Source organism: Thalassobacillus devorans, from assembly GCF_900176565.1.
Taxonomy (GTDB): domain Bacteria; phylum Bacillota; class Bacilli; order Bacillales; family Halobacillaceae; genus Thalassobacillus; species Thalassobacillus devorans_A.
The window spans coordinates 576112-632974 of sequence record NZ_FXEH01000006.1 but is presented as its reverse complement, the minus strand read 5'-3'; the positions used below and the strand labels follow the sequence as shown (position 1 = coordinate 632974).

Below are 56863 nucleotides of genomic sequence, written 5' to 3'. Positions count from 1 at the left end.
CAGGGAACCAATCGTATTCGAACGATCGTCCGGCAAAAAATCCAGTTCCCGCTCGCTCAGTCCTTTGATTTCTTCCAGGGTCACGGCCCGCGTATGCTCCAGCATCGAGACCAATTCCCCTATCTTTTCTGCATATCCTGCTCTGCTCGTAATCCGGTAATCAATCATTCCCCAGCCTCCCCTGAACGTCTACCATTCAGGTTACCAGTATGTTGAAAAAAAGCTAGACTGATATTACAGAAAAAAGACTGGTATAATGAAGAGGTACCTGCCATACAGCTTCCTAACCCTTCTTCCCACTCCAATTTTCTGCAAAGCCATAGGCTGCGGTCCCGGCCAGCATACTCATCACCAACGGCACAAACGTCTGACGGCCATAATCTGTCTCACTCCCTGTCCCATTATTCACGGAAAAATCGGGGGTGTAAGCAGCGGTCATTACCCAACCGGTCAGAAATGCAAATAAACTGTACAATAGAAAAAAACTGATGATAAACAGCCCATACTTTCTCACTATTAATACTCCCTTTCTTCAAAAAACTCCTTGGCTTCTTTCTGCCTCCTGCTAGTTTTCTACGAATCACTCGCAGAAAAGTTACAGTTTACTAGTAATTTCCTTTCAGAAAAGTATTTTACCCTGTTTAAATTGATGAAATTAGGTTATACATTATTAGGATAATACTCGTCGATAACAGAGGTGTTAGCTATGAGCAAATCAACAAAAATATTAGGACTAATTACTGCACCGGGTTATACAGAAGAACTAGTAGATATATTAGAGAGTTCATTGCCCGATTTGCTCAGTTATTATGTCAATGAGGAAGATCACTGGGAAGTGGATTGTGTCACAGACTCCCTGACCGGAGTTACAGAAGATTCCCGGGAAGTCCTGGGCGCAGCACTTGAACGAAAGTCGGATGAAGGCTGGGACTTTGCGGTTGCCCTCACCGACCTGCCGTTTTTCAAAAATAAACGGCCGATTGTCGCAGAAGCATATGAACAGGAAAATGTCGCCATGATCAGTATTCCCGGACTCGGTTCGACACCGATGTTCAAGCGGATACGCGAATCTGTTTTACAGCTGGTCAACGAAATGTATTACGGAAGTTCTGAAAAAGACCGTGAACAGGCAGAACAACGACTCGAATCTAAAAATGGAAAACAGCATAAAGAGTTAAAAAATAGGAGCTCAACCCGATTAGTAGGAAAGCGTCCGTTCGAATGGGTGTCCCCGCTTCAACGGGAGACCCCGGACGATGACGAATCCAACATCGATGTCCGGTTTACGGTAAAGTCACGTGTCAGCGGAGCTTTACGGGTGCTGACCGGAATGGTCCGGGCCAACCGCCCATGGGCGATGTTCCCGGCATTCTTGAAACTGATTATGATTGCATTTGCGACCGGATCTTACGCTATCGTTTTTCCGACATTATGGATGCTCAGCAGCGACTATGGAATTTGGCGGATGTTCCTGCTGACATTTGTCTCGATTGGTGCCATGACTGTATGGATTATTCTTGTCCACAGCTTATGGGAGAAGAAAAATGCCGGATACAAAGACTATATACGGAAATTATATAATGCAGCGACCGTTCTGACACTCTTTGTGTCCGTCTGCATGTATTACGTCATTTTATTCTTATTGTTTTCGCTTGCCGTCCTGCTCATCATTCCAATGGGAATGCTGGAGTCGCAAGTTACCGGATCTGTCAGTTATATCAACTACTTCTACATCGCCTGGACCGCGACCAGTATCGCTACCATCATCGGTGCGCTTGGCTCGGCACTTGAAAATGAAGACGTCGTCCTGTCTTCCACCTATGGTTACCGCCAGCGCCAGCGTTATAAGCAGGTGAAAGAAGCGGAAGAGGAGAAAAAGGAAGCAGAGGAAGAAAAAAAAGAAGCGGCCGAAGAAAAGAAAGAAGCCGCCGAGGAAAAACAGGAAGCAGAAGAAGACAACTGAATTGGTAATAAGAGATAACGCTCCAATTAGGAGCGTTATTTTTTCATCTATATTCTAGAGGAAAATCAGAGTCGGCAATCAACTGGTTCGCCGGCTTCTTCAACAGTTCCTGCATGTTGTCTTCTCCATGGTTATGCTGATAGGAATCTATAATTTCATATCCGATCTGGTAGCCGATCCATTCGGGCAAGCGTCCACGGCGCTCTCCATAAAGATACGGCTGATGGTTTTCTTGTCCTGACAGCTCCAGAGCCGGAACAAACTCTCTTTTCCAAACCTGACGTACATCCTCACCCCTGTGATGCTTCACCCATTGTGACATCTGCTCTTCCCCATACAGCGATTTCACTGCGTATTCCGCCAGCCCTTCCATCACAAGTACTTCCTTTAAAGGCAATTCATCTGTTTTGAATCCCATCCGCGCCAGCCGGCAGATATGATTATATTCATGAGCCAGTAAAGCCTTGATTCCTATATCCGGGACATCTGCTGTCAAAAATAAAAACAGACACCGCTGAAAACTTAACCCACTTTTCACAATCACACGCCGGCGGGCAGGAAGGTGGCACTGGGCAACAGGGAAGATGTAAATGGTTGTCTTTGGTCCCTGCCATTTTCTTCTCAGACGCTGGTATTCACCCCTGACGAGATCCCATATCCCCTTCCTCTCCATTTGTTGTGATGCCTTTTCGACATGCCGCCACTCCCGCGGTTCAAACAACCCGTGTTTCAGTAAAATAGATTGCAACTCTCTCGCAGATAACCCTGCCTCTGTGACAGGTCTGCATACATGCTCCTGCTGCTTTTGAAACGGCTGTTGCAAGCGTAATGTTTCCTTTTTACAGGCTTCCACAAAATCATCCAGCCAGGGTCGAGTATTTTTGACCGCCACTTCTCCTCCCCCTTCCCGATTCTTTAGAATAAGTAAAAAATAAACACAACCTAGTATACGTTCGGTTGTGTTTTTCAGTGAAACTCTGTTATCTTTTTTTATTATTCAGCATCTTTTCAATAGTGGACATATCTTTCGGAACATTTCCACTGAGAATCGCTTTTACAATCTTGTCTTCTGTACTACGTGACACCGGTTTATTCGCAAGTCGTGATACTTTTTTGATAACCTGACGGACGGTCCTTTCATCAGAAAGATCCGCTCCCCGCAGGGATTGCACGAGCCGCATCACATCATCCATCTTTACCCCGGTCTTTTTCTCAAAATTATCCAACACACCTTCTGCCTCCTTACTTAAACTGTCTTCATTCCTATCGTATGGACAGGAGGCAGGTCGGTAACGGCAGGTAGCCTATAGGAAGAAAAGAAAAAGCGATCAGACAGCCTTTCCACTAAACAGTTCCCACTCTTATTCAATTAATCTCAACTTTTTACATATGCTATAAGAACCATTCTTTTTACCACATTTAAACATTTTCAGGAGGAAAACAAATGACCAGACCGTTACGGTTTCAAAATACCACCAGAAGCCAGATGGACTTCGATGAGGTATTTGATTATATATACCGCTTTATGAAAAAGCAGCCGATGGGCAACTACAAGCTGATGCTCGGCACAGACTCCCAGGTACATCCGCATGCGACCGTCTTCATTACCGGCATCGTCATTCAGCGCCTCGGGGCCGGTGTATGGGCCTGTTTCAGAAAAGAAATCGTACCAAGGCAAATGCACGTCCTTGGCGAACGGATTTCCTATGAAACCTCACTGACCGAGGAAATTGCCAACCTGTTTACCGAAGAAAAAAAGACCCAATTGATTGATGTTGTGCTTCCCCACATTTATAAAGGAGCCAGCTTTACGATCGAAGGCCACATCGATATCGGTGCCGGAGAACGGAACCGCACGCGAATCTATGTAGAGGAAATGATGGCACGGATCGAATCCCTCGGCATGGAAGCAAAAATAAAACCCGATGCCATTGTGGCAAGCGGGTATGCGAACAAATATACGAAGTGAAGTCGAAGCACGACCTACTTTATCGCCAGCTTCGCTTTCCGTTTCTCTTTTCTTTCTCTCGTTACAGGTGATCTCCGTCTGTCCAATTCATTCAAAAGCCTGTCCAGGCTTTGGGACAGCTCCAGGACTTCTTTTCCGTGGGGATTGTCCTGATAGGCACGGTACATTTCCAATCTCACCTGCTCAATGTGCTCTTCTAGGAGGTTGAATCGTTTCATCCGTTTCTTCCTCTCCACGTGTAATTCTGACCTGAGTGTGGAGAAGCATCTCCTTCTACACTTGCAGATCTCCCATCTTTTTCCATCCTGCTGCAGGATGAAACCTTCTCTTTCTGGTTCTCTTACATAAAACACTCCATTATCCTCTAATAACCGAATTCCCACAGACTTAAACCGCTTTCATAAAACTTTTTTTAAAAAAACGTTTTTCATTACCAGCAGATTAAACAGCCAGAAATCTTTAGTGACTTTCACCATTGTAACACAAAACGTTTCAATTATAAGACCAACTTAATTGGTCAGAGAAGAATTATCGGCCCCGATTACTTCGGAGTAATCAGGGCCAATAGTTTACCCTTTTCCCTCTACACGCGAAGCGGTTTCTTTGTTTTTACCAAACGGATAAAAACTCAATTTTCCAAGCAGCAAAATGATCGCCGGTGTCAGAATCGTCCGTACTAGAAACGTATCGATCAACACACCGACAGCAACGACAAAACCAAACATAAACAATTCCATAATCGGCTGGGTCGTCAAAACCGCAAAGGTTGCGGCAAGAATGAGACCAGCGGAAGATATGACGCCGCCTGTGCGGGAAATTCCCTGCTGGACAGCGTCCTTAAGCGAAAGCTTCCGGTATGCTTCCTGGATTCGGGACACAAGCATAATATTATAATCCACCCCTAGGGCAACGAGGAAGACAAACGCGTACAGTGGAATCCGGTAACTCATCTGCTCATATCCGAATATATTTTTAAAGATATAATCGGAAATACCCAGAGCAGCACTGAACGACAATAGAATTGTTGCCATCATGTAAATAGGTGCAATAATGGAGCGTGACTGGAACCCGAGCATGATCGTAATCAGTACCGTGACCAGTGTCATCACCAGAATCGTATCGCGGTTGTTCCGTTCCCGGATATCGAGATTGGTCGCTGTTTCTCCGGAAAAGTAAATTTCGTGTTCCCCTGAGTCCAATCCACTAGCGTCCAGTAGGTTCGCTTTGTTTTCCCGCAGTTTTTCCATCGCATCGAATGCTTCATGCTGATAAGGATTTCCTGTAAAAACAAGACTCAGCTTGGCAGCAGTTTCGTCGTCTGACAGAAAATCACGAGCGTTTACGGTCACTTCCTCTACGTGCTCCTGCTTCTCCAGCTGCTGTGCCAAAGATTCAACCGTTTCCTGATCCAGTGCTGATTCAGCAGTAACCAGTACGGTCGTCGGCGCCACTTCGCCCGGGTTATATTTTTCCTCGATTAAGTCAAATCCTTCCCGGGAGGTCATATCCTTCGGGAACGACTGCAGCAGGTTATAGGAATAGTTGACCTGAAACGCATTTACTGAAAACAGCCCGAGCAGTACAAGCACCGCTACCCCACTGACGAGAGGCTTTTTCGTCACCGCATGGCTGATTTTGCCCCACACCTTGTTCGTTTTGGCGACATTTTCCGTACCTGTACGGGGAATCGACGGCCAGAACGCCCTTCTCCCGAAGAATGTGAACAATGCAGGGACAAGTGTCAGTCCGGCCAGCAGAATAATGGCCATCGCGACGGAAAATACGGGTGCAAAGTTGCGGTACGGTTCATAAATAGCCACGATGAGCGTGATGACGGCAACAAGCACGGTTGCCCCGCTGAAGAAAATCGGCTCTCCGACACGACTCATCGCCAGCTGCATCGCTTCATATTTACTTTCCACCCGCTGAAGCTCCTCCCGAAATCTCGAAAAAACAAACAGCGAGTAATCGGTGATAGCGGCAAACAACAATATCATCATAATCGATAATGCCTGTGTCTCTACCGTAAACCAGCCGTTCGTACCGCCGATTCCGATTGCACGGTTGACGACTTCATAGACGATTGCTGCGGCAATCAGCGGAATCAAAGCGAGGAGCGGGGATCGGTAAATCACAATCAGTAAAACAAGAATAAGGGCGACTGTCGCGAACAACAGCACCATATCCCCGCTTGAGAACAATTCCAATGCATCGGAAGAAATCCCCGCCGGTCCTGTAATGGAGACCTCGATTCCTTCACCCAGGGCACCTTGAATCGTCTCTTCCATTGCCACTACGGATTCGTTGACTTCTTCCATCTCCAAACCTTTTTTCAGCTCAGCCGGCACGACCAGCGTAGTTTCATCTTCGGATAAGAACGACTGCTGTGCCTGGGGAGGCAGCTGCTCCAATAGCAGCACTTCTTTAATGGCTTCCCTCTGTTCAGACGGAAGATCTTCGATCGCCTTCAGCCCATCTGCCACTTCGGTTATCCCTTGTTCCCCCAGCCCCTCTGGATCATGGAAGACGAGGATAGCAGGCAGACTGTCATTATCTTCAAAATGCGCTTTTATTTTTTCATCAGCCACTACAGACGGGGCATCATCCGGCAGTCCTTCCCCTGCCGTGTTGACGGCCGAATCCCTTGCACCAGGTGCCAGAAAACTCAACCCCAGCATGACAACGAGCCATACCGATAAACTGATGATCATTCCTTTTTTACTACTGGTATAACGAAATAACTTACTCATGATGATACCCCACCTGTCTCCACATCCGTCGACGCGATAAAAAATGTCGAAATCAAAAACAGCACAAAGCTGATGATCAGAACCGAACCACCGCCGATATATAAACCGAGCGAAACGGCTTTCGGCATGCTGAGCAGGTTAAGAAAATGCACCCACATTCCTGTTGTCAGTCCAGTCGCCCCGATAATGCCAGTCCATACCTGCGCGGTGGCAAGCTTTTCGGATGTTATCGTAAATAGTTTATAATAAACACCCCAGGCAAATAAGGACAGCCATCCCACCACAAGAATATGTGCATGAATCGGCCTGAGCGCGTAAGACCCCGCGCCTGCCATGTGCGCGCCGATGAGCGCACCGAGCAAAGCGAAAACAGCAGACACCCTTATTAATAATCTACTATATGCTTCCATTGTTTTTCCTCCTTTAACATCACTTCCATCATTAAAGATAAAGGAGAAAAGTGAACAGAAGGTTAACAGATTGATTATTTTTTCGGCAAAACAACGAAGAAGCTGGTTCCAGCATCTTGTTCGCTCTCGACCGTAATGGTCCCACCATGCATATCGATCACTTGATTGACAATCGACAGGCCAAGTCCTGTTCCCTCCGTCGTTCTTGCTTCATCAGCCCGGTAAAACCGCTCAAAAATAAGCTCCTGTTCTTCCGGCGTCATGCCAATTCCCGAGTCGCGAAACTCAATTGCCACTTCGGCCGCTTTGTTTTGGAGCGAAATTTCAATTGAACCGTCGGGTCGGTTATATTTGATGGCGTTGGTCAGGAGGTTTTCCCAGACCGCATAGAGCATCGCCTCATCCCCCAAAAGGACCGCTTCCTCCAAATCATACGTCACAAACAGGTCTTTCTCCTCAAACAGCCAGCGATATTTGTGAATCGTTTCCTTCAATTGCGCGGTCACATCTACTGCTTCTTTTTTCTCCAGCTTTCCTTTTTGATCAAGGGAAGTTAAAACGAGCAGCTGTTTCGAGAGCATCGACATCCGTTCCGTTTCATCCTTGATGACGTTGATGTAGTCCTGCTTTTCCTCGTTCGTCAACGTATCGTTTTCCAACAGGCGGGCATAGCCCTGGATATTCAACAGCGGGGACTGAATATCATGAGAGACATTCGATATGAACGATTTCCGCATAGCATCGAGCTCGCCGAGCCTTCTGGTCATGTGATTGAACCGGTCCGCCAAATGCCCGATTTCGTCGGTACGCTGGATATCAAGCTGAACATCAAAATTTTCATCGACAACTTTATGGGTAGCATTCGAAAGCTTTCGAATCGGATTAACAAGCATTCGGGCGGCAATCAGGACAGCGACAATCGTTAGTACCAGCATAATCACGACAATCCAGCCAAGCAGAATATGAACCTCGCTGAACAACAGCTCAATATCGGGACGCATAAACAGCGCATACCTCTCTCCGTTATAATCGAATGAAGTCCCGACCGTGTTTCTTAATTCATCGGCAAAAAATCCCGACACGAACGTTTCCCGGGGGAAGTTTTTCATGCCGTGATAATCTCCCCCGGCCAGCACCTGTTCGACGATGGTTCCTGGCAGCTCTTTGTCCCGAAATTCTCCCCCGTAAAACTTATCCTCCCCGGATGAATCGACGAGATAGAGCTGGTAGCCGGCCGACCCCATTTGCTCCAGATAACTGTCAAGGTCGTCCTGATTTTCTGCAAAGCTTGCTATACCGGTGATAATCTCCATATTCTTCTCATCATTCTCCGGCTTCACTTTTTGATGATAATAGGAATTCGAAAATAAAAATCCAATAATCGTGCTGCCTGTGATGATCAAAAGCGTCACGATCAGAAACCTGGAATAGAGCGTCTTCATGACCCCTCAACCTCTAACCGGTAGCCGACCCCGCGCACCGTACGAATCGTAATTTCCTCCGTCAATTTGGCGAGCCGCTCCCGGATTCTTTTGATATGGACGTTGACGGTCCGTTCATCCCCTTCAAAATCAATCCCCCAAATCTGCTCGATCAGAAAATCCCGCGTCATCACCTGGTTTGGCCGGGAAGCAAGCAGTGACAGGAGCTCGAATTCTTTTCGCGGCATCAGAATCGTCCGGGTCCCAGACTGGACTTCATAATTTTTACGATTAATTGTGAGTCCGGCGATTTTTATCACTGTATCTGCCGGTTTATCATAGCGCCGCAGCACCGCCTGAACCCGGAACAGCAGTTCCTTCGGATGGAAAGGCTTCACGACATAATCATCCGACCCGGAGCGAAATCCTTTCTCCTTATCCTCGATTTCCCCTTTCGCCGTTAAAAGGATCACCGGGATCTCAAAATCCGACTTCACAATTTCCGTCAATGTATAGCCATCCATGTGCGGCATCATGACATCCACCACCGCCAGGTCAATCGCCTGAGATTCCAGAATTTCCAGCGCCTTGTTTCCATTCGCCGCCTTCCAGACATGGTAGCCGGCATCCTTCAGCTGGATGTCCACGAGATTCAATATCGCCTGATCATCATCCACCACCACAATCGATGTCATTTACGTTCACCCTTTCCCTACTATTATAAGAGACTTTCCTTCCGACCTATCATGATAAATTTCAAAAATGAACAGAAGGTGAACAACCAGAGTCATAAACAATAGACAAAGAAGCAGGCCTAAACCTGCTTCTGACTATCAAGGTTTTACTATTTTTTTATAAAAAATAATCCCGTGCGTCGTTTCTTCTGCTGGAATAAATCCGATTCGTTCATAAAAAGCCTGCACTTCCTTCGGCTCCTCACACCAAAGGTACTCGGCATTACCATGATAAAGAATCCGGTTCGCCTTATGCAGTAACGTCGTAGCAACCCGAAGGGCCTGATCCGGATCATCGAACGCCATGCCCCGGAGGCGAATCTGTTTCGGAGAGGACACAGCGTCCGTCGCTTCCATATAAAAAGAGGAAATTCCGGTCAGCTCCCTGTTTTCAAACGCTCCTAAATGAAAGGTGAATTCCTCGTCATCCCCTGGATACTGTGGCGCATCAGCAGCCAGCTCGGGACGCTTGCTCCGCAATTCATATGTATCTTTCACTGGTATTTCTCTGACATTAATCAATTCATCACACTCCTCGCGATCGTTAGGTAAGAAGACTCTTTCGTTAGGGCAGAAGTTTATCGAGACAGGGCGGAACATGTTTGAGATAGGACAGAACATACCCTCGTTAAGTCAGAATCCTGCCATGTTAAGGAAGAAGATCTCCCGATAACCTATTTTATTGTTCTTTCCAGAGTTTCATCGGATCTTCCTGTCCCTCTTCCAACGGCACGTGCTTCATCACAAGCGAGCGCTCTTCTTTCTGTTTTTGCAAATCGTCATACACTTGCTTCGACTTACCTAACCCCGCTTCTACCGCCTTATCCACGGACGCAGCATAATAAACATCTTCGATACCTGCAAAATACATCGCGGTCAAGCACATCGGGCACGGCTCGCCACTGGCATACATCGTAAATCCAGACAGATCATGCGTCTTCAGTTCTTCCTGCGCCCGGCGGATGGCAAGCAGCTCCGCATGCCCACTGACATCATAAGCTTGATGCAGTTCATTAACCCCTTCAGCTACAACTTGATTATTTTTAACCAGTACCGCGCCAAAAGGCTGACCGCCTTCGCGTACGTTGTTTACAGCTAAGTCAACTGCTCGCTTCATAAACTGATCCATAAAGATTCTCCCTCCTATAATAATGGTTATAAAACTGCTTTGGTCTTCTTGTCGTGGTTCACCTTCTAAGCGGACAGCTTATTGCTTTTACTTCCCGATCCTGTCCGCTTCCCCATGCTTTGAGGACAACTTTTTCGTCTTTTCGCCTGATTCTGTCCGCTTCCCCACGCTTTGCGGACAACTTTTTCGTCTTTTCGTCCGATCCTGTCCTGTTCCCCATGCTTTGCGGACAACTTTTTCGTCTTTTCGTCCGATCCTGTCCTGTTCACCACACTTTGCGGACAGATTTCTGCTTGTCGTCCTCGATCCTGTCCGCTAACCATCAAATAACTCACCGCCGGCCATCGGCATAGGTCATGACAAAATGCAGGACTGCGACCTGGTCGGTCGGATTGATGTAGGCGTGCTCCCTGTCGCCTTTGAACTTGATCGAGTCATACTCATACAAGTGGTAGACCTCATCGTCGACTTTCACCTGCACTTCCCCTTCCATCACGGTCACATACTCAACCACGCCTGGCTGGTGGGCACCGGGGGCGTACGTCTCATTCCCTTTCAAAAAGGCGCGGTGAATTTCCATCGAGCCATAGCCCGATGTATCAAACATTGGCTCGAGCCGGATGGCTTCGTCGTCACTGAGAACCCGATTCCCTTCATGGTTCGGGGATATTTTCACTTCCTGCTGTTCATTCAAAAGCATCGAGATCGGAATCCTTAAGCCATTCGCTATCTTCCAAATCACAGCAAGCGACGGGTTAGCCTCGCCTCGCTCGATGTTCCCTAGCGTCAGCGCACTAACCCCCGTCTGTTCACTAAGCTGCTGAAGGCTGATTCCTTTTTCTTTTCGGATGTTTCTTAGGGTGGAACCTACTTGCTTCGCTAACTTTTCCACTTCTTTCTGGTACTCGTCCACTGGATTTCTCCTTCCTGAATTTCCTAGGCAGGCACTAGGAATATATGTATAATATAGTTTATAGGATAAATAGTATACTTTACAAATTGAAAAAGCGGGGATGATATGAAAGAAATTCTTATTGGGATTTTGGCGTCTGTTTTCTTTGCGGTGACCTTCATCTTGAACCGCTCCATGGAGTTGTCGGGCGGCAGCTGGTTATGGAGTTCATCGCTGCGTTTTCTTTTTATGGTACCGTTTTTAATTCTTATTGTACTCGTTAGGAAGAATGGCCGGCAAGTGATTGCCGAATTAAGACGTAATCCTTTTCCTTGGATCACTTGGAGTTTTGTCGGATTTGTTTTATTTTATGCTCCGCTAACCTACGCGGCAGCCTACGGGCCCGGCTGGCTTGTCGCCGGTACCTGGCAAATGACGATTGTTGCCGGAGCGCTGCTTGGCCCGCTTTTTCACAAAACAGTCGAGACCGCCGAAGGACCAGTCAAAGTACGGAACAAGCTGGAAGTGAGGGCCCTGACGTTTTCCCTGTTGATTCTTTTTGGAGTGGCATTAATCCAGGTGCAAAAAGCAGGCGAGCTGACGATTTATGAAATGCTGATCGGCGTGCTGCCGGTCGTGGTCGCAGCGTTTGCGTACCCGCTCGGAAACCGGAAAATGATGGAGGTGTGCGGCGGAAGGCTCGATACCTTTCAACGGGTGCTCGGCATGACCCTCGCAAGCCTTCCGTTCTGGCTGCTCATCGCGGCTGCCGGTTGGGTCACTGCTGGCGCCCCGTCCAATGACCAGCTGCTGCAGACGTTCATTGTCGCGATCAGCTCCGGTGTTATCGCAACGACATTATTTTTCATTGCAACGGACCGGGCGAGAAAAAATCAAGGAAAGCTTGCTGCCGTCGAAGCGACCCAGTCCACACAGGTATTATTTGTTCTGCTCGGAGAAGCCTGGCTGCTGTCAGCCCCGCTCCCTAGTGGCATCGCCCTGGCGGGACTTTTCATCATCATCACTGGCATGGCGCTGCACAGTTATTTTACAAAAAAGATCTCTGCTTCCCCGAACAAGGAAGCAAAAAAGGAATCATTCGGTGCTTGAAAAGGAGGTTGCTGTGAATGAACAAACAGGCATTTACACTGGCATTTATTACGGTACTGATCTGGGGTTCGACATTTGCCGCGATCCGCGCGAGCCTCCACGGCGGCTATACCGCGGGACACCTGGTGCTGTTCCGTTACCTGATCGCATCCGCCCTGTTCGCGATTTACGCCCTGTGGCCAGGCGTGAAGTTTAAGCTGCCGGTTAAAAAAGATGTTCTCCCGCTTTTGGCCCTTGGATTTGTCGGCATAAGTATCTATCACACCGGTGTTACATTTGGTGAAATCACCGTCTCGTCCGGAACCGCCGGCATGCTGATCGGAGCCGCGCCAATTTTCACAGCGATCATTGCCGTCATCGCGTTAAAAGAAAAGCTCGGCACCTTCGGCTGGATCGGCCTCGGCATCGGATTTGTCGGCATCCTGCTAATCACGGTCGGCTCTTCCGGATCGAGCTTCACCCTGTCTTCTGGGGCAATGCTATTAGTAATGGCGACGATCGCAACGTCCATTTTTTTCGTTTTCCAAAAACCGTTCTTCCGCCGCTACAAACCGATTGAGCTGACCGCTTACGTCACCTGGTCCGGTACCATTCCCTTTTTCATCTTCAGTCCTGGTCTGTTTGATACTGTCCAGCAGGCAAGCATGGAAGCGAACCTCGCTGCCATTTATGTCGGTATTTTCCCGGCGGGCGTCGCATACGTCACCTGGTCGACCGCCCTGTCGCTCGGCAATGCCAGCTCGGTGACAAGCATGATGTATCTCGAGCCCGCGGTCGCTGTCTTTTTCGGATGGGTCTGGCTGAATGAACTTCCATCTGTGTTGTCGCTGATCGGTGGTGCCGTCGCCTTGTTAGGGGTAATCACCATCAATGTGCTCGGCAGAAGACATTTAATGAAAAAATACCGCACGCCCGCTTACAACAGGAATACTTCTTGACCTAAAACATGCCTGCTTTCCTTTTGGGAGCAGGCACTTTTTTAATAGAGGGTTATTCTTACTTAACGCTGATATATACTTACTTAACTCAGGTAGATACCTCCCTAACGCAGTAACATACTGCCCAAACTGGCACCTATACCTCCTTAACTCGATAACATACCGCCCTAAGCACAATCACGCTACAATAAAAAAGAGCCTGGATGTTCAGGCTCTGATTAAATCTGTTTAATTACCTTGGCCGGATTGCCGCCGACCACCACATTAGCGGGAACATCTTTTGTCACCACGGCACCAGAAGCGATCACGGCATTGTCCCCGACCGTTACCCCCGGATTAATGATCGCGCTGCCGCCAATCCAGACATTGTCTCCAAACGTAATCGGCTTCGCATATTCTTTCCCGGAATTACGCTCCGTCGCATCGAGCGGATGAGTAGCTGTATAGATCTGAACGCCCGGCGCCAGCATACAATTATCGCCGAACCGCACTTCACAAACATCAAGAATCGTACAGTCAAAATTAGCAAAAAAATTATCACCAACATGGGTGTTATAGCCGTAATCAAACCGAATCGTCGGTTCCATAAACGCATTCTCCCCGGAAGAACCAAGCAAATCCTTCAACATCTTCGCCCGTTTTTCCCCTTCCGTTTCCAAGGTTTGATTGTATAATCTCACCTTGCGCCTTGCTTCTTCACGATCTTTTGCCAGTACCGGGTCAGCAGGATCATACATTTCTCCCGCCAGCATCTTCTCTTTTTCTGTTCTCATTGCTGCATCTTCCTTGATAAAAATTTTTGAAAAAAGGTAACAATCGAATCCTCCCAACTACTCATCCAACACCGGATAAACGACCGTCCCGTCCGCTTCTATCACGGGCACCGCACCCCATTTTCCCAGCTCATGACCAACAAGCTCCGGGCGCCCTTTCGAACCATTAATGATATGATAAACCCCCCAGCCATTCGCCTGCAGCCAGTTGCTGATCAGCAGACGATGGCATCGCGCCGGGTGTCGCTCCGAGCACATGTAAACCACGTTGGCATCTTTTGCCTCGGCCTTAAGTGCTTCGAGGCCCTTTTGAAAGTCCTCCGTCAATGTATAATCAGCATAATTATGGAACGAGCGGTTGTCCCAGCCCGCATTCAGATTCTCGCCAATTTCCCCGGATCTGCTCCTTCTGCCGCCGAGAAGCGGAAAATGCCGATAGTTTATCCCAGCTTTCTCAAGCCAGTTCTTCAACTTTTCCTCATTGAACTGAGGATACTTTCGACTGGCCGGGAATGCCCGGATATCAGCTACGAATTCGATATCAGCAACACCAAGCATGTCCAGGAATTGCTCTTCGTCATGGTCGGAATGTCCAATGGTGTATATCTTCATAACCAATCCCCCAATTAAAATAACTATGTAACAACTATACCCATTCCCTTTCCCTTTAAAAATTCCCATTATCTGGAGGACCTGGGGTGCTTTAGCTGGCTTTATGAACGTCCCACCTGGCCATCCTCCTTCTTGCGGTCTTTAAACCACTTATTAGGACTGTCTATTCCAGTTTCATCGATTCTTATGTACCTTATCCGCCCTCTAAAGACCGTCCCGGCTATTTTCAGTGGCGCTTAAGGTCATTATAAAGGTATCCCCGTAGTGAAAATAAGATAAAAACCAGTCCCAAGATAAATAGCCATCCAACTAATATATTATCAAAAAGTCCTGGCATCGCTGGCTCCGAAGGAAAAGAACCGGAACCACTCAATTTTACAGGGACACTTTCACCGGCATATAAGAAAGCGGCTATAAATCGTTCCATTGTAAATAATGTAGCACTGACGGATATTAAACCTATTCCTGCAAACAAACTAACTCTATCCATGATTTCACCCCTTCCAGCTTTTAACTAACCTAACTCGTGAACACTTCATGAAGTAAATCTATTACCTACTAAAACCTCACAAGCCCATAACGTGACCTCAATCAAAAGCGCAAGCAAGACCATCAATGCCAATACAGGCAAGAAGAAGTGATGGAATTCATGTAGTAGATTTCCATCATAGCTGTTTTTACGCATCGCCATTGTAAAAGCAAAAAACATCCCAAATGTGAAATTACGTGACCACTGACTGATATGGTAGGTAAAGATCCCTTCTTTCCAGCCTTTTTGCTGGATTCGTTTGATGGCACGTAAAACTTCCACACCCTCCACCAAGCAAAAGACGATCAGTACCACTAACCAATAATAATAAAGCAATAAACCATCCAGCAAATTCGTTGTAATCATAGCAAGGCCTGTAATCGAAAGGCCACCATGAATGATACAGTTCGTATTCGTCCAGTCTTCAATGAGCGACCAATCTGTTGACAAATAGCGCTTCAAAATTAACATAAGTCCGTTGGCATAAAAAAAGACACCCAGCCCAAACGCAGATAAACTTACCAAATCAGGCAGGCCAGGAAACATTTTTTCCCATAAAACGACGAGTGATTGTGCTGCCACAGCAGACAACAGGACGACACCATGAGTCGCATGGAATGTTGGCCGCTGCCACAATCGCTTGAAATTCTTCATGCTTACATAAATAAAAAACACCCACAAGCATGAGTTGATCACGGCCACGCCCACCGCCAATGAATGAAGCAATGGCGTATAGTTTTCCAGCACAATTCCCAATACCGAAAAACCGGCAATCCAGGAACCTATCACAAAAGAATTCACCGGATTATTTAAAAAAGGAGTAAGAAAGTCTTTTTGAAAAAACTGCTGAACTAATTTGGAGTAGATAACGATAGCCAGGAACAAAAAAGTTAAAGCGAACCATCGTTCTGCTGATTGGCTCAAAAAATGACTCATGACCCCATGTAAAAAAATACCCAAAGCCATAACGATGGCCCCGGAGGCTGGATTAATTATTTTTTTCTCAGTTACATCCATGTATGTTCGCCTCCCCTCCTGCGCGACTAACCTTTTTATTGTACGATTTTTTTATCACTATTTAAAGAGACCATTAAAAACAGGTGCCTGAGCTCCGCTATACTAAAGGGACTCAGGCACCTGTATTATCCTATAAAAATATTACGTTTGATAACGATACCACGGCAGTAACTGTGATGATGCTGCACAACGTAGTTAATAAAACAGCCTGAGCAGCGTAATCGGGATGGTTCCCATACTCCAGGGCAAATAGCGAACTGTTCCGTGAGACAGGAAATGAACTGGCAATAAATAACGCCTGGGCGACCGTACCTTCTAAGCCTAATAGTAAAATCGTAACCAGGGCAATACCAGGGGCCATAACTAACCTGCCAACAAGCGTCAGTACCAATGGTATTGATAGACGTGAGATTTTTATAAAGGCACTCTGCGCTCCCAACGTAATAAGCGCAATCGCTAAAAAAGCATTGGACGTGTTTTCAATTGGAGTCCAAATGAATTCCGGAATATTTATTGACGTTGCCTGAAAAAACACACCGGATAAAAAGGCATAAAACACGGGTGTCTTCAGGAATACCAGAATCGCCTGGGACCCCTTTCTCCCAACGGATACCGAATTGAATAGGCCATAGGTATACGTAAGAAGGTTTTGAAAAACCAGGACGACAATCTGAACAGATAACCCTAACGGATTGTGTTGAAACACCAATTGACTCACAGGTAACCCGAAGTTGCCGGAATTCACTAATACGACACTGTTTTTAAAAGTGGCGGATAACCCTTTCTCAAAATTAAAGATTCTCGATACCCCGGCACTGATCCCCATTAAAAAAAGAGATTGCAAGGCAAGAAAGGTTACAATAAAAAAGAGCGTGTCTCCCGCTATATTACTCTCGTATAAATTCGCAAAACATACGGCTGGCATAAGCAAAAAATGATTCAACTTAGACAGCGTACCCATATCAAACGAAAATTTCCGATGAAGAAATGCCCCTAGTCCAATTAGCATAAACACTGGGAAGATAACTTTTATTAAAATCTGAATGAATATTTCCATGACTCACACCCTCCCACGCGTTAAACGGCTAAAAAATCTGAACGAAGATCTGATAGCCATTCTCATAGGTTACTGTGAAGCCCACGTCTAACTTACCGGCGGATTGGTCATGGAACTCCTTGACCCCTATAGTTGGCAAACAAAAATATTTGCCTGTCACAGGTTCACTTATCAACATACATTCTGTGTGCATATGAATGACTGCCCGTTTCATTCTGTTCATACAACTAAACCCTGTCATGTCCTCAGGACTCATAAGCTCCACATCAAAATCGTTTCCTTCATACAACTTCATCCTGGTTTCCAGCAATTTCGATAACCCCATCACCATCCACGCCCCCTCTTCCGTTTCATTATAGAAAGGCTGAGGACGCTTATAAAATACAAAAAAGCTATCGAGAGCCATATAAAAAAGGAATACAAAAAAAGCACAGGCAGCAAGCCCATGCTTCATCAAATATCGTTTTTAAAATCCAATTGTCGAACAACCTCTATAAACTCTTTCACTACTGTCAGTTCTAAAGACTCCTCATGATAGAGCAGCCAGGTTTTCCTCACAATCGGTTTTCCTTCATCATCCTGCAAAGGGATAGAAAAAAGACCAGGATCCTCCTCAACGAGCACACTGGGCAGGATGCCGTATCCTAAACCATTTACTACCATTTCTTTGCATGTATCTGCTTTGTCCACTTCCATCCCGATCAACGGACCTTCAGAAAATGTTCGAGTCCACCAATTATCAATCAATGACTTTAACGTGTGGTCCGTGTCATATTGAATTCTGGGCAGGTACGGTAGATCTTGAGGGTCGATCTCTTCTTTAGAAACGATACAGACATTTTCTTCAAAAAGAAGCTGCTTAGCATCTCCCCACTGATAATCCCCCCTCACAATTCCAATATGAGCATTACGATGATACACCTGTTCAAAAGCTTCCCGGCTCCACCCGGTGGAAACTTTAAAATTCACCTTCGGGAACTGTTCACGAAACCGTTTTAACAGCCCCGGCAGCTTATGTCTCGTTATATAATTGGAAACCGCTAATCGGAGCGTCCCGCTAGCCTCCTCATCCATGTTTTGGACCGTCTCTTTTATCTTCCGAAGACGACCTAGCATTTCATCGGCACATGTGACTAGGAATTCCCCCTGCGGCGTAAACTGGACTCCTTTTGCACCTCTACTGATAATGGCCCGATCGTATTCCTTTTCAATTTGCTGGATCCGTTTCGTTAACGAAGGTTGGGAGATATATAATTGCTGAGCTGTTCTGGTAATATTCTTCTTTTCATATAAGACTTTTAATAGTTGCCAATCACGTTCATCCATCATTGTCTCCCCCAATGCTAGTCTATACCTGCTTTTCTACCAATATTATCATATAAAATAGAAACGTTTTTAACATTCATCCGTATAAATTAATAGAAACCTAACCACTAGAAGGGGGACCACGTATGACGTTAGCGCAAGAACTTACTCCATTGAAAGCTACATACCTGGATATTTATAACCAATTGAGAAAAAAGATGAAATGGACGGATAAAAAGATTGTGATGATGGTAGCGTCCGTCTATGTGACCAGTGATCGCGAATTTGCTATCGATCGTTATGTAAATCTTTCGGAAACTATTAAAAAAGAAGCCAACATGTTTTCCTATTTGAACTCCCCGCTTCGCTATTCTGTGGCCGCCATGCTGGATACACGGTTCGATGATCCATTCCGCGCCTTTTCTGACATGATGGAGGTTTATGACGCTATGATTCGAAGCGGTTTTAACCGTTCCCAGTATACCTACTTGGCTGCTGCTGCGTTCATGCAGGATCACACGGAGGGTGCTGACTTGGTGGAAAAAGTGGAACGGGCGGTTTCGATTCATCGGTTAATGAAAAAAGAACATCCATTTCTCACCTCCAACGATGATTATCCGCTGGCCGCATTGTTGACTCAACGGGAAGAAGAAATGGAAAAACTCATCGACCAGGTCGAGTATATCTACCGGGCACTCGATGAGAATGGGTTTTGGAAGGGGAATCACCTTCAATTCCTAAGCCATATGCTTGCCCTGGATGAGGAGCATACGCCAGACGAACTTGTAGAACGCACGATCCGCGCTTCTGAAGCATTAAAAAGGTCGGAAATCCGTTTTAAAAAGTTACTTTATCCGGAAGCCGGCTTGCTCGCATTCCTCGGAGATGAAATAAACGCTTTAAACGACGTCCTGGCATTCAAAGACGCCCTGGACCAGGAAGCATCCTTCCGCTGGCAAAAGGAAATGAATGTCAAGGTAGCGGTCAACATTCTAGTAAGCCATAAACTGCGAGAAGCCAACACCATCCAAACCGGATTATTTACCACTTTGGAAACTATTTTGCAAGCCCAGCAGGCTGCGACCCTGGCAGGGATAACAGCCACAACAGCCGCCTCTGCCTCCAACAGTGGCGGCCAGTAAAGCCTATATGGAGTTTTAATCATAAAACTCCATATAGGCTTTTTCTTGTTTATAATAATCCAATCGATCCTGTAACGTACCCGTATGTAATTCAAACTTATGACCATCAGGGTCTTCAAAATAAATCGATTGCTTGTCCCTTTTATCCCTGGGTCTGCCCGACAAAATAGAAACATCCAGATCATTTAGCTTCTGATACATTTTGTCCACATCACTTTCATCAATTGAAAAGGCAATATGGGTGTAGGACTGCTTTATTTCATTGCGAGGGATGCCTGTTTCTTCATTGAGTGCAAACCACATCCCATGGACATCAAAGTAGGCAGTACTTCGGCCTTTTACCAATAGCTTGGCATCAAAGACATTTTCATAAAACGCTATCGATTTTTCTAAATCAGAAACAGAAAACAAAAAGTGATTGAGCCCCTGTATCGACATATGCAACCTCCTAATCTACTTACTCTGACTTTTCCTGTATTCCTTCAGCTCCATCATTTCAAAGTCTATCTCCTCATCTATTTTGAGCGGCGTAATAAACTCTAACGAATTGCCATCCGGGTCATGAAAATATAAAGCAGCGTGCGTTTGCGGATTATTCGGGAGCACCAATGGCTGCTGTTCCGGCTCAAAACCGAAGGCATTCTTTACCTTGGCTCCTCTTTCTTCCAGCCAATCTTTCGCCTTCATCAAATCATCCAATTCCACTTGGAAGGCTATATGGCGGAGGGAAGGATGGTAAGGCGTTTCAACCTTATCGGATTCCCAAAGCCCTAGCCAACTCTTCCCCTTTTCAATCCAAAAGAATGTCACCGCATCTCCACGGTGAGCTAAATCCAACCCTAACTTACGATAAAATTCAATGGACTTTTCCATATTACTCACTGGCAAATGCGCTTCATACAAACCTTTAATCATCTATCTAACTCCCTTTCGATAATAATTAGTCTAACACCTTGACCAACTCAATCTCATCCTTGATAGCTATTAGATGCTATATCATTTCTGATATTCCATTAACCAGCAATCTCTATATTCCCCTTCATGAAGCTCATGTTTTGGGAGTAATTTAACTTTTTTAAAACCACACTTCTCGTAGCATTTAATAGCTCGTGAATTTCTGATTTGAGGATCCATCACTACCATGTCTGCTCTTTTTTGCACCATTAAGAAGTTCACCATAGAGGTAACGAGTAATGTTCCAATCCCTTTATTCCAATACGGCACTTCCCCAATATTGTTAATAGCATCTCCTATTGGTTTAGTAGAAGCTTCATTCTGACAATAAAGGTAGTGCCTTGAATGGTTCCAATTGATCAGACTCAATATTGATGGCAGCCAATCCATCTTCCGTGTACGTTTCATGCCACTCGCCTGGTTCCCACATAGCAAGCTGCCCTTTTTTAATAAGCACAGGATTCCGGTCTTCCCCTTTCACCCATCCCTCACCTTCTACCACCAGCAACATTTGGGAAACTGTCGCCTCATGTCCACCAATTACTCCTTTTTTTGCCAGGTGCATATAGGCTATTTGCATTGCATTGACTTGTGTTTCCAATATCCTGGATATAGGGGTAATGGTAAAGTGCTTACTATTATAAGCGTCTACCTGCTTACATTTCATTTCCAGCCTCCTGTTTAAACTCTTTTCCCTCTTATCAAGACCGCCCACTTCAAAATTTCGATCGCTCGCGGTCTTGATAAAGCCTCTTAAGACCGCCCCACAAAAACTCCTGCCTTCTAATAGTCTTTATCCTCGTTATTAAGACCATGAGCTTCGCATTCCTATTCTCTAACGGTCATTAGAGCTATTTTCCAATCGTTGAATATTACATGCAGCGTGCACAGGGGCCATTCACCTTCCTATTTATGCAAAAATTGGTCTGTTTTTTGCCAATAATCAAAAAGACCATCACCTCCTGCCCGCTTATAATCTAGGCAAGAGGTGATTAGATGTATCGAACGATTTGGTTGAACAAAAATATACGGTATTATCTGTTAGCGGGTGGAGTTTCCCGGCTGGGAGACATCCTATCCGGGATGGCATTTTTGTTTTTAGCTTACGATATAACAGGATCTAACTTATATACTACCATTATGGCGATGGCAGAAACCTTGCCGTATCTTCTATTTGGCTTGATTGGCGGTGTGATGGCTGACTGGCTGCCCAAGAAAAAATTACTTATCTATTTAGATTTAGCTCGCACCCCTTTAGTCCTGTCGATTGTAGCTTTGTATTACTTCGATGCATTAACTTATGTGTATTTGTTAGCCATCAGCTTTCTTATCCAAAGTATCGGCTGTTTCTTCAACCCGGCCCATCGCGCTGTCCTGCCTTCGATCACGAAGAACGAGGAGAGGACCAGTGCTAACAGTTTGTATGACACATTGACAAGAGGGGTGACGGTCCTAAGTCCCCTATTGATCGTATGGTTATTGAATTCCTTTGGAACAGTCCATTTGTTTACGATAGACGCTCTGACCTACGGGTTTAGCGCACTTTTTATAACAAGGCTCCAATGGAAAGATACCACCGCTCCTTCCGAAAAGAAATCATTGAAAACTTTATATAAAGCAATCTTGGAATTTGCCTCCTGGGCAAAAGCCCATTCCACCATCAAACATTTATTCATCTTTACGTTTATTACTGTTTTCTTCAATACGTGGGTCTGGGAAGTAGGATTATTGCTCGCGTTAGCAGAACAAAGCGCGAAAAGCGAAGAGCTCTATAGCATCTTGCAAGGAGTTTTCGGTGGAGTTGTTATTATAACGAATATTGTCCTGCCGTATTTCATAAAAAAAATGACGCTCCGCCACTACCTGATCGGGGCAAGTATATGGGGAGCAGGAATTATCTATTATGGCGCACTCTATGACATCACACACTTTTTTATTGGAGGTGCAATCGTTGGAATCGGGCTCCCGATTGCTGGATTAGCACGAGTCTATCTGCTTCAGACCCTTGTTCCTGAAAAAAAGCTAGGGCGTGCATTCAGTACCAATGCCGTTCTTTTATACTTTTCTAACACCATCTCTTTAGGGCTTTACGGTCTTTTAGTAACTTTTATATCCATACAAAAACTCATGCTTGGCAGTGGCTTGATTATTCTCCTGGTAAGCGCTGGAGCACTGCTATTTCGAACCGTGAATATGGCGAAATTCAGAAGGGGTCTTCCGATAAACTTTTTTAAATAAGCGATTATAGGAAGCTACACTATTAAATCCATGCTGAAGCGCGATGGTAAGGATCGAATTCCTGGTATGTAGAAGATCATGTTGACTACGGAACAGACGATATAGTTGTAACCAGGAAAAGGGAGACAGACCGACTTCTTCCTTGAAAAGATGGGCAAGCTGGTATTTGTTCAGCCTGGCAACTGCAGCCATTTCATCCAGTGTCCAGCCTTCACTGTAGCTCTCTTTTAGAGCATCGATCACTATAGTTATATTGATCTGACTTTTAAAGCTAGGAAACTCCTCTTGATGAGAACCTGTGCCATATTGAAGCATCATGATAGAAAGCTGAGTCAAACTGTTATCAAGGAAAAATTGATTGGTCGATGGATCTGAATCCTCGTTAAAAGAAAGAAAGTCTCTTACAAAAGCCATCCACTTCCAAATCAGTGGATGACGATAAGAAATCAACGAAAATTCAGGTTCTCTTTCCCCTATTCCCAATTGTTCGGAAGCAGCTTGCAGCAAAGAAGGCTGCACCTCGATAAGGAATTTTTCCTTTGTAGCTAAAAGCTGTTTATGAGCATCCATCGGGTTAAAGATAAAGAATGCATGCTTATCGATTGTGATGTCACCATGGGGCGTCTGGTATACGCCCCTGCCAAACGGAGAAAATATCATTTTATAACACGCATCACTTCTCCAGGCCCGCTCACCTAAGTGGTCGATTCGCTTAAGCAGCAAACCATTCTCGTTTTCCAATATCATTCGTATATCTCCTTGTATATGTTAATGGGCCTTGTCAAGCCTATAAAGACTGTCCCACATAATTTTCTGCCCCGTGTTCCTTTGATGGTTATCAGGACACTCACAGCGGACTCTTCCAGATTCAGAGCGCCATTCATTCTCAAAGTATTGCGCCTGATGACTGCTTATCTGGCATTTATGTAATACACGAGGTTATCCGTCCAGGCATTATCTTCATAAATAAACCGCTTCCTTGTGCATTCATACGTCATTCCCGCACTCTCCGCTAACCGGATCGATGGGCTGTTATCTACATTAATATGAGCTTCAATCCGATTAAACTCCAGATGATGAAAGGCAATAGTCAGCCCTTCCTCGACCGCCTCTTTCCCGTAACCTTGCTTCCAGAATTGGTTATGGATCCGGTAACCCAGCATCCCCCACTGAAATTCATCTCTCATAATCGTTGAAAACTCCACACTGCCGATATGTTTTTGATCCGATTTTCGAAAAACCCCGAACACATACGTCTCATCCCGTGCGGCTAACCGTTTAAATCTGGCAACGACATCATGGAATTTTCTCTGTGTCCAAGCGTCCACATCGATACCATCGCCATCATACTTATACTGGGAAGGAAGCCGGTTTCGAAATCCCTCCAGCCACACTTCGTAATCGTCATTCTGTAGTGGTCGTAATATCAACCGCTCCGTTTCAGACTGAAGCTTCCGTTCTTGTGTTTTCAATGTGACATCTCCTCTGCATGAATAAGTTTTGTAAGTTATTAGCTGCATAGTTTGAATCCTTTATTTTATATGCCATCAGACATCACACCTTCCAAAATGTGCTAAAGCCATCATAACATAATCAGAAAATTCACAAACAAAAACGAACTTTTAAAAGAGCCTAAAAAAGACCGCACCCAAATCGGGTACGGTGAAATCACGCCAATTCATAATGTAGTTCTGCAAACTGTTTATACTGTTTCACATCAAGCAGCTTCAATTGATTTTCCGTTTCACCAGGGATGAATAGTGGAATTCCCCGGCCGATGATCGTAGGGGCAACCTGGATGATAAACTCATCCACCATCCGCTCCTGTAACAACGGATAAAGCACCTCGCCTCCGCCAACAATCCAGATTCGCCTGCCCCCTTCTTTTTTCAAAGCTTTCGTGAACGCAGCAATATCTTCATCGATAAACTCGACATGTTCCGTAGAGCCGAAAGTCGAACGGGAAAACACATAGCATTTTTTGTCCTGATATGGAAATTCATCCGTCAGTACTTGGATTTGGTCGTACGTTTTCCTTCCCATCAAAATGGTATCAATCGAATCGTAGAATTCCTCATACCCGGTGTCGTGCTCGCCCTCTGTCCCAATCAGCCAGTCCAAGGCATGATTTTCACGGGCAAGAAAACCATCGACACTGATTGCTCCATAAAAAATCAATCGACTGTGGTTGTCCATACTTTTCCCTCCATCGTTATGAATTCCGTTTTGACCCACCAATTATAGTATTCGTGTGTACCAGCGAGAGTAATAGCGTATTCCGATAAATAAAATTTCGGAATCGGCCAAAAATAGTAACAATACATCAAGGGAGTTGTGACAATTGGAAAATAAATTGAATACGATCATTTGGCTACTAATCGGCAGTACCTTGATTTCGTCTATCTTTAGCATCATCATGCTGACGCTTACCATCCAGCATGATCAAAAACAAACAAGCGAAAAAAACTCCAACTAAAAAGCCGAAGGAATGGATCATTGGACAGGAACGCCAAAGAGAGGATGTTTTAAAGAATTCTCTTCTATAAAAAAACATAACCCCTGAGAGCCAGTTGATCGAAGCGCTGCTCTCAGGGATTTTTTTTCTAACGTTTTCAAGCCCCAACGGGAGTATATACCGCCCTAACGCCAGGTTATACTGCCCTAACGCAGGACTATTCTGACCTAACTCCGTAACATAACGCCCTAACGAAAAATTGCTGGATTAACTCGTTGCCCGTTGTTTCTGCTCCACGGACTTGGGCTCGCTTTTTTCTTCTTGCTTAAAGGCCTTCTTCATCTGAAACGGTGTAACAATTAACACGGCAATCAGCGTCAACCCTAGATAGCCGATCAGCGGATAGAAGTAGGCAACCAGTTTGGTAAACCCGAAGAAGCTGACAATAAAACCAACGACCATCGTACCAGTGAAAAACACCTTAAACTGTTTGGTTTCAACAGTAGAAAATCTGGCAGCAAACGAATAGAACATGCTGAGTGCTGTATTGAAAATCATGGCAAAAATGACGATCGACATGATTACCCCTAGTACCGGTGATACATCATTGACGATGGCAAGCATCGGCATGTCTGCTTGTCCAGCGTGCTCCACTTTCGTAAAAATAGCCAGATTACTTAATATAATGAGAATACCAATACCAAGACCACCGAACAGGCCGCCCAGCGCCGCTGTCTTACGGTTGGTCTCTGCTCCGCCCATGACCAGCGCCATGGATGCCCCTACGGCAATGTTAAATGACACATAGTTGATAGCAGAGATGAACCAGTTCGGCAATGTTGTGGTTAACTCGTTAGCCTGGCTGTCCAACTCAGCAAATGATCCATCTGCGGTCATAAAACTGAAAACGGATATCAGCAAGACAAACAAAATGAGGAAAGGCGTAATTCCTCCGATGATATTGACAACACGGTCAACCTTTAACATTCCCGCCATCAATACAAGCAGGGTCATAAGGATGGTTCCTGCAACTACCGGCAATCCAAACTGTTGATTAAGATTGGAACCTGCACCGGCAATCATGACTACCCCGACACCAAACAAAGTGAAAATAAGTACATAATCAATGATGGTCCCTAATACTTTACCACTTATTTGGTAAATGACTTCCTTATGGGAAGTGGTTTTCACTCGACTTCCAATCCATACGAGCGCCATCCCTGCATAGGCGAATAAAGCGGTTGCAAGAATTGCCCCGATAATTCCCATGATACCGAAGCTGGTGAAATATTGCAGAACTTCTTGTCCAGAGGCAAAGCCAGCCCCGACAATTACGCCGATAAAAGCGCTTCCAATTATTATTGCGTTCTTCATGTAACGTCCTCCTGTCTAACCACAAAGAAAACTATACCATTCCACTAACGTTATCGGCAATCAAGTTGTTTGTTTTTGTCTGTACAAGCAAAGGGGGATCGACCATCCAAATCCCCCCGTTCATACAAAAAAAGAAGCAGCCAGCTAAAGCCGCTTCCTTTTAAAAGAAAAAATTTATGAGGCATCGAGAAAGTTGAACACCACAGCACCGACAGATTTAGCCGCGACAAGCAGACAATCCTCATCAATTTCAAATTTGGGATGATGATTGAAGTACGGTTCCTCCACACCTTTAGGCGTACACCCGATAAAGAAATACGAACCAGGAATCTTTTCCAGATAAAAAGCAAAATCCTCGGAAGGCGACAGCCTTGGAAATTCCTTGATTTCTTTAATATCCACATCGTCTATATTTTTTAAGGTATCCGCAACAAACGCAGTCATCTCAGGATCATTGTAAAGCGGCGGATAATCTGGTTCATATGTGAGTTCACAGATCACACCAAAGGTTTCTTCAATTCCTTTAGCAATCCGCTGTATCTCCTTGCTGATGACATCCCTCGTTTCATTATCGGAATACCGGATATCTCCCTCAATTTCGATGCTATCCTTGATAACATTAAAACTCCCTTTCCCATCAAACGATCCAATCGTCACTACGCCGGTACGAAGAGGATCTACCCTGCGGCTCACAATCGTCTGGGCAGCAGTCACAAAATAAGAGCCCGCAACGATGGCATCATTCGCCTTATGTGGGGAGGACCCATGTCCACCGCTCGCCTGTACGCGTAGTTTGAAGTAAGCCCGCCCGTTAAACGTATAGCCGCTGCGGTAGCCGACCGTCCCTGCAGGCGCCATCGGCAGAACATGGACACCGAATATGCTATCGACATCATCCAGATACCCTGCTTCCACTATACTTTTCGCCCCGCCTGGAGGAACTTCTTCTGCATGCTGGTGAATGATTTTGATCGTGCCATGAATGTGCTCTCTCAGCTGAATCAGACTATCAGCAAGTACTAAAAGATAAGCCGTGTGAGCATCATGGCCGCAAGCATGCATGATTCCTTCCCGCTTCGACTTAAACGGTACCTCTGCTTCTTCATTAATCGGCAGCGCATCAAAATCCGCCCGAAGCGCCACCACTTCACCTGGTTTTCCACCTTTGATCGTGACGATAATGCCATGTCCATTCCCCGCCTCTGTCTCGATATCGACTCCTTTACCTTGGTAAAAATCAGCAATATAGGCGGCTGTTTTTTCTTCTTGAAAAGAAAGTTCAGGATTTTCATGCAAATGACGGCGAATGGCAATCATCTCATCTTCCCGTTTTTTCAACATATCCATTAACTGTTCAACCATTTTGAAAGACTCCTTTCCTTCTACCTGCTGCTGTCTCCGTACCGATATGTAGTCCATCACTTCACAAAATCATCTTCTATTAGTTTAACAAAAAATCACCTGGTCCCCAGCCTTTAAGCTTCCATTCCTGATAGAAGCTTATAATGCCCTGATCTCCCCAAACTAATTGTGGATACAAAAAATAATCCACCCAAGCAAAGCTTAGATGGATTTCTTTAGGCAGGAAGAAAGCAGCCTCATTTCCGCCAAAAAGCGGAATAACCCTCTTTATCTTTAATATTAAACGCAATCATTTTCTCCAATAAGGAATAATCAACCGGACGATTCCACGGCATGCGCACTAACTGTTTCGTGTGCTCATATCCAGCCTGTTTGATTTCATCTGAAAACTGTTCAATCCCAGCCTGTTCCGGCGCAACGGCCAAGTGCTTTTTGGCTACACTGAAAGCAATAATAAAGGTCCCGTGATCGGTAAACATCGGCTGATTCCATTTTACTTCCCGTTTTAATTGCGGAAATTTCTCCGATACCCACTGTAGCACTTCCTCTGTCCGGTCGCGATGATCCGGATCATCAATCTTTGCTAAAAACTCCTCAAATTCTTTCACTTTCGTACCTCCTCACAATTCCAACGGTTCTTGTGACACGATGATTCCGTCTTCGTCCACGTACACATAATCCCCTGGATTCCATTCGGTATTCCCAAACGCTAAAGGGATATCTGTCTTACCCTTGCCTTCTTTCTTACTTTTCAATGGAATGGTGCCTAAAGCCATGACACCAACATCCGCTTCACACACTTCCAGGCGATCTCTTATGTAGCCGTTGACGATAATCCCAGCCAACCCTCGATCTGCGGCGATTTTTGCCAGGTTGCCTCCCAACAGTGCGCAGTTTTTCGAAGCCATGCCATCGACAACTAATACGTTGCCAGCCGGAATCGTCTCCAGTGCTTTCCGAACAAGCACATTATCATCTCTCACCCTTACCGTTGAAATCGGGCCAAAAAAGCTTTTCTTTTTACCGAAGCTAGCATAAGCTGGATCGACGATACGTACCTTTTCCGGATATTGATCACATAAATCGGTTGTTTTCATAGTCATTTTTTCTGCCTCGCTTTCTGCATGGTTTATCCCTGTATCTATTTCTAGAAAAATGTAAAAATTCCTGTTTACATTTTCATTTCTAAACTGGACAGACTAACCTTCTAAAGGAGTGAGCGCATGAATTTTTCAGGAGCTATCATAGCCGGCGAGTTCGACCAAGATAGTGACGCCTTTATTTTACAGCAAGTCAAACAGCTATCTACTACATCTTCTCTCAATAAAGATCAGTTCGATATCATTTACCACTACCTGATAACGAATCAGGAAGATTCCGACGGCCAGGTACTATCTTTGAATGACCAATTGCTTGTTCGCCTGAGTCAGGAAGAGCTGCAGGAATTCATTGCAGACTTAGACCGGATTAAACATATCTTTTGGAGTTAGGCAGGAAACTTCTTCCCTAACAGCTGGATGTTCTGACCTAACGCAAATACCTTCGGACCTAACGTTTTCCAGTTGAATAAACAGCAAAAACGCTTGGATTGATGTCAATCCAAGCGTTATTTATATTTCTTTTTTCATACGCAGCCATAACCAGGCAATAAAATTTGCCGGCATAAAGAACAAATTCCCCTGTGAATTCATGTGCAGCAGTTCTTCCTGGAATTTCATCTGATCATAGTACTTATCCTGGGATAGTTTTTTCTTGTGCATTTCTTCCTTAATTCCTCGTAAATAACGAACCTGGATAGGGATCATAATTATCGTAACAACAAGGAAGACACTGAGTAATATCCAAATAAACAGCTCCATGCCCATCCCTCCACTTTCCTGAACTACTACTATATACGAATGGAATCAGGATTTGTTTCACTTAAAATTCAAGACCAAACTGCTCTTTTGCCAGTGCTCGAAATTCTGTATTGTCTATCTCCCTCTTCTCTTGTTTCCCATCTATCCACTGTGTATAAGAGGAATCAGTCAGCGTTTTACTGCCCCGACCTGTAAGCTTGACGGCCAGTGGATTTTTATTAAACGGGGAGTTATCGTCCGTTTCAATGATGTCCTGCACTTCATTCAGCTCAGCAACTTCGTTCACCGGCCGGGTAGTATCAAAAGTATACCCGATCTGCCAGTCACTCTGGTTACGATTGAGCTTCATTTCCAGCACATAATTTCCATACTTCGTGTCTTCCTGTTTTACCCGGTACTGGCCATTCTCAGAACGAACTGTTTCACCTGTCAGAGGGACCGGGCGAAGTGGTACGTTGCCCCCAAAGCCAGTATCGACCAGCCAGGATTCCCCATCTTGTTCAAGGATGATGGCAACGTGCGTCCTTCCAAGATGTGTCCAATCCTGTTTCGCTTGCACAAAAACTTCCCCGCGTACCAGCTGGACATCAAAGTCATTTTCGACAAGGAAAAAATACAGCAGCGGATTGAGCTCGTAGCACACCCCGCCTTCCTGTTCCTTCAGTAACTTCGTAACAAGATTTTCTTTTGTCAGCGGGAGTGTTGTCCCCGACAATATCCGTGCGTTTTCAAAAGGAAACGTCCGTCCTGTTTTTTCAAGCAATTCACCGAGCGAATCCATCGTGAGCGTTTTATCTTCAGCCATGCCGATTCGCTTGCGAAATAAATTATTACATTCTGTCATGATCGTACCCCCGATCACCTGAAAGTTTTTGTTTGTCAGTTCTCTCCCATTATAGAGGTTTCATCCAGGCTATCCCAGCGAAATACCTCCTTAATGGGGCAACATAACGACCTAACTCCAGCCTATACCGCCCTAACGAAGCAACATAGCGACCTAACTCCAACATATACCGCCCTAACGCGAACATATACCTCCCTAACGAAAATTAGCACATACAAAGAGCCCGGCAGTAAAAAGCCGGACTTTTGTCAAAACGCGCCGGAGCCTCCCCCGCCGCCTCCAACACCAGCACCACCACCGGCAGAACCCATTCCGCCAGTAGCCGCTGATACGGACGCGTGCTTATCGGCCTCTTGGAAACTGCTCTGCATCGTGGCGGCCAGCAGCATAAAGATAACCCAATCGTTTCCTGACCCCGCGAAGGCACCCGACGGCTGTGAAGATAGATTTCTTTTACCCATCCCTACCTGATAGAGTAAGGCAGGCACTTGATCTTCTTCCTCCCACTGCTTCCATTGCTCACCCAGCTTCAATGGCTGCAGTTCCTGCTTGATTCGCTGTCCTTCCACCGTTAAAGGCTGGTACGCAATAGTAAACGCGACGAAGAATGCAAATAACACGAACGCTGCAATCATCCAGCTAAATACACCAAACACTGGAAAAACGATCATGAATGGCAATGTAACAAAAGCAGCAATCCCAGCCATCCATCGTGGTTTCGTATTTGTTTCATACAATTTATGCTGGCGGAATTCACGCCTTACCGCTTCCCGCCACGCATTAAATTCCTTCCGGTACCGCTCATGGTTATCTTTATTTTTGGTATAGGCCTCCAAATCGTCCACATGGAACTTGCCGTCCTTGCCAACTTCATCAAATAACCAATGGATCAAGCGGCGCTCATGATCAAACTCGGTATCACGGTTCACCACGCGGAACTCCTTTTCCGACAGTTTCTCGATATGACCTTTTCTAACCAATTCAAGTAACGCCGGCGTCAATGCTTTCGTGGTCACCTGACCATGGCTTGAAAACGCAAGCATAGCCGGAAGACTCATAGAAGTCTTCGGAAAACGGCCAGTTCCACTGATTTGCCGCTTCGCTTCCTGTAACGTTTCCTGTCTCTTTTTCCATGCCTGAACACTAATGACGAAAGCAATTAGCAGTAATCCGCCGATAATAAACGGACCCAAGCGATTCCAGCGCTCCCGCTGCTCCAATTTTGCCGCGATCTGTTCATCCAAAGCTTCTTTGTCTGCCTGGATCGTATCGAGCATCGCCTTGTCACTTGTTACCTGCGCATTAGGAAACAGGCTCGCAACATAAGCAACCCGGATATCGCCGTTTTTACCGCTCGATACGTTTCCGAGCTGGAAGGTCACTTCTCCTTCCCCGGACACTTGTGCTGTATCATAAGCCTCATCGAACCCATAAGCCGCTTTCACCTCTGTCGGCTCCGGCGGAACAATGGTGATCGTCATATTCTCGTAGTCAGACTCATTACTTTTATCGAAAAATGGCCAATAAAACTCCGCAACGTCCTGGAATACTTCGACCCCATTTTCTATCGTATAAAAAATATCTATGGTGACCGCTTCACCTTCGCCGCTTCGATGAATCTTATAAAGTTCATCTTCCTGCTCCACTTTTAACTCCTTACCATTTTCAGATGCATGCACATCCGTGATCGCTGTGTCTTCTTTCGGAATCAGCGTCCTGGTGATTCCATTGAATTCACCTTCAAAACTGTACGTATGTGATTCCTTCACTTTTACATTTCCGTCCGTAAGCAGCTCAGCAGTAATTGCTGTCCGGTCGATTTCATAATCAAGTGCAAATACACTTACCGGAAAAACCATAACGAACAGAACCATCATCATCATTAACTTTTTCACGTTCGTCCCCCCGCTTTCTATCTATTTCTACGGGCCAGGACAGGATTAAGTTTCAAAAACCCGGCTTTCAATCGGAAGTTCTCATTTAACTTCGACATCTTGTTCCTTGACAAAAAAGAAAGAACTTCCTTACTCGGAAACTCTGCTTAATAAATGACTATCGTTATTGTTGTGCCAAAACAACCGCAAGCAAAGTGATGATGATGTTCCAGATTAGAAACAGCGAGCTGCAGATTAGCAGAATCACCCTGGCTTTACCCTTTTTCAAAAAGACTGCCAGAATGAGGCTCAGGAAAGCATAAACCAGTGGAAGGACAAGACCTGCGGGCCCCTTCTGGCCGAAAGTAACCAGCTTGAAGTATTCCATATTAATTTGAATGAGTATCCATGGAAGGATACTCATGATAGATAGAAGAGAAGAAACTATTAATAAAACCGTTCGCATGCATCGATCTCCTCCTGGGTGCAATCTATCCTTAACAGGGCACTTTTTAGTATGTAAGGTAGCTTTGTCTATTTTTCTGTAAGACTTATTTTAAACAACAAAACAAATTCGTGACTGTTCAGCATTTCCTCTAACTCTTCTTCATCAGTTAAATCATACATACTCATTTCGTTCCCCGTCGAGCCAGTATAAGCACCTAAAATATACTCTTTTCCTGTCTCCAGGCTCCATTCTTTTTCCCTGACAGCGTCCTGCCAGCCTCTTATACTTAAATCCTTCCAATTCGTTTCTTGTAAATTACTGGACTTCAGGGTACCATCCGGGCTATACAACAACAGAGAAGGCTCTTCCTGGATGTGCTCAATGAGTCCCATTCCCAGGGCGCCTTTTTGCTCTCCCCCTTCCTCCCAGTCAAGAGATAAGGAAGTGGTGTTTTCCTGTTTTACCCCATTTTCATAAAGTTCAACGAAAATTTCGCCTGTCAAACTTTCATCCTTAGGTCGATGATACGTGTATTCATTTAACTCGCCTAATGTTAGTTCGTCGAATGTTTTTTCATAATCAGAATCCGGGTTCTTTTGTATCGTCACGGCGCCACTTTCCGCCTTCGCACACCCGGCAGCAAGCAACATTACGGCGATCGCTCCCAAAAAATAATAGATTTTTTTCAAGGCTGCCCCTCCTTTTTCCACTGTTACCTATCTCAAAAGTTTAACATGTTATTTCCAATTATGGGTGATGCTCCCCAAAAAAACAGACTCCCTATGAATAGAGAGCCTGCTTTAATGTTATTTTCTTTTGATTCCAATCGTTCGGCCTGCCTGTTTCGGCTTGTCGAGACCGCTGTCTTTCTCGAACAATTGAGCAATCACAGCTTCAATATTTCCCGGGAAACGTGCCCCTCGTCCTTCATTCACATCAATCCCCATCAGCATTTCTTCCAAGGTAGCGACGAGATCGCCATCGGCATTATACATCGATAAGAACAGATGGATCCGCTTCTGGTCATAATCAAGCACCTGGGAAGTAATTTCGAATGCTTGTCCCTCTTTCATCTCCTGCAAGTAGCAGACATGGGTTTCGAGAGTAAAAATCGTATAATCATACTTATTTCGCGCTATGGCATCTAACCCGATATGATCAATGAACGCATCGGTCGCCTGGCTGAACGCGCGGTTGTATTCCGCATCATTCATATGACCGTTATAATCCACCCACGCCGCCGGGACGGTTTGTTGAAATTTAAAATCCATGACGCCATCCTCCTTATACGCGTGTTTTCTCTGTTTCTTTTGGCCAGTATTCCTGGACGAGATCGTATAACTTAACTAAAAACTCATTCCGATGCGCATCCAGTTCACGCATGGACATGCCGTTGGACTGCTCTTCGCAACCGGATACCACTTTATCATACAGCTCATCGGTAAGCTCCGGTGCCTCCAGTTTCGTCCACGGTTTTTTCAATGCCGGACCGAACTGCTTCAGCATATGGCGCATACCGCCTTCTCCGCCGGCCAAATGGAAAGTCAGGAACGGACCATACTGGGCATAGCGCATGCCGGCTCCGTGGGTAAACGCTTTGTCCACTTCTTCGGTTGTTGCGATTCCTTCATTAACGATATGAAGGGACTCGCGCCAGATCGCTTCGATCAAACGATCGGCGATATGACCTTCAATCTCATGACGAACCACTAGCACGCGCATCTGTATCGCTTCGTAAAAAGCCTTCGCCTTCTCTGTATTCTCTGTTGTCGTCTGTTTTCCTGGTACCACTTCCACTAATGGCAAAATATAAACCGGGTGGAACGGGTGCGCCACCACGAAGCGCTCCGGATGCTGCAGGTTGGCCTGCAGTTCAGACGGCATGATACCGGACGTACTGGAACCGATTATCGCATCCGGCTTCGAATGTCGATCGATGTTCTGCAGGACGGTCCGCTTCAGTTCTTCGACTTCTGGGACGTTTTCCTGAATCATATCGGCATCTTTCACCGCTTCCGCCAGATCCTTTTCAAAAGTGAGTCGGTCCTTCGATGCACCTTCAGCAAGACCAAGCTGTTCGGCATACGGCCATGCCTGTTCAACGGCCTTTCGCATCCGTTCTTCTGCACCTTCTGCCGGGTCGGTCGCCACGACATCATACCCGTTGGCGAGCATCCGGACGATCCAGCCCGTACCAATAACCCCTGTTCCGACTACTGCTGCTTTTTGTACACTCATGTTTATTTACCTCCGTTCGTGTCCCGTAGATTCAGCAATTCTCTAGCTTCCTGTGGTGTCATCGGCTCTAAATCCAGACCGTTCAACATCGTGACTGCTTTATCAACAAGCTGTTCGTTTTTCGCCACCACGCCTTTAGACAGATAGATATTATCTTCGAGCCCGACACGTACGTTTCCGCCAAGAAGTGCGGACTGCGAAGCCATCGGCATCTGCATCCGTCCGATTCCGAACGCGGACCAATGCGCATTATCTGGAATGCGGTTTTTCATATATGACATGGTTTCCACATCAGCCGCTGCTCCCCACGGAATACCAAGACAGAACTGATACATCGGATTCCCGTCAATTAACCCTTCTTCCACTAATTGATTAGCAAAACGGACATGGCCAGTATCAAAGCATTCCAGCTCCGGCTTCACTCCGCTGTCCTGGATAAGTTTCGCCTGTTCACGCAGCCAATCGGTTGGGCTCATATAAAGCATGTCACCGAAGTTCGTGCTGCCGCAGTCCAGCGTACACATTTCCGGAAGCAGTTCGCCAACCGGTTCATGACGCTCGGCAGGCGTCTGGATGTCCGTGCCGTTTCCACCTGCTGCCGGTGTATCCAGGCTCGGAATGAAATCACCACCCCCCCCAGAGGTGATATTGATGATTACATCGGTTTCAGATTCACGGATTCGGTCGACTATCTCGCGATAATGCTCGACATTGTGACTGATCCCGCCTGTTTCCGGATCGCGGGCATGCACATGGGCGACCGTCGCCCCCGCTTTCGCAGATTCAATCGCTGATTCGGCAATTTCCTTTGGTGTTACCGGTACATGCGGGTTTTTCTTTATCGTATCTCCTGCTCCTGTTACAGCAGAAGTAAGGATTACTTTTTTCTTCATGACAATTCCTCCTTCAAAAGGTGAACGTTGTTGTTTTTGATTCCGTCAAAACTATACCATCTGGACTGTTAAGTTTCAAACCCTTTTTCAAAATTAATCGTAAATATCATATCCATACTTACTTTAAAGTATTTATCGCCAAAATCAGTAAATAAATGAACTGAACGCTTCGCATTTCCACTAAGATGCTCTATGCTTCTATTTCCTGTCCTATATCACTTTTGAAAGAAAACCGTCTGGATTGTACAGTTTAATACGTCGAGAAAACGAAATAACTTCAACACATAGAGGAGGATTTCTTTTGAGAAAAGAACTCATGGATTGGAAAACGTTCGGAGGGGCACTCGCTTTATTACTGCTCGTATCCCTGCCTCTCATCGTCTTTCCAACACAAGGTAAAGAAGTGGTATTAGCCGTTAATGAAGTAATGACCCAACGATTGGGTTTCCTATTTTTAGGTGTGGGACTTGCCCTGCTCCTGTTCTTACTATTCATCGGAACAAGCAGGTACGGAGATATCAAGCTCGGAGACAAAGACACGAAGCCCGAATTTAAAACAAGTTCCTGGGCTGCGATGTTATTTACAAGTGGGATCGGCACCGGCATCTTGTACTGGGGTGTCATCGAGTGGGCTTACTATTACGAAGGCCCTCCTTTCGGGCTGGAACCTGGCTCACAAGAAGCGATTCAATGGGCATCCACTTATGGATTTTTCCATTGGGGACCGATCGCCTGGGCCATGTTCGCGATCCCGGCCCTGCCAATCGGCTATATGTTCTTTGTTAAAAAGACGAAAGTTTTCAAAATCAGTGAAGCCTGCCGTCCGGTCCTTGGAAAATATACCGACGGACCGATCGGACGACTCGTAGACATCCTGTTCATGTTCGGCCTGCTCGGTGGTGGTGGAACCGGCCTCGCCTTATCCGCCCCAATCATTTCAGCGGGATTAAACCATCTGGTTGGAATTCCCGATACGATGACAACCAAGTCCGTGATTTTGATGTTTTGTACCATGATTTTCGGACTGAGTGCCTATTCTGGTTTGCAAAAAGGAATCCGCAGATTGAGTGACATCAATCTTTGGCTCGCTTTCATTTTACTAATATTCGTATTTGCAGTCGGACCGACGACATTCATCACCGAATCCACGGGAACAGCTCTCGGAAGAATGATGGACAATTTCTTCCTGATGAGTACATGGTCTGAGCCATTCAACGATCTCGCCATGTTCGAACGGACCGGGTTCCCGGAAGGATGGACCGTCTTTTACTGGGCATGGTGGATTGTCTACGCACCATTTGTCGGACTGTTCATTGCCCGTATTTCCAAAGGGAGAACCATCCGCCAGGTCGTATTCGGAACCGTGTTGTTCGGCAGTCTTGGTACTGTGCTGTTCTTCGGTATTTTAGGAAACTACTCCATGTATTTGGAACTGACCGGACAATATCCAGTCATTGAAACCTTGAATCAGCAAGGCGCCCCTGCGGCGATTATCGGTACACTGACCGAACTGCCACTGGCAACACTCGCGATTATCGTGTTCGTCCTGCTTGCGACGATTTTCTTATCAACGACGTACGATTCGGGCTCTTACGTCATCGCTTCCGTCGTTCAGAAGCATGTCGAAGGGGAACCAATTCGCTGGAACCGCCTGTTCTGGGCATTAGCCCTTTCCATCCTGCCGATGATTTTCATGAACATGGGCGGACTGACGACACTGCAGACGATCAGTATCATCGGTGGTTTCCCACTGTTGTTCATCCTTCCGATGTTAGGATGGTCGTTTATCAAAATGGTTAACGAAGACAGAGAGAAAGCAGCGGCAGCAGAAAGAGAAGCATCCTGACTAACGAAAAGTCACCGGCTCACGAAGAACCGGTGACTTTTTTTAATGTAATCATGTTCCTGTCTATTCATAGGTCTGTTCGAGCAGACGTTCAAGCACGCGTTCCCTTAATTTTGGTGGCAGCGGTCCAAGACCAAAAATTTCTGACAGCCACAAGCCATCGACAGCCAGGCGCATAATCGTCGCGTCCACCTGGTCGATTCCATCATGTTCAATATGATTCTGCCAGTCGGCATACGTATCCTGAAGAGGTTTGAGCAGTTTCGGATTAATCCCTTGAGCAGCGAGCATTCCGGCACTGATCGTCCGATTTTCCTTACTTTTATCATGCATGACATTGATAAAAGATCTGGCCCATTTTCCGGTTTCTCCATCATCTTTCTCTACTAATTCTTCGACGTTTTCCCGGTAGATATCATTCATATATTGCACAAGCCCATTAACGAGCGCTTCCTTGGTTGAAAAATGATACAAAAGCCCGCCTTTACTGACTTCTGCCCGTTTCGCAACGGCGTCCAGTGTCAGCGCGTCACTGCCCTGCTCCGTCACAATAAGTGCAGCCGCTTCTAATAATTTCTGGCGCTTCGATTCTCTTGGCATGATCATTCCCTCATTTACAAGTACATTTTTCACTAATGTTATCACAATTTAATAGGAATCTGAACTCAGTCGATATTTTTTACCAAATCCCCGTAAACGGTTGTCCCTTTCCCACATTATTGATAGGATTATCTTTATTCGTTCAACTAGCACTATACACCAGGAAAGGAACATTCAGATGCAACAGAAAACACCATTCTCTACTTACGCCGTTATCGGCACCATGCTCTTTGGCCTGTTTTTCGGAGCAGGTAATTTAATTTTCCCGATCCAGCTTGGCCAGCTCGCCGGAACTTCCTTTTGGCCGGCACTGATCGGATTCCTTGTAACAGCTATCGGACTCCCGTTAATGGGAATTCTCGCAATCGCTCTATCCGGAAGCAACGGGCTCCAGGATTTAGCGGGCCGGGTACATCCTGTATTTGGAGTCATATTCGCTCTCATCCTTTACTTAACAATCGGCCCGTTTTTCGCCATTCCGAGAACAGCAACTGTCCCGTTCGTGGTAGGATTTGAACCATTTATCGAACCAGGGCAAAGCAGTTTGTGGCTAGCCATATTCAGCTTCCTGTTTTTTGCTATTGTCTATTATTTTTCCCTGAATGCGGCCAAGGTCATGGACATCGTCGGTAAATATTTGACCCCGGCTTTCTTATTGTTCTTATCCATGTTGATTATTACCGCGATCGTAAAACCGATGGGCAATTTCGGTGAACCGACCGGCGACTATAGCACATTGCCCTTTATGACCGGCTTCAAAGGAGGGTACAACACGATGGACGCACTCGGAGGACTGGCATTAGGAATCGTGGTCATCCATGCGATCAGAAACCTCGGCATCACCGATAAAAAGGCGATTGCCCAGGCGACATGGAAATCCGGCCTGTTCGCCATGGGACTGATGATGATCATTTATGGGCTGATCACCTACATGGGTGCCTCCAGCGTCTCCATCGTCGGAACCTTAGAAAATGGCGGCCTCACTTTCGCCGCTGTATCCCAGCATTATTTCGGAACTTTCGGTGCCATCCTGCTGGCAATCATTATCGTGCTTGCCTGTTTAAAAACAAGCATCGGACTGATCATTGCCTGCAGCGAATTTTTCCATTCGATTTATCCGAAACTCAGCTACAAAACATTCGTCCTGATTCTATCGCTGGTTTCGTTCATGGTCGCAAACTTCGGCCTGACCAATATCATTCTCTTTGCCGTACCAGTGCTCATGTTCTTATATCCACTGGCGATCGTCCTCATTTTCTTAGGACTAAGCTCGAATTTGTTCCAGCACAAGCGCAGTGTCTACGCCGGCGCGATGATCCTGACGTTTTTCGTGAGTACCATCGATGGTTATAATGCACTGGCAGAAACAGTCCCTGGCGCTTCCCATTCTCTGCTGGAATCAATCAGTCATTCCTATGCAGCCTATCTGCCCCTCTACGGGATCGGACTTGGCTGGATGCTGCCAGCGCTTATCGGAGCAGTCATCGGTTATCTGTGGAAAAATACACCAGCAGTGCTGGAAAAGAAAGCCGAAAACCTATCATCTTAACGTAAAAAAAGACCAATCCCTCGGGGAGGCCACTGAAGAACTGAAGATCTTTGAAAATTGGAATTTAAAAAAGCGTTCTGTGTGGAAATTAGATTCCACACAGAACGCTTTTTGTTTAATTACAAAAGGTTTGCTACCTCAATTCCTTCATTAGTTTAACGATTCGTTTCACATTAGCTGTGAAAATCGCCATCGCACCTTGCATGCGCATGCCTTCGAGACCCGAAGATGAGGCTACCTCATATCCGTGTCTATGCTTCAATTCGCTATTTTTCGCTTCAATCTTATATCGTTCTTTCGCCCTTTCTTTAAAGGTATCGCTGTTTTGAAAGGTGAGTTGATCGATATGTTCTTCTGATTTTAGGCTGACTGAATAACTTTTGGTTTTGGCACCAGGTTTATAACACCCTTCCTGAAGGGGGCAGCGTTTACACTTTTCGACATCAAAATAGTGGGTTTCTACCTGATTTGTTGATTGACCCTTTTTGCCCTGACGGGCTTTTCGAAAAGCCATATGACCAGCCGGACAGACGTACAAGCCAGCGTCTTTATTAAATTCAAACTCTTCTTCATTCTTACGATATCCATGAGAAACCGAAGGGTTCAATTTGGAAATGAGTTCAATTTCCTTTTCTTTCGTATAGTTGATATTTTCCTTTGCCGAATAAGCAGTATCTCCAATGACTTCCTTCACTTCTAATCCAGCTTCCTGGCTTTTCTTCACTAACTCAGGTAGTTGCTTTCCGTCCGTTTTTTCTCCGGTAGTCACTGTGGCCGCCGTAATGATGCGTTCCTGAGACATGCCTAGATGCGTCTTATACCCAAAGAAAGCAGAGTCAGCTGATTTATGCCCCAAACGGGCATCAGGATCTTGGGATTCCTGCATTTCCAGTTGGTCATCTGTAATCGTCTCTTTAAGTAAATTCAATGGTTCTTTGATTTTGGGTATAAAGACGAGCTTTGGTTCCTTTTCTATGACTTCGACAAGACGTTCCGAATAGTCCAGCTCAGCTTCAAGCGTATCTTCGGTTGGTTTTTCAGGAAACTTTTTCTTCATCGATTCATCGACTGAATAAATCATTTTACGGACGTTTTTGGAACGGTTGCGCAATACTTCTTGAGGAGATGTTTGATTGTATCGAGCCCTGGTGTGCGTCGCATCAAGGATGAGAGACTTCGATTGAATCAAACCTTTTTCAAGAGCGACCTCCACGGTTTTTCCAATCAGGAGATCTAAAAGGTTTGTGTCTTTCAGACGTTTGCGACGGAAGTAAGCTAATAAACTGGGATCAATGACGTCATCTTCTGGAGCCATTTCGAGGAAGTATTTGAAGGACATGTCAACCTGAGCTCGTTCCACGAGATCCACGTCAGACAACGTATAGATGGTTTTAAGAAGGAGGTATTTGAACATACGAATGGGATGAACAGCGTTCCGTCCATTGTCATGACAGTATTTGTCCTTCAGTTCGTCATAAACAAAGGAAAAGTCTATAAGCTCATTGATTTCCCGAAGAAGATGGTCCTTAGGGACCACCATATCGTATAGCCCATCGTACTGGCTTAAATTCATGGATAACTGACAGTCTAACATCGAACCCCTCACTTTTATGTATTACTTTCATTGTACAAGAAAAAAAGAGTGACTTTCTTTTATAAATCAAAGAAAATCACTCTTTTTTGTTATACCTCTGTTGATTCCACGATGAGCGTTCTGTGGTGACGCCTGCGGGAACAGCGCGAGCCGAAGATCCACTTGGTCAAGTGATTTTCTTGACCAAGTTAGCTGAGGCCGTGCCCGCGGCAAGCATCCACCGATAAGCGATTCGTGAGAATCAACAACAAACGTTGACAGACCCTTTAGGTTATAAAGGACTTTTTCAGTGGCCTCCCCTCGGGTTGGTCTTTTTTATTGGGGGCGTCAGCACCTTTGCGGACAGGATTACAGCCTTTTTCCCTAAAGTTGTCCTCATGAATACCACTTCCGGACACGAGAAGTGCTTTTTTCACTTAATCCTGTCCACATAATGACTGTTAGCTATGTTTTCCCTCTTCTCCACAGTCTTTAGAGATCTTATAAAGATCGTCCCAGATCCACATCCGCTACGCAGCGGTCCTAACCCACTCTATCATGACCGCCAGCCACGCATCCCTGCTGCTAAGTGGTCTTTATAACCTGTTTAAGAACCGCCCGCTCGAAAGCTCACCCTGCTAATAGTCATCACCAATAGCCGGTCCCCCTACTTATCATTCAAACCTTTTCCAGCCAAAATATGCGGGGTGTATTTTTCAATTCGTGACGTGCGCGTCTCAGACTTTTTAGCTTTGGAAAAATAAAGAATATAAGCGCGTTGCCGTCCCGGTGTCAAACCTTCAAAAGCAGACTTCAATGCAGCGTTTTCCTCGAATTTCTGCTGAAGCTCGTCTGGAATATCCATCGTCTTATCCACTTTCACTTCCAAACCGGCTTTCTCCACTTCCATCGCTTCCAATATATATTGTTTCAAAACGGCTTCCAATTCAACGATTTCCTTGACGTTGGTAAAACGAATTTGCCGACCAGCCTGGACATTCTCCGTCTGTTGGATTAGTATCCCATGCTTGTCCTTTAATAAGGCACCTTTAAAAAACAGAAACGCACAGTACTCCTTAAAACCATGAATTAACACGATATTCTTGCCCTCTAGCGTATAGCAGGGATTCCTCCACTTCACTTCTTCGGTCAGTCCACATTCAAGAGCGATTTCCCTCATCTGCTCGAATTCTTCTTGCCATTTTTCAGTATGACGAAGCAATTCATCAACCTTCGGATTCATATATACGTCCGCCTCACTTTCCGAATTTTCTTCTTTACTTGAATATACTTCAATGGGGAATGATTTTACATGTCCACTTTTCACACCTGTAAAGACATTCTATAAAGAGTTCTAACTCTCCTGCAGTGTTTTAACATGAATAAACTATAATCATGTTAAGAGATGTAATCTCCTTAAATATATCATCCCGCAGTTTGTCCAAATTAAAAAAACTCTCCGCTTTCGAAGAGTCTCTGATTTATTATTCCACTGTTTTCAATCCAAAGTCGAGGTAAGCAGGAGGTTACCGGACGAGAAGGATTCTCCTCTGTTTCTGTCAGTAAAAAAGTAATCCATTCTATTCTCCGGATCAGATAAGGAATACGTGTAGGTTTCCATTTCCTTAACATTCGCAAGATCATTCCCTGCCAATTCATTTTCGGAACCGTAGCCAGACTGGTCCAAATCCCCCATGACAATGCTCGGACCTTCGGAATCGGCCGCAAATTTTTTGATTTCATTCATTTGCTGTGTCTGATTTTTTGTTTGTTGGGTGTCGAAAAGGCGGACCTGTATGCCATTGACATTAATAATTGCTTCAATCAGATCATCCTTCATGGTACTGTTATCCGTATGTGGAGCGGTGTGATTAACGGCATCGATAATTGGGTGCTTGCTTAATATGGCTGTATCGTTTCGACCGCTGTCACTATCACCCGTTGCTGTTTGGGAAGCAAGCTGTTCTCTACTGATATAGGACATACCCAGCCGCTCCGCGAGCATTGTGGTCTGGCGCTGGAAATCAGTAGGCTCAGAGGATTCCAGCTTCCTGACACGGATGACATCCGCCCCTGCTTCCTCTATTTCTTCCGCCATCCGTTCCACATCCCTGACTCCTTCTTTTTCTGCATTAGAAAAATCATAACTCATCACCTTGACATCGACCGGCGCAGGTTCAGGTACACTTTTCTCTTTTTCATGTGGTTCGCTTTTAAAATCAGGAAAATAGATAAAAAACAGGACAGTAAGCAATACAAGCAACAGCTTTTTCATCTTGCCACCCCTTTTATCATTGATGTCACTTTCAATATACACAATGAAGGTAAACGACATATTTAGGAATCATTATTCTTGTGTAAAATTTATCTAGATTGTGCCGCCCATATTCTTTACTTCTGAAATTTTAAAGAATCCTTATTCAAAATTTACACCTTTAACATGAATTGTAACAATTTCTTTAAACAGTACGGTCAATGCGACATCTTCTCCCTACAATTGAAAAAAATACAACTGTACACAAGCAGCACATAAAATAAACGTTTACGTAGACATCTACGTAAACGTTATTTTAATGGGTTCACTACCTTAATCCTTTTCTGTCAAACTATCGTTACTAGCTGTGCCTCAAGACGATCCAGGTTCTGTTCGTTAGCCTCAGGAACGAATCTACTCACCTTTTTGCATTCAGCAGTTGATTCGAACAGCATGTGCCAGGTAAGCAACGTCTTGTCTTCCTGCTCGGTGAAGGTGATCGTCAATAAAAATTCGTGATTTGGTTCAAGATGACGGAGTACAATTCGCTCTGACTTCTCTAACTCAACAAAGACACTTTTATTCTCGTATTCTTTTCCATCTGGGCCATGCATCGTGAAACGCCATAGACCATTGTCGCTCCAATCAAATTCATGGAACGTGTTGGTAAATCCCTTCGGCCCCCACCATTGCGACAGGTACTCCGGATTACGAAATGCTTCGTATACCTGTTCCTTATTTGCATGAAAGAGACGTGTCGTGACTATTTCACGTTCTGAACTAGATTCTTCAGATATATCTAAAGAATCCTTTGACATTTCTTCTAGTGGTGCTAAGTTCTTACGCTTTCCCATCTGTCATTACTCCTTTCACTCTTTTATTCAATGAAAGGTCCATGTATACCCTTCTTATTGAGCTTCTGTCCAATCCGATTTTTTAGATTGTATCACTTAGGCATGATAAATATTTCTTCTCGATTGCGCAAAACTCTTTTATTAAAAAATCTATTAAAAAAGGCACAATCCCTGGTTATAGTTGCGCCTTAGTTGATGACTTATGACAGCAGTCATATACATTCTATATTTCTATTGTGTGGGGGTATGACAATAATTTATAAATAAGGCTATATGTATTTTATCAGCATACTGACAGTTATTCAGTCTAGTAATAGCCAGGCGATAAGAAACATCGTCGCACCGATAAACTCTATTCCTACCCGCTTCATCGACTCCTTACGTAACAAATAATAGCCAGCCCGGACGTAGAATGTGAGGGAAGCTGCAAGTAAAATACCAATCCCGGAATGAATAGGCGCGAAGAGTACGAGCAAGAAGAATAAACCGTCGAACCAAGTAAAATCAGGAGTTTTTGCGTAAGGATCATCTAGTATCGGATGCTTTTCACTTTCATCTGTCATACTCCCATCCCCCTGCTTCCGTTAGTTTGGATTTCCAACACAGGTCTCTTACGATTAAGTTCCGTGATGGTAGTTATCTCCTACGGGCACCTCTTGTCCCTTTAACTTTTTAATTCTGACCATTTCCCCCACATTAGAGCCTATCCAGGCCCCGATAAATGGGATAGCATCGAGCGGAAAGTCTACCCTTGCAGTAGTAAGATCCACTACCAATACAAAAAAAGTAACACCAACACTTAATGCTGAGACAAAAATGGTCTCTGCCATATTTCTTCTCTTCCAGCGCTTTTCTCCCTGATAATCTCGATCAAAATCATGGACACGTCTGCTTGCCTTTGAACCAATTTCCTTTCCCGTCATCAGGGTATACAACATTTTCACTGTAATGATCCAAATAAGAACGCAATAGATTCCAAACAGGACGGGGATCGACCCTCCGTTCTCTACATAAAAGACAGAAAGAACCAAAATTAATAGCATGAAGAGATTGTGATAGACTAATCGTCTCTTTTTTAAACGTTTTACTTCCTGGATATCCCATTCCGTTATTTCCACCCAATCCCCCCAATAACTGATGATCATCTTCCAATATATACTAAAAACATCATAACATAATGAATGAAAGTTTCTATTCCATCCAGCAAAAAAAGCTGGCCTGGAAGAAATCCAGACCAGTTTTATAGACAGCGTTCTACAAAGCAGCCGCGTTAATCGCCTTTCTGCCTATTCGCTTTCATTGCTTCTGCCAATTGTTGAGAGTTTAAGTCATCTGCCTGACTCAATTGTTCCACGATATTTTCATAGTCCACTTCCGGGCGAGTTTGACTCAATTTATAAGCAGCTTGAACGTCTTCCACTTTCACTTTGAACCCCACGATACCTTTAATTTGTTTTTTAGCCTGCGGGGAAAGTTTTTCCCATAAAATAGGATTTTTGCGGTGGCTCTCATAATTTTGTAAAAGGCGGCTAAGGTCGTCTTTTAGTTCCTGCTCTTCCATAATCGTAGCAGTTCCATACACATGAACAGCCTGGTAGTTCCATGTCGGCACGTCTTCTGTCTGGTACCACGAAGATGATATGTAAGCATGCGGTCCCTGAAACATAACCAGAACAGGGGCATCACCGAACGTTTGCCATTGGGGGTTGCGGTAAGCCAAATGGCCGGTCAAGTAATAATCATCTCCACGTTTAACCAGCTCCAAAGGCAAATGCGTCGCCAGCGGTTTACCTTCATGGGTCGTTACAAGGGTTGCAAAGGAGTGCTTCTCTATAAAATCCCTTATTTCTTCAAAATCTGTGATTTCATAATGCTTTGGTATGTACATAAAATCCACCTTTCATCAGAGTTTCTTGGTCATAATCAAATCCGTCTGCTTTTCATCACCCATATAAAAAGAATGAGCTCCTGTCTGTACAAACCCCATTTTCTCGTAAAAAGCAATTGCGTTTTCGTTTTTCTCCCAAACACCAAGCCAGATTTTCTGTTTTTTGTGGTCCCTTGCTAATTTGATAGCTTTATCCAGCAGACGCTTACCAAGTCCGTGTTTTTGAAATTTATTTTTGATATAAATCCGCTCTATTTCCATGGCGTCCTTCCCCATATCTTCCGTCTGCGCCTCACCGACATTCACCTTTAAATAACCAGCGACTTCCCCATCAAATTTAATAAGAAAAAAGCGCGAGGAAGCATTGGATAATTCTTTTTCTAATTGATGCAAGGTAAACGCCTTATCGAGATAGGCATCCATATTTTCCGGTGAATTCTGGTGTTCAAATGTCTCTCTAAAAGTTTCATAACCGACCTCTCGAAGCCGACATGCATCATCAATCGTACACTTGCTTATCGTTACCTCCATGTTCCATTGCCCCACTTTCTATCATTAATAGTTTCTCCTGTTTCCCTTTTTCACAAATTCCCAGTCTTTCTCAATATTCTTTCTCACTCGTTGCAGCAGCTGGTGGATGGTTTCCGCTTCTGTTTCGGAAAAACCCGCTAACGCTACACTATTGGAATAGTCATTCTCCCGTTTGATAAAAAGCGAAACGTGTTCACCTTTCTCGGTCGGATAGATTTTCCTGATTTTTTTATTATCCGGATCTTCCTTCTTCTCAATAAAACCATTCGCCTCCAGGTTTTTAATGGCACGAGCTGCTGTCGTGCGATCCACTTTGATCATCTCGGCTAACTTCTCCTGAATGATTCCCGGATTTTCAACGATTCGCACCAGATACAAATACTGTCCTTTCGTCAGATCATATTCTTTAAATTCGATATTACTGATCGAATCCAACGCCCGTGCAATCATGCCAATTTCCCGCAAAATTTCCGTCATAATAAACTCCTCACCACTTTTGTTGTAAATGCAATAAAATATTATGTACAGTCTACCTCATTATTGTTGCATTTGCAATAATATATTCATAAAAAAAACTGTCCATCAGATCACTCTGACAGACAGCCCTCACGGGTTAATAAGGATCAGCCTCGTGACTTGTCTCCACCGCTTGTTCTACTGCCTGGTGCTGCGCGGTAGATCCACGACCGTACTTAGATTCACCAGACTTGCGGCCCGGAACTTTATGCTCTTCCTGCATCTCCTGCATTTCTTTCATTTTTGCTTCGATTCCTTCCTTCACACGGCTGCCATAGTCTTCATCGGCTTGGGTAAAGTGATCGATCATCGCATCGCGAATTCTTTGGTCGCAAATCGCGAGGGCATTCGAAAGGTTTTTGATTAATTCCTCGCGCTCCCAATCTTCAAAGCTGCGGTATGTGTGACCAGCCTGACCATAGTTATTCGGCCGGTCAATTGGCTCACTCATCGCTGCCGCATGGTACGTAGGCTCGTGAGACGGCGTTTTCGAACCGTCTGCTTCCTTAAAACCACCGACCATGGAAGGTTCATAGTTGATATGCGGATTGTCTCCGGACTCTCTCGGGTCACGGGTATCCATTTGACCGCGCTGCTGATTGGTCCGAACACCTGTTTTCGGAGCATTGACCGGCAGTTTCAAATAATTCGCACCGATACGATAGCGCTGCGTATCAGAGTACGAGAAGGTACGCCCCTGGAGCATCTTATCATCGGAAAAATCCATTCCATCAACGAGAACCCCGGTACCGAATGCCGCCTGTTCAATCTCCGCATGGAAGTCCTCCGGATTACGGTCCAGCACCATCCTGCCGACCGGGTGCCACGGGAATTTGTCCTCGGGCCAAAGCTTCGTATCATCCAGCGGATCGAAATCCAATTCCGGATGATAATCATCCTCCATGATCTGGACAAACAACTCCCATTCCGGATATTCCCCGCGCTCAATCGCTTCATATAAATCCTGGGTCGCATGACTGACGTTTTTGGCCTGAATCATGTCTGCCTCTTCCTGTGTCAAGTTACGGATTCCCTGTTTCGGCTCCCAGTGATACTTCACCAGCACAGCCTCGCCTTTGTCATTCACCCATTTATACGTATTCACCCCGGAGCCCTGCATATGGCGATAAGTAGCAGGTATCCCCCATGGCGAAAATAAAAACGTAATCATATGAGTAGCTTCAGGCGTCCGGGAAACGAAGTCGAACATCCGCTCCGGACTTTTGATATTTGATGCCGGGTCCGCTTTAAAGGCATGAATCATATCTGGAAACTTCATTGCATCACGGATAAAGAAGATCTTCAAATTGTTTCCGACCAGGTCCCAGTTGCCGTCTTCGGTATACATTTTCACTGCAAACCCTCTAGGGTCCCGATCCGTTTCCGGAGCATCCTTCGCTCCTGCTACTGTAGAAAAACGAACCATGAGCGGTGTTTTCTTACCGGCACCTGAAAATACTTTCGCACGCGTATATTTCTCTACCGGCTCATCTCCGACTTTCCCATACGTCTCAAAATATCCGAATGCACCAGAACCCCGTGCGTGCACAATTCGCTCCGGCACCTCTTCCCGGTCAAAATGGGAAATCTTTTCGATAAAATGGTAGTTCTCAAGTGTGGCCGGGCCGCGATTCCCAATCGTACGGATGTTTTGATTATCCGTCACAGGGCGTCCCTGCCGCGTCGTTAACGTCTCCCGCTCCATGTTTTTATCGTCAGACTCATGGTTATTTTTGCTGTTGTCCAAAAAGAAAACCTCCTTCACATAATCTGCCATTAGCTTTTCTTGAAACGGAAAATTTATGCAGGGGAAGGAGGTTTACTTCCTAGTAATAAAATACAGTCTATTGCGTTTGTGACACTTGATTCTTCTTCGTCATTGTAAAAAACACCACAGATCCGATCGATGCGGTAATGAATAACGTTGCCCCCATCGGTACAGCGGTTGATTCATTCAAACCGACAAGCGGAGAAACAAGCGAGCCGAATAATAACGGCAGCATGCCTAACACGGCACTGGCACTCCCGGCGCGGTGACCCTGATGCTCCATCGCGAGCGTAAACGTACTCGTAAGCACCATCCCCATCGCCGTCATATATATGAAAATCGGGATAACCAGCGAAGCCAGCGGACCCTCGATAATGGTCATCGTCAGGAGAAACGCCGTGGCAGTCACCGCAATGATGACAGCCGTGCGAAGCAGACTCCGTTCGTGAATGATTCCGCCGAGGCGCCCGATAATCGCACTGCCGGAAATGATCGCAAGACCGTTAATCCCAAATAGTACACTGAACACCTGCGGGGAAACCTCGTAGATTCCCTGGTATACAAACGGCGTCCCCGATACATAAGCGAAGCTTCCTCCATGAACAAACCCGATCGTCAGCGCATACCCGATAAAAGAACGATCCTTCAGCAGCTTGCCAATCGTGCGGATCGTTTCCCCGAGCTTGCTTGGAATCCGTCTTTCTTTCGGCAGCGTTTCCGGTAATTTGATGTACATCGTAAGGACAATCACCAGTCCCACTAAAAATAAGAAATAAAAAATCGTGCTCCAGGTGGCGAAGGGCAGCATCAGGATCGCTCCCCCGGTCATCGGCGCAATCATCGGAGCCGTCGCATTGATTACCATCAGGAGGGCGAAAAATTTCGTCAGATCCCTTCCGTCGAAAACATCCCGTACTACGGCACGGGACAGCACCACACCTGCTGAAGCAGTAAACCCTTGTAAAAAGCGGGCCACGACGAATACGTAAATATTCGGTGCCAGGGCACATAACAAGGAGGCGAGGGCAAAAAGAAAGATAAAAACGAGAAGCGGACGCCTCCTCCCCAGCGAATCACTGATCGGCCCGACGACAATCTGCCCGACCGCAAGACCAATGAGACACGTCGTCAGACTCAGCTGCACAAACGATGCTGTCGTTCCAAAGTCTTCCGCTATTCCAGGGAAACTCGGTAAATACATATCAATGTTCAGCGGTCCTAATATTCCCAGCATGCCAAGCAAAAACGCCAGACCGATGCGCTCTTTTCCTGTTGGATTATGTAACATGAACCTCAAACACCCTTTTTTTAACATGATTAAACTATGATTCTACTCCTATGAAAAAAAGAATGCCAGCAAAAAGTCTGTTGGTATTCTTTTCTGACCCGTGTTCTTATTCCCTGCACTTCCACATATATTTTTACGCAATAAGTAGAAATGTTAGGGGCTGAAACAATGAGAACTGCCTACAGAAGATGGTCAGCGTACCCATATCAAGGCGAGCAAAATCCCCCGACCCCTTTTCCTGCAGCAGCATCCTATCCTATGTTTTTCATTACCAGAGGAGTAAACAATTCCTTCCTGGACCCTTTGGGGCAGCCGATCAGGTGGAAAATCAAGGATCCATCCAGTGTGGATTGGGAGAGCGAGTTATTGATCGTGGAACAAACATTATCCCGCCTGACGTCACAGCAAATGCAGATCGCAAACTATTGGGCCAACGCCGAAACAACAGAGAACATGACCCCGATCATCTTTCAACTAGCAAAAAAATACAAGCTCGGATCCCCCTTAGTCGCCAGAATCCTTGCTTATTTTCATGCCGGGATTAATGATGCCTTTGTTATTTCCTGGTATCTCAAATACCTTTGGGATGTAGCGCGACCCAATCAATACGGCCGGAACATCCATCCGATTTTGCCTACACCACGCTTTCCCGCCTACCCTTCTGCTCATGCCACGGTTGCTGGATGCGGAGATGCAATCTTACGTTCTATTTTCCCAGCAGACGCAACGGATATAAAAACCATCATGGAACAGTGCGCGATGTCACGGCTGTATGCCGGCGTCCATTTCAAGGTGGATAATGATGAAGGATTACGGTTAGGCAGACAAATCGGGGAAATGGTGGTAGAAGTGTTGAAAAGAGAAAACTCTGCGATGAATCGTTTCTAAGCAGCCCAACTTTTTTAAAATAGAGTTGACAGGGAAACTTCTAACAGATATCTTCTGCCCCTAACGCCAACGTTTTTTTAACTAACGCTGCCATGTTCTCCCCTTAAGGAACAGCACTAACTTTCTCCCTATACTGTTTTAGCAATACAAGAGAAATTTTCTATATTCTCTCATGCTATACTTTTATAGGGACCACCAGATTCTACTCGCAGTATTAAAATACTTGCCATCAACTAGAAAATGGTGGATTATAATGAAGTGTTTATTTTAGAAATAGTTACGGGGGATACCATGGAATCACAAATAAATAGAAAGATTATACTAGTTACATTTATGATCGGGGCGTTTTTTGCCGTGTTAAATGAAACATTGCTGAACATCGCGCTGACAGAATTAATGGAAGTATTCCAGCTTAAAGCACCAACGGTCCAGTGGATGGCGACCGGCTTCATGCTCGTGATGGGCGTCCTGATGCCGATTTCAGCCCTGCTAATCCAGTGGTTTACGACCAGACAGATGTTCATCGGCGTCATGACCACCTTTCTGACCGGGACCATCATCGCGGCCGCCGCCATTAATTTTCCCATGCTCCTTACAGGCCGGATGATCCAGGCCGTCGGAACGGGCTTGTTGATTCCAGTCATCATGAACGCCATGTTATTGCTTTACCCTCCGGAAGTCCGGGGGAAAATCATGGGGACATTCGGTCTCGTTATCATGTTCGCGCCGGCAATCGGACCAACACTATCCGGTGTCATCGTGGATTTACTAGGCTGGCGCTGGCTGTTTATTACTGTTATCCCGTTTGCCACCTTTTCCATCGTTTTTGCATGGAAATACTTACAGAACGTCGGAGAAATCACGCGACCGAAAGCCGATGTGCTGTCAATCGTGTTGTCATCGATTGGCATCGGTGGGATCGTGTATGGTTTCAGCAGTGCCGGAGAAAGCGGGGAAGGTTTTTCCTCCCTTCCCATCATGGTGATCATCGCCATCAGTCTGATTAGCATGATCTGGTTTGTGTTTCGCCAGTTGAAACTTGAGGAGCCATTACTGGATGTCCGGGTTTTCACCTATAAAAGTTACGCAAGGGGCATCACGATTTTCGTCATTGTCATCATGGCCATGTTCGCGTCAGAAATCGTCATGCCGATGTACCTGCAGGGACCGCTCGGGTTTTCGGCAAAAATGGCAGGACTCCTGCTGCTCCCCGGGGCATTATTGAACGGCCTTATGTCGCCAGTGATGGGATCGCTATTCGATAAATTCGGCCCGAGAAAACTGATTATTCCAGGCAGTCTCGTCTTAGTCGGCGTGATGATTTTCTTCAGCAACTTGAACCCATCCGTACCAATCTGGATGTTTATCATTGCTTATGTAGCTTTGATGCTTTCGGTCTCAGCGATTCTGATGCCATCACAGACGAACGCCCTGAACGAATTGCCGAAGCATCTGTACCCGCACGGAACCGCCATCGCCAACACGCTCCAGCCAATCGGCGGCGCACTCGGTGTATCGGTGTTTGTCAGCATCATGACCCAGGGACAGAACAGCTACCTGACCTCCCAGAGCGGGCCGGTAACGGAGGAAGTAGCCAACCAGGCGATGACCGCCGGTGTCCATCACGCCTACTGGTTCGCACTCGCACTGACCATCGGCGTGTTTGTGACTGCCTTGTTCATTAAAAAAGCAATCGCTCCCGATTTTCATACCGAACATCCAACGCATAAATAATAAGAAAGAGCACCCAGTAGCAGGACGCCTGTCATTGGGTGCTCTTTTTTTATCGCCAGGCTGGTTACCTTCGAGTGCCGTCCGAACGGACACGGGAATGAAACGCAGCATCACTATTTATCGGGATACACTGAATAACATCCTGCCGATCTTCCTCATCCTCTATATCATTCAGCATACGACCTACCTGTTTATCATACCCAGCTTCATTCCTGGTGATTTTCGCAATCTTATATAACGAATGATAGAGTTTTTCCCGTTCCAGACTATGAATATAATCCAATTCCAGGGACCTGATCGTATAAACAGCAAATTCCCAAATAGAATCACAATTATAATGGCGTCTCACTTCCGCTATGGCAAACAATACTTCCAGAATTTCAATGGTAAGGATGACGTTTTTCCGCGCATAATGCCGAATTGAAGCCAGACCAACATAGAGGTAATCTTTAAACGCTAAGTCCCCCTTCTTGTCCGAACTTAACCGCTCTTCGGACAACTTTCCTCGCTTCCGCTCACATCCTGTCCGAACTCCAGCCTCAACCCCTCGCCGTAAACCAATAATTGGAAACAAACTGACTACAAACAGCTTCCTTAAGACCACCTCACCCTTTTTTTATCTTCTAACGGTCTTGGTACACCCGTTAATAACCGTCCGACTTAAAAAGCCGTTCTCCAACGTACCTAACACCCTCCATAAAGACCGCGCGCAGAAAAAACCAATCTTCTCCCGGTTCTTATAGTTACCATCTGCTACTCAAAAACTATTTAATAGCCTATGATTCTATGTTATTCTACCTTTGATAACCAAGGGAGTGACAAGTACCATATGAAAAACATAAGAGCTATAGTCATAACGCTAATTGTGGCAATTGCGGCCACCTTTGCGATTAGTGGGAACTTTACTTCCACTTCTCCGCAGGATGCTTTTGGACATACAAATTCAATCGAACATAAAACCTACCCATACCAGGAAATCGACCTGACCGAACGGCTGGAAGGCGGGAAAGAATTGACCGTCAACGATCTCCGCCAGGGTTATAAAAACGGTGCGTTTACCGTCTCGCAGGTTGTCCAGGCCCACCTGGAGCGCATCGAAGAATTTGAAGATACATACAATGCCTTCACGTTCATCAACGAGCACGCTTTACAGGAAGCAAGTGAAATACAGGACCGTATCAACAAGAAACAGTCTCCCGGCCGACTGGCAGGAGTACCGGTCGTCATCAAGGAAACGGTGGATGTCACCGGTTTCCCTTCCACTTTCGGCTGGGAAGGTTTCAGTAAAGAAGCCGGCGGCATCGAACTCTTGCCACAGGTCGACGCACCAATCGTGCACAAGTTAAAAGAAGAAGGTGCAATCATTCTCGGCAAAACGAACATGCCCGCCTTCAGCATTTCAGCGACCAATGCCAACACCAGCTGGGCAGGAAAAACGTTGAACGTCATCAATCCAGCCTTCGCACCAGGAGGCAGCAGCTCCGGTACAGCCACCGCTGTGTCTGGTAATCTGGCAGTCTTAGGAATTGCCGCAGAAACCGGCGGATCGATTCAGAATCCAGCTGCTTCCCAGGCCCTTATCGGAGTAAAACCAACTTTCGGCCTCGTCTCCAACACAGGAGCCGCTCCGTTTGCTGCAAGCACGAGAGACGTACTCGGCCCGCACGCCAGGACGGTTGCAGACGCAGCAACAATGCTCGATGTTATCGCCGGTACGGATCCCGAAGATCCGAAGACGGAAAAGGCAGATGCCAACCTGCCAGAGGAAGGCTACGCCGCCGGCTTAAGCGAAGATGTCCTGGAAGGAAAACGCATCGGACTCTACGGTCCCGGCTGGCGAGGAGAACCATTATCACAAGAAACACAAGAATTGTATGACCGCGCGATCCAGGAGCTCGAAGCGCAAGGGGCCGAAGTTGTCACCGATCCTTTCGCCGGGTCCGGTTTCGCTGAATATGTAAAAGCCACCGGCAACATCGGTTACGACGCGCTCGTCTACGACATCCAAACCTATCTCAACCGGATGGACCCGGATGGCAGCCTACCGGCAGTATCGGAATTATTCAATCAATCAGAAACAAAACCATGGGCTGCAGGCCAGCCGCTTCAGAACTTTGATGAAACGGAATTACAAAGGAATTTGCAAAAACCGGATCAGCAGCCTGACTTAGACTACTTTTTCGAAGCAAGGGCAAACTTTCAGTCCTACATCAATGAAGTGATGGAAAAGCATGACCTGGACGCCTTCGTCTACCCGCAGATGGCAGCTGAGATCCCGCCACTGGAAGAAGGGATCCACCAGCCGACAGCAGCACCAGAGGTCAATATCAGCGGACAGCCACTCGTCACCGTCCCTGCCGGCTATTACCAAAGCGGAACGCCTTTCTCGCTCGCCTTTTTCGGAAAAATGTGGAGTGAACCAGAACTTCTCGGAATGGCCTATGATTATGAGCAGGCTACCCAATACCGTGAAGTTCCGATATTGGAATCTGACTCAGCAGCCAACACAAAATAAACCCATCACTTAAACAAGAACGAACCGGCTTCAGCTCTATATAAAATAGTGCTGGAGCCGTTTCTACTTTCACATGCATAAAACTCTTATATTTGCTCTTGAGGTAATAATAACCATGGTATAATGACATTATGTAATAGAATAGGTGACTCAAGGGTGGTCGGCAGCATCCCCGACAGAAAGGGGGTGGTGCTGATGACAGTATACGAAGCATTGATCTTCACAGTTGCATTCGCGACTCTGATCATAGCCATATTGTCGTTTGACCAAAAAAAATAATCCACCCTTGAGTTAGAGGCTCAGGTGGATTATCCCGCTTTAGCCGATCCCCCTTGAAGGGAACCGTTCTATTACCGACCGTAGATGTTGGCGCATCTGCGGTCTTTTTTAATATATATAACTTCTTCGTTTATTATACCATAAAATGCCGGATATAAAACATTACATCTGCATACGGTCATAATCTGCGCTATAAAGACCAGCTATCAACAATCTCGCACTTCTGACAATCCTCATAACCTCTTTAATTTGCAGTCCGCAAAACCTTCCTCGATAAAAATCTGCTAAAACTTGTCGCTCAATGGTAATTTATTACATGAATTATTTTACATATAAAAATATTCTGTAATATATTGCATTTTGCATATAGGAGGAGTATGATAGATTTCATTGATATATTGCATATTGCTAATCTACTAAAAAACCATATGAGGAGGAAGACTTCATGAAGGGGAAATTGTCTTTTTCAGCTTACACATCGATCGGCGTC

65 protein-coding genes and 1 pseudogene (2 of these 66 running past the window's edge) are annotated in these 56863 nt (G+C 45.5%); 14 read left to right on the top strand and 52 right to left on the bottom strand.

Translation table 11 applies throughout. From position 1 onward, the window contains the following. Both B9Y67_RS14070 and B9Y67_RS14065 read right to left on the bottom strand, forming a co-directional pair. On the bottom strand, positions 1-168 hold the 5' end (the start) of the coding sequence (locus B9Y67_RS14070) for a DinB family protein (RefSeq protein WP_085507468.1). The gene continues 351 nt to the left of window position 1, outside the view; only the first 168 of its 519 coding nucleotides appear in the window; it begins with the start codon at positions 166-168; its stop codon lies off the left edge, out of view. Between the two features lie 115 nt (positions 169-283). Next, positions 284-514 (bottom strand): hypothetical protein, encoded by a 231-nt coding sequence (locus B9Y67_RS14065; protein ID WP_085507466.1) that lies wholly within the window; start codon positions 512-514, stop codon positions 284-286. Positions 515-706: 192 nt separating this feature from the next. On the opposite strand from B9Y67_RS14065, the gene B9Y67_RS14060 reads away from it, so the two are divergent. Beyond that, positions 707-1963 (top strand): MFS transporter, encoded by a 1257-nt coding sequence (locus tag B9Y67_RS14060; RefSeq protein ID WP_085507464.1) that lies wholly within the window; start codon positions 707-709, stop codon positions 1961-1963. A 43-nt stretch (positions 1964-2006) separates the two neighbouring features. Here the strand turns inward: B9Y67_RS14060 and B9Y67_RS14055 are convergent, their stop codons facing one another. Further along, on the bottom strand, positions 2007-2855 hold the full coding sequence (locus tag B9Y67_RS14055; RefSeq protein WP_085507461.1) for a DUF2268 domain-containing putative Zn-dependent protease: 849 nt from the start codon (positions 2853-2855) through the stop codon (positions 2007-2009). Between the two features lie 88 nt (positions 2856-2943). Beyond that, on the bottom strand, positions 2944-3192 hold the full coding sequence (locus tag B9Y67_RS14050; protein WP_085507459.1) for a stage VI sporulation protein F: 249 nt from the start codon (positions 3190-3192) through the stop codon (positions 2944-2946). 215 nt (positions 3193-3407) lie between these two features. Here B9Y67_RS14050 and B9Y67_RS14045 point away from each other — a divergent pair, with 215 nt between their 5' ends. Next, positions 3408-3932, top strand: a complete 525-nt coding sequence (locus B9Y67_RS14045) for a ribonuclease H-like YkuK family protein (protein ID WP_085507457.1) — start codon at positions 3408-3410, stop codon at positions 3930-3932. Between the two features lie 14 nt (positions 3933-3946). Here B9Y67_RS14045 and B9Y67_RS14040 read toward each other — a convergent pair whose 3' ends face one another. The 9 genes from B9Y67_RS14040 to B9Y67_RS14000 form a co-directional block, all read right to left on the bottom strand. Then, positions 3947-4150: an aspartyl-phosphate phosphatase Spo0E family protein gene (locus B9Y67_RS14040; protein ID WP_085507455.1), complete on the bottom strand. Its 204-nt coding sequence runs from the start codon at positions 4148-4150 to the stop codon at positions 3947-3949. 351 nt (positions 4151-4501) lie between these two features. Then, a complete protein-coding gene (locus B9Y67_RS14035; RefSeq protein ID WP_085507453.1) occupies positions 4502-6682 on the bottom strand; it encodes an MMPL family transporter in 2181 nt (726 codons plus the stop codon). Then, positions 6679-7092, bottom strand: a complete 414-nt coding sequence (locus B9Y67_RS14030; RefSeq protein WP_085507452.1) for a hypothetical protein — start codon at positions 7090-7092, stop codon at positions 6679-6681. The genes B9Y67_RS14035 and B9Y67_RS14030 overlap by 4 nt, the downstream gene beginning before the upstream one ends. Positions 7093-7166: 74 nt before the next feature. After that, positions 7167-8534: a sensor histidine kinase gene (locus B9Y67_RS14025; protein WP_085507450.1), complete on the bottom strand. Its 1368-nt coding sequence runs from the start codon at positions 8532-8534 to the stop codon at positions 7167-7169. Further along, positions 8531-9208, bottom strand: coding sequence for a response regulator transcription factor (locus B9Y67_RS14020; protein ID WP_085507448.1), 678 nt, complete (start codon positions 9206-9208; stop codon positions 8531-8533). Before B9Y67_RS14020 ends, B9Y67_RS14025 begins: the two co-directional genes overlap by 4 nt. 138 nt (positions 9209-9346) lie before the next feature. Beyond that, on the bottom strand, positions 9347-9769 hold the full coding sequence (locus B9Y67_RS14015; RefSeq protein WP_085507446.1) for a GNAT family N-acetyltransferase: 423 nt from the start codon (positions 9767-9769) through the stop codon (positions 9347-9349). A gap of 157 nt (positions 9770-9926) precedes the next feature. After that, positions 9927-10376 carry a nucleoside deaminase gene (locus B9Y67_RS14010; RefSeq protein ID WP_085507444.1) on the bottom strand — a complete coding sequence of 150 codons (450 nt, stop codon included), beginning with the start codon at positions 10374-10376 and terminating at the stop codon, positions 9927-9929. A 65-nt stretch (positions 10377-10441) separates the two neighbouring features. Continuing rightward, entirely contained in the window at positions 10442-10699 is a 258-nt protein-coding gene (locus B9Y67_RS14005) for a hypothetical protein (RefSeq protein ID WP_085507443.1), read from the bottom strand. An 8-nt stretch (positions 10700-10707) separates the two neighbouring features. Further along, entirely contained in the window at positions 10708-11289 is a 582-nt protein-coding gene (locus tag B9Y67_RS14000) for a helix-turn-helix domain-containing protein (protein ID WP_085507441.1), read from the bottom strand. Between the two features lie 105 nt (positions 11290-11394). On the opposite strand from B9Y67_RS14000, the gene B9Y67_RS13995 reads away from it, so the two are divergent. Beyond that, entirely contained in the window at positions 11395-12378 is a 984-nt protein-coding gene (locus B9Y67_RS13995) for a DMT family transporter (protein WP_085507439.1), read from the top strand. Between the two features lie 17 nt (positions 12379-12395). Next, entirely contained in the window at positions 12396-13316 is a 921-nt protein-coding gene (locus tag B9Y67_RS13990) for a DMT family transporter (RefSeq protein ID WP_085507437.1), read from the top strand. A gap of 218 nt (positions 13317-13534) precedes the next feature. Here B9Y67_RS13990 and B9Y67_RS13985 read toward each other — a convergent pair whose 3' ends face one another. From B9Y67_RS13985 to B9Y67_RS13955, 7 genes are all read right to left on the bottom strand, one after another. Continuing rightward, complete coding sequence (locus B9Y67_RS13985; RefSeq protein WP_085509194.1) at positions 13535-14089, bottom strand: sugar O-acetyltransferase; 555 nt, start codon at positions 14087-14089, stop codon at positions 13535-13537. Positions 14090-14146: 57 nt separating this feature from the next. Further along, positions 14147-14701 (bottom strand): DUF488 domain-containing protein, encoded by a 555-nt coding sequence (locus B9Y67_RS13980; RefSeq protein WP_085507435.1) that lies wholly within the window; start codon positions 14699-14701, stop codon positions 14147-14149. Positions 14702-14927: 226 nt separating this feature from the next. Further along, positions 14928-15191: a hypothetical protein gene (locus tag B9Y67_RS13975; protein WP_085507432.1), complete on the bottom strand. Its 264-nt coding sequence runs from the start codon at positions 15189-15191 to the stop codon at positions 14928-14930. Between the two features lie 45 nt (positions 15192-15236). After that, entirely contained in the window at positions 15237-16247 is a 1011-nt protein-coding gene (locus tag B9Y67_RS13970) for a TDT family transporter (RefSeq protein WP_085507430.1), read from the bottom strand. Between the two features lie 130 nt (positions 16248-16377). After that, on the bottom strand, positions 16378-17304 hold the full coding sequence (locus B9Y67_RS13965; protein ID WP_085507428.1) for an AEC family transporter: 927 nt from the start codon (positions 17302-17304) through the stop codon (positions 16378-16380). 28 nt (positions 17305-17332) lie between these two features. Continuing rightward, positions 17333-17761 (bottom strand): hypothetical protein, encoded by a 429-nt coding sequence (locus B9Y67_RS13960; protein ID WP_176224006.1) that lies wholly within the window; start codon positions 17759-17761, stop codon positions 17333-17335. Beyond that, a complete protein-coding gene (locus B9Y67_RS13955) occupies positions 17758-18630 on the bottom strand; it encodes a LysR family transcriptional regulator (RefSeq protein WP_085507423.1) in 873 nt (290 codons plus the stop codon). Before B9Y67_RS13955 ends, B9Y67_RS13960 begins: the two co-directional genes overlap by 4 nt. Before the next feature lie 125 nt (positions 18631-18755). Between B9Y67_RS13955 and B9Y67_RS13950 the strand changes: the two genes are divergently transcribed. Continuing rightward, positions 18756-19751, top strand: coding sequence for a DUF4003 family protein (locus B9Y67_RS13950; RefSeq protein WP_085507421.1), 996 nt, complete (start codon positions 18756-18758; stop codon positions 19749-19751). Between the two features lie 15 nt (positions 19752-19766). Here B9Y67_RS13950 and fosM read toward each other — a convergent pair whose 3' ends face one another. The 4 genes and pseudogenes from fosM to B9Y67_RS13930 form a co-directional block, all read right to left on the bottom strand. Then, positions 19767-20189, bottom strand: a complete 423-nt coding sequence (gene fosM, locus B9Y67_RS13945) for a FosM family fosfomycin resistance protein (RefSeq protein WP_085507418.1) — start codon at positions 20187-20189, stop codon at positions 19767-19769. A 15-nt stretch (positions 20190-20204) separates the two neighbouring features. Then, complete coding sequence (locus B9Y67_RS13940; protein ID WP_085507416.1) at positions 20205-20666, bottom strand: VOC family protein; 462 nt, start codon at positions 20664-20666, stop codon at positions 20205-20207. An 81-nt stretch (positions 20667-20747) separates the two neighbouring features. After that, positions 20748-20984 (bottom strand): annotated as a pseudogene (locus B9Y67_RS20470) (GNAT family N-acetyltransferase); the annotation flags it as partial. 37 nt (positions 20985-21021) lie between these two features. Then, positions 21022-21372, bottom strand: a complete 351-nt coding sequence (locus tag B9Y67_RS13930; protein WP_085507412.1) for a cupin domain-containing protein — start codon at positions 21370-21372, stop codon at positions 21022-21024. A gap of 329 nt (positions 21373-21701) precedes the next feature. On the opposite strand from B9Y67_RS13930, the gene B9Y67_RS13925 reads away from it, so the two are divergent. Next, a complete protein-coding gene (locus B9Y67_RS13925) occupies positions 21702-22943 on the top strand; it encodes an MFS transporter (RefSeq protein ID WP_085507410.1) in 1242 nt (413 codons plus the stop codon). Here the strand turns inward: B9Y67_RS13925 and B9Y67_RS13920 are convergent. From B9Y67_RS13920 to B9Y67_RS13910, 3 genes are all read right to left on the bottom strand, one after another. Further along, a complete protein-coding gene (locus B9Y67_RS13920; RefSeq protein ID WP_085507408.1) occupies positions 22881-23690 on the bottom strand; it encodes a helix-turn-helix transcriptional regulator in 810 nt (269 codons plus the stop codon). The two genes, B9Y67_RS13925 and B9Y67_RS13920, sit on opposite strands and share 63 nt — an antisense overlap. Before the next feature lie 164 nt (positions 23691-23854). Further along, the gene (locus B9Y67_RS13915; RefSeq protein WP_254901812.1) at positions 23855-24415 is read right to left on the bottom strand and encodes a GNAT family N-acetyltransferase; all 561 of its coding nucleotides are present in this window, start codon (positions 24413-24415) and stop codon (positions 23855-23857) included. Positions 24416-24611: 196 nt separating this feature from the next. Then, entirely contained in the window at positions 24612-25139 is a 528-nt protein-coding gene (locus B9Y67_RS13910) for a dihydrofolate reductase family protein (protein WP_085507404.1), read from the bottom strand. A 145-nt stretch (positions 25140-25284) separates the two neighbouring features. On the opposite strand from B9Y67_RS13910, the gene B9Y67_RS21045 reads away from it, so the two are divergent. After that, complete coding sequence (locus tag B9Y67_RS21045) at positions 25285-25419, top strand: hypothetical protein (RefSeq protein ID WP_254901811.1); 135 nt, start codon at positions 25285-25287, stop codon at positions 25417-25419. Between the two features lie 246 nt (positions 25420-25665). Here the strand turns inward: B9Y67_RS21045 and B9Y67_RS13905 are convergent, their stop codons facing one another. From B9Y67_RS13905 to rraA, 4 genes are all read right to left on the bottom strand, one after another. Then, positions 25666-26772 carry a YkvI family membrane protein gene (locus B9Y67_RS13905; RefSeq protein WP_085507401.1) on the bottom strand — a complete coding sequence of 369 codons (1107 nt, stop codon included), beginning with the start codon at positions 26770-26772 and terminating at the stop codon, positions 25666-25668. Positions 26773-26946: 174 nt separating this feature from the next. Next, the gene (locus B9Y67_RS13900; RefSeq protein ID WP_085507400.1) at positions 26947-28134 is read right to left on the bottom strand and encodes an amidohydrolase; all 1188 of its coding nucleotides are present in this window, start codon (positions 28132-28134) and stop codon (positions 26947-26949) included. 236 nt (positions 28135-28370) lie between these two features. Beyond that, positions 28371-28742, bottom strand: coding sequence for an iron chaperone (locus B9Y67_RS13895; protein WP_085507397.1), 372 nt, complete (start codon positions 28740-28742; stop codon positions 28371-28373). 12 nt (positions 28743-28754) lie between these two features. After that, positions 28755-29237, bottom strand: coding sequence for a ribonuclease E activity regulator RraA (gene rraA, locus B9Y67_RS13890; RefSeq protein WP_254901810.1), 483 nt, complete (start codon positions 29235-29237; stop codon positions 28755-28757). Positions 29238-29357: 120 nt separating this feature from the next. Between rraA and B9Y67_RS13885 the strand changes: the two genes are divergently transcribed. Continuing rightward, entirely contained in the window at positions 29358-29624 is a 267-nt protein-coding gene (locus tag B9Y67_RS13885; protein WP_085507395.1) for a hypothetical protein, read from the top strand. A 120-nt stretch (positions 29625-29744) separates the two neighbouring features. On the opposite strand, the gene B9Y67_RS13880 is transcribed toward B9Y67_RS13885, so the two are convergent. The 8 genes from B9Y67_RS13880 to B9Y67_RS13845 all read right to left on the bottom strand — a co-directional run bounded on the left by B9Y67_RS13880 (position 29745) and on the right by B9Y67_RS13845 (position 36290). Then, positions 29745-29993, bottom strand: coding sequence for a DUF3949 domain-containing protein (locus B9Y67_RS13880; protein ID WP_176224005.1), 249 nt, complete (start codon positions 29991-29993; stop codon positions 29745-29747). A 61-nt stretch (positions 29994-30054) separates the two neighbouring features. Next, positions 30055-30837, bottom strand: coding sequence for an arylamine N-acetyltransferase family protein (locus tag B9Y67_RS13875; RefSeq protein WP_085507392.1), 783 nt, complete (start codon positions 30835-30837; stop codon positions 30055-30057). 248 nt (positions 30838-31085) lie between these two features. Beyond that, a complete protein-coding gene (locus B9Y67_RS13870; RefSeq protein WP_085507389.1) occupies positions 31086-32732 on the bottom strand; it encodes a DUF2207 domain-containing protein in 1647 nt (548 codons plus the stop codon). 163 nt (positions 32733-32895) lie between these two features. Then, positions 32896-33177: a hypothetical protein gene (locus B9Y67_RS13865; protein WP_085507387.1), complete on the bottom strand. Its 282-nt coding sequence runs from the start codon at positions 33175-33177 to the stop codon at positions 32896-32898. A 68-nt stretch (positions 33178-33245) separates the two neighbouring features. Further along, positions 33246-33848 carry a hypothetical protein gene (locus B9Y67_RS13860; RefSeq protein WP_085507386.1) on the bottom strand — a complete coding sequence of 201 codons (603 nt, stop codon included), beginning with the start codon at positions 33846-33848 and terminating at the stop codon, positions 33246-33248. A 117-nt stretch (positions 33849-33965) separates the two neighbouring features. Further along, on the bottom strand, positions 33966-34430 hold the full coding sequence (locus B9Y67_RS13855; RefSeq protein ID WP_085507384.1) for a thioesterase family protein: 465 nt from the start codon (positions 34428-34430) through the stop codon (positions 33966-33968). Between the two features lie 13 nt (positions 34431-34443). Beyond that, positions 34444-35397, bottom strand: coding sequence for a 3-hydroxyacyl-CoA dehydrogenase NAD-binding domain-containing protein (locus tag B9Y67_RS13850; protein WP_085507382.1), 954 nt, complete (start codon positions 35395-35397; stop codon positions 34444-34446). 2 nt (positions 35398-35399) lie between these two features. Beyond that, on the bottom strand, positions 35400-36290 hold the full coding sequence (locus tag B9Y67_RS13845; RefSeq protein WP_085507380.1) for a beta-keto acid cleavage family enzyme: 891 nt from the start codon (positions 36288-36290) through the stop codon (positions 35400-35402). Between the two features lie 301 nt (positions 36291-36591). Here B9Y67_RS13845 and B9Y67_RS13840 point away from each other — a divergent pair, with 301 nt between their 5' ends. Beyond that, positions 36592-38136, top strand: coding sequence for a BCCT family transporter (locus B9Y67_RS13840; RefSeq protein ID WP_085507378.1), 1545 nt, complete (start codon positions 36592-36594; stop codon positions 38134-38136). 63 nt (positions 38137-38199) lie between these two features. On the opposite strand, the gene B9Y67_RS13835 is transcribed toward B9Y67_RS13840, so the two are convergent. Further along, a complete protein-coding gene (locus tag B9Y67_RS13835; protein ID WP_085507376.1) occupies positions 38200-38736 on the bottom strand; it encodes a TetR/AcrR family transcriptional regulator in 537 nt (178 codons plus the stop codon). A gap of 178 nt (positions 38737-38914) precedes the next feature. Between B9Y67_RS13835 and brnQ (B9Y67_RS13830) the strand changes: the two genes are divergently transcribed. Beyond that, complete coding sequence (gene brnQ, locus B9Y67_RS13830) at positions 38915-40285, top strand: branched-chain amino acid transport system II carrier protein (RefSeq protein ID WP_085507374.1); 1371 nt, start codon at positions 38915-38917, stop codon at positions 40283-40285. Between the two features lie 133 nt (positions 40286-40418). Here the strand turns inward: brnQ (B9Y67_RS13830) and B9Y67_RS13825 are convergent, their stop codons facing one another. The 11 genes from B9Y67_RS13825 to B9Y67_RS13775 all read right to left on the bottom strand — a co-directional run bounded on the left by B9Y67_RS13825 (position 40419) and on the right by B9Y67_RS13775 (position 50957). Beyond that, complete coding sequence (locus B9Y67_RS13825; RefSeq protein ID WP_085507372.1) at positions 40419-41879, bottom strand: IS1182 family transposase; 1461 nt, start codon at positions 41877-41879, stop codon at positions 40419-40421. A gap of 646 nt (positions 41880-42525) precedes the next feature. After that, a complete protein-coding gene (locus B9Y67_RS13820; RefSeq protein ID WP_085509192.1) occupies positions 42526-43101 on the bottom strand; it encodes a YdeI/OmpD-associated family protein in 576 nt (191 codons plus the stop codon). Positions 43102-43356: 255 nt separating this feature from the next. Next, positions 43357-44133 carry an endonuclease/exonuclease/phosphatase family protein gene (locus B9Y67_RS13815; protein WP_085507370.1) on the bottom strand — a complete coding sequence of 259 codons (777 nt, stop codon included), beginning with the start codon at positions 44131-44133 and terminating at the stop codon, positions 43357-43359. A 326-nt stretch (positions 44134-44459) separates the two neighbouring features. Further along, a complete protein-coding gene (locus B9Y67_RS13810; protein WP_254901808.1) occupies positions 44460-44966 on the bottom strand; it encodes an SRPBCC family protein in 507 nt (168 codons plus the stop codon). A gap of 302 nt (positions 44967-45268) precedes the next feature. After that, the gene (locus B9Y67_RS13805; RefSeq protein ID WP_085507367.1) at positions 45269-45529 is read right to left on the bottom strand and encodes a hypothetical protein; all 261 of its coding nucleotides are present in this window, start codon (positions 45527-45529) and stop codon (positions 45269-45271) included. 54 nt (positions 45530-45583) lie between these two features. Continuing rightward, positions 45584-46084, bottom strand: a complete 501-nt coding sequence (locus B9Y67_RS13800) for a hypothetical protein (protein WP_254901807.1) — start codon at positions 46082-46084, stop codon at positions 45584-45586. Positions 46085-46236: 152 nt separating this feature from the next. After that, the gene (locus B9Y67_RS13795; protein ID WP_085507362.1) at positions 46237-46854 is read right to left on the bottom strand and encodes an FMN-binding negative transcriptional regulator; all 618 of its coding nucleotides are present in this window, start codon (positions 46852-46854) and stop codon (positions 46237-46239) included. Positions 46855-46869: 15 nt separating this feature from the next. After that, entirely contained in the window at positions 46870-47385 is a 516-nt protein-coding gene (locus B9Y67_RS13790) for a spermidine/spermine N(1)-acetyltransferase (protein WP_085507360.1), read from the bottom strand. A 24-nt stretch (positions 47386-47409) separates the two neighbouring features. Then, positions 47410-47862 carry a MarR family winged helix-turn-helix transcriptional regulator gene (locus B9Y67_RS13785; protein WP_085507358.1) on the bottom strand — a complete coding sequence of 151 codons (453 nt, stop codon included), beginning with the start codon at positions 47860-47862 and terminating at the stop codon, positions 47410-47412. 136 nt (positions 47863-47998) lie between these two features. Further along, positions 47999-49606 (bottom strand): catalase, encoded by a 1608-nt coding sequence (locus B9Y67_RS13780; RefSeq protein ID WP_254901860.1) that lies wholly within the window; start codon positions 49604-49606, stop codon positions 47999-48001. Between the two features lie 139 nt (positions 49607-49745). Next, positions 49746-50957 (bottom strand): Bcr/CflA family efflux MFS transporter, encoded by a 1212-nt coding sequence (locus B9Y67_RS13775; protein ID WP_085507354.1) that lies wholly within the window; start codon positions 50955-50957, stop codon positions 49746-49748. Positions 50958-51125: 168 nt separating this feature from the next. On the opposite strand from B9Y67_RS13775, the gene B9Y67_RS13770 reads away from it, so the two are divergent. Then, on the top strand, positions 51126-51845 hold the full coding sequence (locus B9Y67_RS13770) for a vanadium-dependent haloperoxidase (RefSeq protein ID WP_085507352.1): 720 nt from the start codon (positions 51126-51128) through the stop codon (positions 51843-51845). Positions 51846-52136: 291 nt separating this feature from the next. Continuing rightward, positions 52137-53579 carry an MDR family MFS transporter gene (locus tag B9Y67_RS13765; RefSeq protein ID WP_085507350.1) on the top strand — a complete coding sequence of 481 codons (1443 nt, stop codon included), beginning with the start codon at positions 52137-52139 and terminating at the stop codon, positions 53577-53579. Between the two features lie 64 nt (positions 53580-53643). Here B9Y67_RS13765 and B9Y67_RS13760 read toward each other — a convergent pair whose 3' ends face one another. Continuing rightward, entirely contained in the window at positions 53644-54153 is a 510-nt protein-coding gene (locus tag B9Y67_RS13760) for a hypothetical protein (RefSeq protein ID WP_085507349.1), read from the bottom strand. A 255-nt stretch (positions 54154-54408) separates the two neighbouring features. Here B9Y67_RS13760 and B9Y67_RS13755 point away from each other — a divergent pair, with 255 nt between their 5' ends. Further along, a complete protein-coding gene (locus B9Y67_RS13755) occupies positions 54409-56094 on the top strand; it encodes an amidase (protein WP_085507347.1) in 1686 nt (561 codons plus the stop codon). A 724-nt stretch (positions 56095-56818) separates the two neighbouring features. Next, a protein-coding gene (gene brnQ, locus B9Y67_RS13750) for a branched-chain amino acid transport system II carrier protein (RefSeq protein WP_085507346.1) crosses the window boundary here: on the top strand, positions 56819-56863 show its 5' portion. The gene runs 1311 nt beyond the window's last position; the window shows 45 of its 1356 coding nt (coding positions 1-45); it begins with the start codon at positions 56819-56821; the stop codon falls past the right edge of the window.

Coding starts and splice junctions, on each gene's coding strand:
- B9Y67_RS13880 (WP_176224005.1), bottom strand. CDS start 29,993: ATGGAGCTGTTTATTTGGATATTACTCAGTGTCTTCCTTGTTGTTACG.
- B9Y67_RS13975 (WP_085507432.1), bottom strand. CDS start 15,191: ATGGATAGAGTTAGTTTGTTTGCAGGAATAGGTTTAATATCCGTCAGT.
- B9Y67_RS13965 (WP_085507428.1), bottom strand. CDS start 17,304: ATGGAAATATTCATTCAGATTTTAATAAAAGTTATCTTCCCAGTGTTT.
- B9Y67_RS13910 (WP_085507404.1), bottom strand. CDS start 25,139: ATGGACAACCACAGTCGATTGATTTTTTATGGAGCAATCAGTGTCGAT.
- B9Y67_RS13900 (WP_085507400.1), bottom strand. CDS start 28,134: ATGGTTGAACAGTTAATGGATATGTTGAAAAAACGGGAAGATGAGATG.
- B9Y67_RS13905 (WP_085507401.1), bottom strand. CDS start 26,772: ATGAAGAACGCAATAATAATTGGAAGCGCTTTTATCGGCGTAATTGTC.
- B9Y67_RS13835 (WP_085507376.1), bottom strand. CDS start 38,736: ATGCCAAGAGAATCGAAGCGCCAGAAATTATTAGAAGCGGCTGCACTT.
- B9Y67_RS14060 (WP_085507464.1), top strand. CDS start 707: ATGAGCAAATCAACAAAAATATTAGGACTAATTACTGCACCGGGTTAT.
- B9Y67_RS13875 (WP_085507392.1), bottom strand. CDS start 30,837: ATGACAGAATGTAATAATTTATTTCGCAAGCGAATCGGCATGGCTGAA.
- B9Y67_RS13980 (WP_085507435.1), bottom strand. CDS start 14,701: ATGAAGATATACACCATTGGACATTCCGACCATGACGAAGAGCAATTC.
- B9Y67_RS13970 (WP_085507430.1), bottom strand. CDS start 16,247: ATGGATGTAACTGAGAAAAAAATAATTAATCCAGCCTCCGGGGCCATC.
- B9Y67_RS13810 (WP_254901808.1), bottom strand. CDS start 44,966: ATGGGAAAGCGTAAGAACTTAGCACCACTAGAAGAAATGTCAAAGGAT.
- B9Y67_RS13920 (WP_085507408.1), bottom strand. CDS start 23,690: ATGATATTGGAAAACGAGAATGGTTTGCTGCTTAAGCGAATCGACCAC.
- B9Y67_RS13950 (WP_085507421.1), top strand. CDS start 18,756: ATGACGTTAGCGCAAGAACTTACTCCATTGAAAGCTACATACCTGGAT.
- B9Y67_RS13930 (WP_085507412.1), bottom strand. CDS start 21,372: ATGAAATGTAAGCAGGTAGACGCTTATAATAGTAAGCACTTTACCATT.
- fosM (WP_085507418.1), bottom strand. CDS start 20,189: ATGTCGATACAGGGGCTCAATCACTTTTTGTTTTCTGTTTCTGATTTA.
- B9Y67_RS13825 (WP_085507372.1), bottom strand. CDS start 41,879: ATGTTAGACTGTCAGTTATCCATGAATTTAAGCCAGTACGATGGGCTA.
- B9Y67_RS13770 (WP_085507352.1), top strand. CDS start 51,126: ATGAGAACTGCCTACAGAAGATGGTCAGCGTACCCATATCAAGGCGAG.
- B9Y67_RS14030 (WP_085507452.1), bottom strand. CDS start 7,092: ATGGAAGCATATAGTAGATTATTAATAAGGGTGTCTGCTGTTTTCGCT.
- B9Y67_RS13990 (WP_085507437.1), top strand. CDS start 12,396: ATGAACAAACAGGCATTTACACTGGCATTTATTACGGTACTGATCTGG.
- B9Y67_RS13805 (WP_085507367.1), bottom strand. CDS start 45,529: ATGACAGATGAAAGTGAAAAGCATCCGATACTAGATGATCCTTACGCA.
- B9Y67_RS13855 (WP_085507384.1), bottom strand. CDS start 34,430: ATGGATTTTAAATTTCAACAAACCGTCCCGGCGGCGTGGGTGGATTAT.
- B9Y67_RS13850 (WP_085507382.1), bottom strand. CDS start 35,397: ATGAGTGTACAAAAAGCAGCAGTAGTCGGAACAGGGGTTATTGGTACG.
- B9Y67_RS14045 (WP_085507457.1), top strand. CDS start 3,408: ATGACCAGACCGTTACGGTTTCAAAATACCACCAGAAGCCAGATGGAC.
- B9Y67_RS14010 (WP_085507444.1), bottom strand. CDS start 10,376: ATGGATCAGTTTATGAAGCGAGCAGTTGACTTAGCTGTAAACAACGTA.
- B9Y67_RS13885 (WP_085507395.1), top strand. CDS start 29,358: ATGAATTTTTCAGGAGCTATCATAGCCGGCGAGTTCGACCAAGATAGT.
- B9Y67_RS13780 (WP_254901860.1), bottom strand. CDS start 49,606: ATGGAGCGGGAGACGTTAACGACGCGGCAGGGACGCCCTGTGACGGAT.
- B9Y67_RS13940 (WP_085507416.1), bottom strand. CDS start 20,666: ATGATTAAAGGTTTGTATGAAGCGCATTTGCCAGTGAGTAATATGGAA.
- B9Y67_RS13795 (WP_085507362.1), bottom strand. CDS start 46,854: ATGTACATACCAAAGCATTATGAAATCACAGATTTTGAAGAAATAAGG.
- B9Y67_RS14020 (WP_085507448.1), bottom strand. CDS start 9,208: ATGACATCGATTGTGGTGGTGGATGATGATCAGGCGATATTGAATCTC.
- B9Y67_RS13925 (WP_085507410.1), top strand. CDS start 21,702: ATGTATCGAACGATTTGGTTGAACAAAAATATACGGTATTATCTGTTA.
- B9Y67_RS13765 (WP_085507350.1), top strand. CDS start 52,137: ATGGAATCACAAATAAATAGAAAGATTATACTAGTTACATTTATGATC.
- B9Y67_RS13820 (WP_085509192.1), bottom strand. CDS start 43,101: ATGAATCCGAAGGTTGATGAATTGCTTCGTCATACTGAAAAATGGCAA.
- B9Y67_RS14040 (WP_085507455.1), bottom strand. CDS start 4,150: ATGAAACGATTCAACCTCCTAGAAGAGCACATTGAGCAGGTGAGATTG.
- B9Y67_RS14025 (WP_085507450.1), bottom strand. CDS start 8,534: ATGAAGACGCTCTATTCCAGGTTTCTGATCGTGACGCTTTTGATCATC.
- B9Y67_RS13790 (WP_085507360.1), bottom strand. CDS start 47,385: ATGGAGGTAACGATAAGCAAGTGTACGATTGATGATGCATGTCGGCTT.
- B9Y67_RS14035 (WP_085507453.1), bottom strand. CDS start 6,682: ATGAGTAAGTTATTTCGTTATACCAGTAGTAAAAAAGGAATGATCATC.
- B9Y67_RS13775 (WP_085507354.1), bottom strand. CDS start 50,957: ATGTTACATAATCCAACAGGAAAAGAGCGCATCGGTCTGGCGTTTTTG.
- B9Y67_RS13955 (WP_085507423.1), bottom strand. CDS start 18,630: ATGGATGAACGTGATTGGCAACTATTAAAAGTCTTATATGAAAAGAAG.
- B9Y67_RS13865 (WP_085507387.1), bottom strand. CDS start 33,177: ATGCGAACGGTTTTATTAATAGTTTCTTCTCTTCTATCTATCATGAGT.
- B9Y67_RS13785 (WP_085507358.1), bottom strand. CDS start 47,862: ATGACGGAAATTTTGCGGGAAATTGGCATGATTGCACGGGCGTTGGAT.
- B9Y67_RS14005 (WP_085507443.1), bottom strand. CDS start 10,699: ATGGTTAGCGGACAGGATCGAGGACGACAAGCAGAAATCTGTCCGCAA.
- brnQ (WP_085507374.1), top strand. CDS start 38,915: ATGCAACAGAAAACACCATTCTCTACTTACGCCGTTATCGGCACCATG.
- rraA (WP_254901810.1), bottom strand. CDS start 29,237: ATGACTATGAAAACAACCGATTTATGTGATCAATATCCGGAAAAGGTA.
- B9Y67_RS13845 (WP_085507380.1), bottom strand. CDS start 36,290: ATGAAGAAAAAAGTAATCCTTACTTCTGCTGTAACAGGAGCAGGAGAT.
- B9Y67_RS13985 (WP_085509194.1), bottom strand. CDS start 14,089: ATGAGAACAGAAAAAGAGAAGATGCTGGCGGGAGAAATGTATGATCCT.
- B9Y67_RS13995 (WP_085507439.1), top strand. CDS start 11,395: ATGAAAGAAATTCTTATTGGGATTTTGGCGTCTGTTTTCTTTGCGGTG.
- B9Y67_RS13755 (WP_085507347.1), top strand. CDS start 54,409: ATGAAAAACATAAGAGCTATAGTCATAACGCTAATTGTGGCAATTGCG.
- B9Y67_RS13815 (WP_085507370.1), bottom strand. CDS start 44,133: ATGAAAAAGCTGTTGCTTGTATTGCTTACTGTCCTGTTTTTTATCTAT.